This window comes from Agromyces badenianii, from assembly GCF_003070885.1.
Classification (GTDB): Bacteria; Actinomycetota; Actinomycetes; order Actinomycetales; family Microbacteriaceae; genus Agromyces; species Agromyces badenianii.
Window position 1 is genome coordinate 907,353 of record NZ_CP028913.1, and the last position, 57,080, is coordinate 964,432.

53 protein-coding genes (2 of these 53 cut by a window edge) are annotated in these 57,080 nt (G+C 69.7%); 35 read left to right on the top strand and 18 right to left on the bottom strand.

Going from position 1 to position 57,080, the window contains the following annotated elements:
* From DCE93_RS04345 to DCE93_RS04380, 8 genes are all read left to right on the top strand, one after another.
* Positions 1-44 carry the 3' portion of a hypothetical protein gene (locus DCE93_RS04345; protein WP_108594806.1) on the top strand. Its footprint begins 184 nt before the window's first position, so 44 of the gene's 228 nt are visible here — the last part of the coding sequence; the start codon falls outside the window, past its left edge; its stop codon occupies positions 42-44.
* A gap of 75 nt (positions 45-119) precedes the next feature.
* Positions 120-1,295: an alcohol dehydrogenase catalytic domain-containing protein gene (locus DCE93_RS04350; RefSeq protein ID WP_108594807.1), complete on the top strand. Its 1,176-nt coding sequence runs from the start codon at positions 120-122 to the stop codon at positions 1,293-1,295.
* Between the two features lie 115 nt (positions 1,296-1,410).
* Positions 1,411-2,802, top strand: a complete 1,392-nt coding sequence (locus DCE93_RS04355) for an ABC transporter substrate-binding protein (RefSeq protein WP_108594808.1) — start codon at positions 1,411-1,413, stop codon at positions 2,800-2,802.
* Positions 2,799-3,776, top strand: coding sequence for a carbohydrate ABC transporter permease (locus DCE93_RS04360; RefSeq protein WP_108594809.1), 978 nt, complete (start codon positions 2,799-2,801; stop codon positions 3,774-3,776). Before DCE93_RS04355 ends, DCE93_RS04360 begins: the two co-directional genes overlap by 4 nt.
* Entirely contained in the window at positions 3,773-4,729 is a 957-nt protein-coding gene (locus DCE93_RS04365; protein WP_235825343.1) for a carbohydrate ABC transporter permease, read from the top strand. Before DCE93_RS04360 ends, DCE93_RS04365 begins: the two co-directional genes overlap by 4 nt.
* A gap of 78 nt (positions 4,730-4,807) precedes the next feature.
* The gene (locus tag DCE93_RS04370) at positions 4,808-5,353 is read left to right on the top strand and encodes a dihydrofolate reductase family protein (protein WP_108594811.1); all 546 of its coding nucleotides are present in this window, start codon (positions 4,808-4,810) and stop codon (positions 5,351-5,353) included.
* Between the two features lie 40 nt (positions 5,354-5,393).
* Positions 5,394-6,719, top strand: coding sequence for an AI-2E family transporter (locus DCE93_RS04375; protein WP_108594812.1), 1,326 nt, complete (start codon positions 5,394-5,396; stop codon positions 6,717-6,719).
* Positions 6,670-7,131 (top strand): carboxymuconolactone decarboxylase family protein, encoded by a 462-nt coding sequence (locus DCE93_RS04380; protein ID WP_244284236.1) that lies wholly within the window; start codon positions 6,670-6,672, stop codon positions 7,129-7,131. Before DCE93_RS04375 ends, DCE93_RS04380 begins: the two co-directional genes overlap by 50 nt.
* A gap of 29 nt (positions 7,132-7,160) precedes the next feature.
* Here DCE93_RS04380 and DCE93_RS04385 read toward each other — a convergent pair whose 3' ends face one another.
* Complete coding sequence (locus DCE93_RS04385) at positions 7,161-9,413, bottom strand: winged helix-turn-helix domain-containing protein (protein ID WP_108594814.1); 2,253 nt, start codon at positions 9,411-9,413, stop codon at positions 7,161-7,163.
* A gap of 218 nt (positions 9,414-9,631) precedes the next feature.
* On the opposite strand from DCE93_RS04385, the gene DCE93_RS04390 reads away from it, so the two are divergent.
* Complete coding sequence (locus DCE93_RS04390) at positions 9,632-10,039, top strand: DUF7144 family membrane protein (protein ID WP_108594815.1); 408 nt, start codon at positions 9,632-9,634, stop codon at positions 10,037-10,039.
* 91 nt (positions 10,040-10,130) lie between these two features.
* On the opposite strand, the gene DCE93_RS04395 is transcribed toward DCE93_RS04390, so the two are convergent.
* Positions 10,131-11,570, bottom strand: a complete 1,440-nt coding sequence (locus tag DCE93_RS04395) for an MFS transporter (protein ID WP_108594816.1) — start codon at positions 11,568-11,570, stop codon at positions 10,131-10,133.
* A gap of 201 nt (positions 11,571-11,771) precedes the next feature.
* Here DCE93_RS04395 and DCE93_RS04400 point away from each other — a divergent pair, with 201 nt between their 5' ends.
* On the top strand, positions 11,772-12,623 hold the full coding sequence (locus tag DCE93_RS04400) for a carbon-nitrogen hydrolase family protein (protein WP_108594817.1): 852 nt from the start codon (positions 11,772-11,774) through the stop codon (positions 12,621-12,623).
* Here the strand turns inward: DCE93_RS04400 and DCE93_RS04405 are convergent.
* Entirely contained in the window at positions 12,610-13,827 is a 1,218-nt protein-coding gene (locus DCE93_RS04405; RefSeq protein ID WP_244284237.1) for a pyridoxal phosphate-dependent aminotransferase, read from the bottom strand. The two genes, DCE93_RS04400 and DCE93_RS04405, sit on opposite strands and share 14 nt — an antisense overlap.
* Before the next feature lie 164 nt (positions 13,828-13,991).
* Here DCE93_RS04405 and DCE93_RS04410 point away from each other — a divergent pair, with 164 nt between their 5' ends.
* From DCE93_RS04410 to DCE93_RS04430, 5 genes are all read left to right on the top strand, one after another.
* Positions 13,992-15,767, top strand: a complete 1,776-nt coding sequence (locus DCE93_RS04410; RefSeq protein WP_108594818.1) for a trypsin-like peptidase domain-containing protein — start codon at positions 13,992-13,994, stop codon at positions 15,765-15,767.
* A 125-nt stretch (positions 15,768-15,892) separates the two neighbouring features.
* The gene (locus DCE93_RS04415) at positions 15,893-16,948 is read left to right on the top strand and encodes a glycosyltransferase family 2 protein (protein ID WP_244284238.1); all 1,056 of its coding nucleotides are present in this window, start codon (positions 15,893-15,895) and stop codon (positions 16,946-16,948) included.
* A gap of 5 nt (positions 16,949-16,953) precedes the next feature.
* A complete protein-coding gene (locus DCE93_RS04420; protein ID WP_108594819.1) occupies positions 16,954-17,766 on the top strand; it encodes a CDP-alcohol phosphatidyltransferase family protein in 813 nt (270 codons plus the stop codon).
* A gap of 46 nt (positions 17,767-17,812) precedes the next feature.
* A complete protein-coding gene (locus tag DCE93_RS04425) occupies positions 17,813-18,658 on the top strand; it encodes a glycosyltransferase family 2 protein (RefSeq protein ID WP_108596582.1) in 846 nt (281 codons plus the stop codon).
* A gap of 81 nt (positions 18,659-18,739) precedes the next feature.
* The gene (locus DCE93_RS04430; protein WP_108594820.1) at positions 18,740-20,038 is read left to right on the top strand and encodes a CDP-glycerol glycerophosphotransferase family protein; all 1,299 of its coding nucleotides are present in this window, start codon (positions 18,740-18,742) and stop codon (positions 20,036-20,038) included.
* Between the two features lie 15 nt (positions 20,039-20,053).
* Here DCE93_RS04430 and DCE93_RS04435 read toward each other — a convergent pair whose 3' ends face one another.
* From DCE93_RS04435 to DCE93_RS04445, 3 genes are all read right to left on the bottom strand, one after another.
* Positions 20,054-21,058: a hypothetical protein gene (locus DCE93_RS04435; protein WP_205647474.1), complete on the bottom strand. Its 1,005-nt coding sequence runs from the start codon at positions 21,056-21,058 to the stop codon at positions 20,054-20,056.
* A 104-nt stretch (positions 21,059-21,162) separates the two neighbouring features.
* Positions 21,163-21,927 (bottom strand): ABC transporter ATP-binding protein, encoded by a 765-nt coding sequence (locus DCE93_RS04440; RefSeq protein ID WP_205647475.1) that lies wholly within the window; start codon positions 21,925-21,927, stop codon positions 21,163-21,165.
* Position 21,928: 1 nt separating this feature from the next.
* Positions 21,929-22,741: an ABC transporter permease gene (locus DCE93_RS04445; protein ID WP_108596584.1), complete on the bottom strand. Its 813-nt coding sequence runs from the start codon at positions 22,739-22,741 to the stop codon at positions 21,929-21,931.
* A gap of 84 nt (positions 22,742-22,825) precedes the next feature.
* On the opposite strand from DCE93_RS04445, the gene DCE93_RS04450 reads away from it, so the two are divergent.
* Positions 22,826-23,374 carry an ECF transporter S component gene (locus DCE93_RS04450; protein ID WP_165906137.1) on the top strand — a complete coding sequence of 183 codons (549 nt, stop codon included), beginning with the start codon at positions 22,826-22,828 and terminating at the stop codon, positions 23,372-23,374.
* Positions 23,375-23,451: 77 nt separating this feature from the next.
* Here DCE93_RS04450 and DCE93_RS04455 read toward each other — a convergent pair whose 3' ends face one another.
* Positions 23,452-24,144 (bottom strand): phosphocholine cytidylyltransferase family protein, encoded by a 693-nt coding sequence (locus DCE93_RS04455; RefSeq protein WP_108594822.1) that lies wholly within the window; start codon positions 24,142-24,144, stop codon positions 23,452-23,454.
* Between the two features lie 1,366 nt (positions 24,145-25,510).
* Here DCE93_RS04455 and DCE93_RS14975 point away from each other — a divergent pair.
* The 3 genes from DCE93_RS14975 to DCE93_RS04470 are packed head-to-tail and all read left to right on the top strand — an operon-like array spanning position 25,511 to position 28,156.
* A complete protein-coding gene (locus tag DCE93_RS14975) occupies positions 25,511-26,308 on the top strand; it encodes an ABC transporter ATP-binding protein (protein WP_108596585.1) in 798 nt (265 codons plus the stop codon).
* On the top strand, positions 26,284-27,858 hold the full coding sequence (locus DCE93_RS04465; protein WP_108594823.1) for a hypothetical protein: 1,575 nt from the start codon (positions 26,284-26,286) through the stop codon (positions 27,856-27,858). Before DCE93_RS14975 ends, DCE93_RS04465 begins: the two co-directional genes overlap by 25 nt.
* Before the next feature lie 10 nt (positions 27,859-27,868).
* Positions 27,869-28,156, top strand: a complete 288-nt coding sequence (locus DCE93_RS04470) for a DUF3039 domain-containing protein (protein ID WP_108594824.1) — start codon at positions 27,869-27,871, stop codon at positions 28,154-28,156.
* Between the two features lie 23 nt (positions 28,157-28,179).
* On the opposite strand, the gene DCE93_RS04475 is transcribed toward DCE93_RS04470, so the two are convergent.
* A complete protein-coding gene (locus DCE93_RS04475; protein WP_108594825.1) occupies positions 28,180-29,499 on the bottom strand; it encodes a nicotinate phosphoribosyltransferase in 1,320 nt (439 codons plus the stop codon).
* Positions 29,500-29,555: 56 nt separating this feature from the next.
* On the opposite strand from DCE93_RS04475, the gene murI reads away from it, so the two are divergent.
* The 3 genes from murI to rdgB are packed head-to-tail and all read left to right on the top strand — an operon-like array spanning position 29,556 to position 31,788.
* On the top strand, positions 29,556-30,401 hold the full coding sequence (murI, locus tag DCE93_RS04480) for a glutamate racemase (protein ID WP_108594826.1): 846 nt from the start codon (positions 29,556-29,558) through the stop codon (positions 30,399-30,401).
* The gene (gene rph / locus DCE93_RS04485) at positions 30,398-31,171 is read left to right on the top strand and encodes a ribonuclease PH (protein ID WP_108594827.1); all 774 of its coding nucleotides are present in this window, start codon (positions 30,398-30,400) and stop codon (positions 31,169-31,171) included. The genes murI and rph overlap by 4 nt, the downstream gene beginning before the upstream one ends.
* Before the next feature lie 5 nt (positions 31,172-31,176).
* The gene (gene rdgB / locus DCE93_RS04490) at positions 31,177-31,788 is read left to right on the top strand and encodes an RdgB/HAM1 family non-canonical purine NTP pyrophosphatase (protein ID WP_108594828.1); all 612 of its coding nucleotides are present in this window, start codon (positions 31,177-31,179) and stop codon (positions 31,786-31,788) included.
* Between the two features lie 92 nt (positions 31,789-31,880).
* On the opposite strand, the gene DCE93_RS04495 is transcribed toward rdgB, so the two are convergent.
* A complete protein-coding gene (locus DCE93_RS04495) occupies positions 31,881-32,129 on the bottom strand; it encodes a WhiB family transcriptional regulator (protein WP_022881603.1) in 249 nt (82 codons plus the stop codon).
* A 203-nt stretch (positions 32,130-32,332) separates the two neighbouring features.
* On the opposite strand from DCE93_RS04495, the gene DCE93_RS04500 reads away from it, so the two are divergent.
* Positions 32,333-32,818 carry a hypothetical protein gene (locus DCE93_RS04500; RefSeq protein WP_108594829.1) on the top strand — a complete coding sequence of 162 codons (486 nt, stop codon included), beginning with the start codon at positions 32,333-32,335 and terminating at the stop codon, positions 32,816-32,818.
* Between the two features lie 41 nt (positions 32,819-32,859).
* Here the strand turns inward: DCE93_RS04500 and bcp are convergent, their stop codons facing one another.
* The 3 genes from bcp to aroA all read right to left on the bottom strand — a co-directional run bounded on the left by bcp (position 32,860) and on the right by aroA (position 35,871).
* Entirely contained in the window at positions 32,860-33,336 is a 477-nt protein-coding gene (gene bcp / locus DCE93_RS04505; protein ID WP_108594830.1) for a thioredoxin-dependent thiol peroxidase, read from the bottom strand.
* A 79-nt stretch (positions 33,337-33,415) separates the two neighbouring features.
* Positions 33,416-34,504: a ribosome small subunit-dependent GTPase A gene (gene rsgA / locus DCE93_RS04510; RefSeq protein WP_108594831.1), complete on the bottom strand. Its 1,089-nt coding sequence runs from the start codon at positions 34,502-34,504 to the stop codon at positions 33,416-33,418.
* Entirely contained in the window at positions 34,501-35,871 is a 1,371-nt protein-coding gene (aroA, locus tag DCE93_RS04515; RefSeq protein WP_108594832.1) for a 3-phosphoshikimate 1-carboxyvinyltransferase, read from the bottom strand. The genes rsgA and aroA overlap by 4 nt, the downstream gene beginning before the upstream one ends.
* Before the next feature lie 49 nt (positions 35,872-35,920).
* On the opposite strand from aroA, the gene DCE93_RS04520 reads away from it, so the two are divergent.
* From DCE93_RS04520 to DCE93_RS04530, 3 genes are all read left to right on the top strand, one after another.
* Entirely contained in the window at positions 35,921-36,631 is a 711-nt protein-coding gene (locus DCE93_RS04520) for a sigma-70 family RNA polymerase sigma factor (RefSeq protein WP_108596586.1), read from the top strand.
* Positions 36,628-36,879 (top strand): zf-HC2 domain-containing protein, encoded by a 252-nt coding sequence (locus DCE93_RS04525; protein ID WP_108594833.1) that lies wholly within the window; start codon positions 36,628-36,630, stop codon positions 36,877-36,879. Before DCE93_RS04520 ends, DCE93_RS04525 begins: the two co-directional genes overlap by 4 nt.
* Before the next feature lie 76 nt (positions 36,880-36,955).
* Positions 36,956-39,187 carry an MMPL family transporter gene (locus DCE93_RS04530; protein WP_244284240.1) on the top strand — a complete coding sequence of 744 codons (2,232 nt, stop codon included), beginning with the start codon at positions 36,956-36,958 and terminating at the stop codon, positions 39,185-39,187.
* Positions 39,188-39,259: 72 nt separating this feature from the next.
* On the opposite strand, the gene DCE93_RS04535 is transcribed toward DCE93_RS04530, so the two are convergent.
* The gene (locus tag DCE93_RS04535; RefSeq protein WP_108594834.1) at positions 39,260-43,018 is read right to left on the bottom strand and encodes a multifunctional oxoglutarate decarboxylase/oxoglutarate dehydrogenase thiamine pyrophosphate-binding subunit/dihydrolipoyllysine-residue succinyltransferase subunit; all 3,759 of its coding nucleotides are present in this window, start codon (positions 43,016-43,018) and stop codon (positions 39,260-39,262) included.
* 168 nt (positions 43,019-43,186) lie between these two features.
* Between DCE93_RS04535 and guaB1 the strand changes: the two genes are divergently transcribed.
* The 4 genes from guaB1 (at position 43,187) to DCE93_RS04555 (ending at position 47,609) form a co-directional block, all read left to right on the top strand.
* A complete protein-coding gene (guaB1, locus tag DCE93_RS04540) occupies positions 43,187-44,626 on the top strand; it encodes a GMP reductase (RefSeq protein ID WP_108594835.1) in 1,440 nt (479 codons plus the stop codon).
* 135 nt (positions 44,627-44,761) lie between these two features.
* Positions 44,762-46,090 (top strand): hemolysin family protein, encoded by a 1,329-nt coding sequence (locus DCE93_RS04545; RefSeq protein ID WP_108594836.1) that lies wholly within the window; start codon positions 44,762-44,764, stop codon positions 46,088-46,090.
* Complete coding sequence (locus DCE93_RS04550; protein WP_108594837.1) at positions 46,087-47,124, top strand: hemolysin family protein; 1,038 nt, start codon at positions 46,087-46,089, stop codon at positions 47,122-47,124. Before DCE93_RS04545 ends, DCE93_RS04550 begins: the two co-directional genes overlap by 4 nt.
* A 59-nt stretch (positions 47,125-47,183) precedes the next feature.
* The gene (locus tag DCE93_RS04555; protein ID WP_108594838.1) at positions 47,184-47,609 is read left to right on the top strand and encodes a VOC family protein; all 426 of its coding nucleotides are present in this window, start codon (positions 47,184-47,186) and stop codon (positions 47,607-47,609) included.
* A gap of 27 nt (positions 47,610-47,636) precedes the next feature.
* On the opposite strand, the gene DCE93_RS04560 is transcribed toward DCE93_RS04555, so the two are convergent.
* Positions 47,637-48,275, bottom strand: a complete 639-nt coding sequence (locus DCE93_RS04560; RefSeq protein WP_108594839.1) for an HAD family hydrolase — start codon at positions 48,273-48,275, stop codon at positions 47,637-47,639.
* Between the two features lie 23 nt (positions 48,276-48,298).
* On the opposite strand from DCE93_RS04560, the gene DCE93_RS04565 reads away from it, so the two are divergent.
* The 5 genes from DCE93_RS04565 to DCE93_RS04585 all read left to right on the top strand — a co-directional run bounded on the left by DCE93_RS04565 (position 48,299) and on the right by DCE93_RS04585 (position 52,819).
* Complete coding sequence (locus DCE93_RS04565; RefSeq protein ID WP_108594840.1) at positions 48,299-49,147, top strand: ADP-dependent NAD(P)H-hydrate dehydratase; 849 nt, start codon at positions 48,299-48,301, stop codon at positions 49,145-49,147.
* 100 nt (positions 49,148-49,247) lie between these two features.
* Positions 49,248-49,718 carry a hypothetical protein gene (locus tag DCE93_RS04570; RefSeq protein ID WP_108594841.1) on the top strand — a complete coding sequence of 157 codons (471 nt, stop codon included), beginning with the start codon at positions 49,248-49,250 and terminating at the stop codon, positions 49,716-49,718.
* 58 nt (positions 49,719-49,776) lie between these two features.
* Complete coding sequence (locus tag DCE93_RS04575; RefSeq protein WP_108594842.1) at positions 49,777-51,066, top strand: glycosyltransferase 87 family protein; 1,290 nt, start codon at positions 49,777-49,779, stop codon at positions 51,064-51,066.
* Between the two features lie 17 nt (positions 51,067-51,083).
* The gene (locus DCE93_RS04580) at positions 51,084-51,389 is read left to right on the top strand and encodes a thiamine-binding protein (RefSeq protein WP_108596588.1); all 306 of its coding nucleotides are present in this window, start codon (positions 51,084-51,086) and stop codon (positions 51,387-51,389) included.
* 155 nt (positions 51,390-51,544) lie between these two features.
* Positions 51,545-52,819, top strand: coding sequence for an MFS transporter (locus tag DCE93_RS04585; RefSeq protein WP_108596589.1), 1,275 nt, complete (start codon positions 51,545-51,547; stop codon positions 52,817-52,819).
* Positions 52,820-52,901: 82 nt separating this feature from the next.
* Here the strand turns inward: DCE93_RS04585 and DCE93_RS04590 are convergent, their stop codons facing one another.
* From DCE93_RS04590 to metX, 4 genes are all read right to left on the bottom strand, one after another.
* Entirely contained in the window at positions 52,902-53,552 is a 651-nt protein-coding gene (locus tag DCE93_RS04590; protein WP_108594843.1) for a response regulator transcription factor, read from the bottom strand.
* Positions 53,553-54,812, bottom strand: a complete 1,260-nt coding sequence (locus DCE93_RS04595; RefSeq protein WP_108594844.1) for a hypothetical protein — start codon at positions 54,810-54,812, stop codon at positions 53,553-53,555. It abuts the gene before it with no gap.
* A complete protein-coding gene (locus DCE93_RS04600; RefSeq protein ID WP_108594845.1) occupies positions 54,809-55,966 on the bottom strand; it encodes a sensor histidine kinase in 1,158 nt (385 codons plus the stop codon). Before DCE93_RS04600 ends, DCE93_RS04595 begins: the two co-directional genes overlap by 4 nt.
* A gap of 141 nt (positions 55,967-56,107) precedes the next feature.
* Positions 56,108-57,080: the 3' portion of a homoserine O-acetyltransferase MetX gene (metX, locus tag DCE93_RS04605; protein WP_108594846.1), read on the bottom strand. It continues 233 nt past the right edge of the window; only the last 973 of its 1,206 coding nucleotides appear in the window; its start codon lies off the right edge, out of view — the gene reads right to left on this strand; it ends in the stop codon at positions 56,108-56,110.

Consider the following 57,080-nt stretch of genomic DNA (forward strand, 5'->3'; position numbering starts at 1 on the left):
CCGAGCGCGACTTCGTGCGGACTCAAGTGGAGGCCGTCGACTGAGCCGAACTCCTCGACGCCTCCGCTCGACTGTCAAGCCCCTGCCCGCCGGTTTCACTCGCGACTAGGAACGAGTGCATGAGAGCAGTCACTTGGCATTCACCCCGTTCCGTGGAGGTCGCCGAGGTTCCCGACCCGGTGCCGGTCGAGCCGACCGACGCAGTGGTGCGGGTGACCTCGACGGCCATCTGCGGTTCGGATCTGCACCTCTACGACGTCTTCGGACCGTTCATGCATCGCGGCGACATCCTCGGTCACGAAGCGATGGGGGTCGTCGAGGCAGTCGGGGCCGCCGTTCGCCGCGTGGCTGTCGGCGATCGCGTGATCGTGCCGTTCGTGATCGCATGCGGCGCGTGTCGCATGTGCGCTCGAGGCCTGACCACGCAATGCGAGACGACCCAGAACACGGAGTACGGCACCGGCGCGATGCTCTACGGATACACGGAGTTGTACGGCCGGGTGCCCGGCGGCCAGGCCGAGTACCTGCGGGTGCGGCTCGCCGATGCGAATGCCACGGTCGTCGGCCGCGACCTCCCTGATGAGCGCTACCTCTTCCTGACCGATGTGCTGCCGACGGCCTGGCAGGCGATGCGCTACGCGAACGTTTCGCCCGGCGACACGCTCGCGGTGCTCGGGCTCGGCCCGATCGGCCAGATGGTCGTGCGCATCGCCGGGCATGAGAACGTGCGCGTCATCGCCGTCGACCCGGTCGCCGAGCGACGACTGATGGCCGAACGCTACGGAGCCACGACGCTCGACCTCGACGATGCCGTGCTCGAACGCATCAGGGAGCTGACGCAGGGCCGTGGGGCCGACGCGGTCGTCGATGCCGTCGGACTCGAGGCGCACGGCAGTCCGGGCGCTGCGCTCGCGCAGAACACCGTCGGGGCGCTGCCGAGTGCCGTCGCCAAACCGCTCATGACCAAGGCCGGAGTCGACCGCCTCGCGGCGCTCCACCTCGCGATCGAAGCCGTCGTTCGCGGGGGCACCGTGTCGGTCGTGGGCGTGTATGCCGGCAATCTCGACCCGATGCCGATGATGACGATCTTCGACAAGCAGTTGACCATGCGTTTCGGCCAGGCGAACGTGCAGCAGTGGCTCCCCGACCTCATGCCACTCGCCGAAGCGGAGAGCGATCCGCTCGGACTCGAGGACTTCGCCACGCATCGCTTGCCGCTCGCGCGAGCTCCGGAGATGTACGAGCAGTTCAAGCAGAAGACCGCCGGATGCATCAAGGTCGTGCTGAAGCCCTGACCTGACGAGCCGCGCGAGAAGCGCTTCTGTCAAGCCCCTTCTCGCCTCCCGAGAGCAGACGTACCGTGAGCCCGTCGCTCGGTCCCGAGTGGACGGTTCGAGAGGGAGACCCGAGATGTATCGACGTCAGGCACGGGCCACAGGAGTGGCCGGCGCGGTGATCATCGCACTCGCGTTCAGCGGCTGCGCCGTGGGAACCGGCGGGGCCGCCGGATCGGACGAGGCCGACTACGACTCCGAAGCCGAACTCGGCGGGGAACTCTCGGTCATGGGCTTCTCCGGCGTCGATGAAGTGGCGACATCCCGTGTCGAGTACGCCGAGGCCGAGCTCGGCGACGTCGACGTGAAGCTCATCGAGGGCGACCTCGACATTCAGCAGTTCCTCTCCGCGGTGGCGTCCGGAGAGCCACCGGAGTTGCTCTACGCCGATCGCGACCAGATCGGTTCGCTGGCGGCACGCGGTGCGATCATCCCGCTCGAGCGGTGCATCGACGGCGAAGGCATCGACATGAGCGAGTTCAGGGAGTCGGCGGTGGGCCAGGTCACCCTCGACGGCGAGGTCTACGGCATCCCCGAGTTCAACCAGGTGCAGGTCACGATGGCGAACGCGGATCTCCTTGCCGCTGCCGGGCTCTCAATCGACGCGGTGAACGGTTCTGACCGCAACGCGATGACGCAGGCGAACCTCGCCCTCATGAAGAGCGACGGTGGTTCACTCTCGGTCATCGGCGTCGACCCGAAGATGCCCGAGTTCCTGCCGTTGTGGGTCGCCGGTGCCGACGGATCGCTCCTCTCCGACGACGGTCGCACCGCCATGCTGGACTCGCAGGAGGCCGTCGACGCCCTGACCTGGGCCGTGGACCTGTACGACGCCCAGGGCGGTTTCAGTGCGGTGAAGGCATTCCGCGATTCGGCCGACTTCTTCGGCGAGGGCAACCAGTTCGCGACGAACGCACTGGGCGCGATGCCGATGGAGCAGTGGTACATCAACGTGCTCAACGAGGTTTCGCCCGACGCTCCGTTGGCCTTCGACACCGTGCGCACGACGGCCGGGGAGCCGATCGCGTTCGCAGGCGGGTCAGCGTGGGCCATCCCCTCGGGCACCGAGAATGCCGCGGCGGCGTGCCGCTGGGCGAAGGCGATGACCTCGCTCGACGCGTGGCAGCTCGCCGCGGAGGCCCGTCTCGCGACCCGCGAGGGTGAAGGCAAGCCCTTCACCGGGATCCTGACCGGCAACAGCGTGGCCGACGAGCAGATCCGCGAGATGATCACGTCGGGCGGTGAACCGTGGGATGCCGGGGTCGAGGCGATGTACGAGGCGAACGACCATACGGTGTCATGGCCCGCCAGCCCGGCCGATGCCGAGTTCGAGCAGGCGATGCAGGATGCCGTGAACAGCGTGCTCAACGGTGAGGCATCGCCCGAGGAAGCCCTCGCCGATGCTCAAGAGACTGCGCAGCAGGCTCTCGACGAGGGTTGGGAGAAGCTCGAGAGCCGCGAGCAATGACCGGCACCGAAGTCCGGGTGGACAGCGCGCACATCGCACGGCGCACCGTGACCCCAGAGGAGCGGGAACGCGGCCGGAGGCGGGCGAGTCGGAGAAACCTCCGGTCCGCGCTGCTCTTCCTCAGCCCGTGGATCGTCGGCTTCGTCGTCTTCACCGCATGGCCGATGATCTACAGCGCCTACCTCTCGCTCACCGACTACGACGTCATCAACATCCCGGAGTTCGTCGGGCTTGCGAACTACGCCGAGATGCTCAACGACCCGAAGCTGCTCCTCGCGCTGCAGAACACCGTCTTCTTCACGGCCGTGCAGGTGCCGTTGTACATCATCGTCTCTCTCGTGCTGGCCCTGCTCCTCGACCGGGCCGGACGATCGTCGAGCTTCTTCCGCACCGTGTTCTTCCTGCCGAAGATGACGCCTCCGGTCGCGGTGGGCGTCTTGTTCCTGTTGTTGTTCAACGGTCAGAACGGCCTCCTGAACACCGTGCTCGGCTGGTTCGGCATCGATGGTCCGGCGTGGACGACCGACCCTGCGTGGGTCAAGCCGGGCCTCATCCTGATGTCTCTCTGGACCATCGGGGCCTCCGTCATCATCCTGCTCGCCGCGCTCAGGAACGTGCCGGAGATGCTCTACGAGTCGGCCAAGCTCGACGGCGCCGGCTTCTGGCGCACCTCGATGAGCGTGACGCTGCCGATGATCAGCCCGGCGTTGTTCTTCATCATCATCGTCAACACCATCGCCGGGCTGCAGACCTTCGACGAGGCGTACACGGCGTTCTTCGGAGCTGGAAACACGACCTACAGCAACGACGCGGCGCTGTTCTACGTCATCTATCTCTTCCAGCAGGCGTTCGAGTTCCTGCATATGGGATACGCCTCGGCGATGGCGTGGGGGCTGTTCCTCGTGATCATGGTCATCACGGCGGTGCAGCTCATCGTCTCGCGCCGATTCGTCTACTACGAGGGGGACCGATGAGCGGGCTCGAAGTCGATCTTCCGGTCGCGGGCGGCCGGGTACCCACGCCGCTGGAATCCGCCGTCACGGCGGCAGGCTCGACGGCAGCGGAGGTCGAGGAGCTCCGAAGGCGCGGGCCTCGTCGGCGGATGTCGCCTGGCAGGTTGTTCTCGTGGATCGCCCTGGCGCTGCTCGGCGTGGTCTTCATCTATCCCTTCGTCTGGCTCGTCAGCGCATCCTTCAAGCCGCGAAGCGATGTCTTCGACAACCGGCTGATCCCCGAGACGTTCACGTTCGACAATTACATCCAGGTCTGGCAGGAGGCGCCGCTCGCCCTGTGGCTCGCCAACACGGCGATCGTCACGGTGCTCGCTGCGGTGACGGTGACCTTCTCGAGCGCCATGGTGGCGTGGGGGTTCGCCTACTTCCGCTTCCGCGGGCGGGGCGTGCTCTTCGGTTTCGTGCTCGCGACGATGATGTTGCCGGGAGCCGTGACGATGATCCCGACATTCCTCATCTGGAACGCACTGGGGCAGGTCGGCACCTTGACGCCGCTCTGGGCGGGCAACCTCTTCGGCAGTGCGTTCTACATCTTTCTGCTGCGCCAGTTCTTCCTCGGACTCCCGCGCGACCTCTTCGACGCGGCACGGGTCGACGGAGCGACGCAGTGGGGCGTGTTCTGGCGTATCGCGCTGCCGCTCTGCCGGCCCGCCCTCGCCGTGACGCTCGTGTTCGAGGTGCAGGCGGTCTGGACCGACTTGATGCGAGCGCTCATCTACCTGCGCGATTCGGCCACGTTCACCGTTCCCCGGGGCCTGAAGTCGCTCGTCGACGCCTTCGGATTCGGCGGCGAATGGCATTGGGAGATCATCGTTACCGCCAGCGTCATCACGACGGTGCCGATGATCATCGTGTTCTTCCTCGCGCAGCGCCAGATCATCGACGGTGTGGCATCCACCGGGTTGAAAGGCTGACCCGCGGGCAGCGACTGCTCTCTCTACGGGGGTTCGGCACATCTCGACTCCTTCCCGCCAGATCGATACTCTTGCGCAATGCGACCGCTGAAGTACTCCATCAACGTCACGCTCGACGGCTGCGTCGATCATCGGGAGGGCATCGCCGATGAGGAGTTGCACCGCCACGCAGCCGGCAACCTCGCACGGGCCGATGCTCTGCTGTTCGGCCGGGTGACGTACGAGATGATGGAGGAGGCATGGCGGCCCCCTGCTTCAGAGGCGATGCCCGATTGGACCCAGCCGTTCGCCCGCACGATCGACCGGGCGAGGAAGTACGTCGTGTCGAGCAAACTGGCCCGGGTCGATTGGAACGCGGAGCTCGTGCTCGGGGATCTCGGACCGGCCGTGCAACAGCTCAAGGACCAGCCGGGCGACGGTCTGCTCGTGGGCGGGGTGACGCTCCCGACGGCACTGGCCGAGTTGGGGCTCATCGACGAGTACGAGTTCGTGGTGCAGCCGAGGGTGGCGGGCCATGGCCCGACCCTGTTGGCGGGGCTGTCGAAGCCGCTCTCCCTGACTCTCGTGGGCCGTGAGGAGTTCAGTTCGGGCGCCGTGGCGATGCGGTACAGGCCGAGAACCTGAGGCGGGCGCGAGCCGTTTCCTCGGCTTTCACTCTGAATGGATGATGACCGCCGCCGCATCCGGTCATACCGTGTGGTCGCGCGCAGGTTCGACGGGCGTGCAGATCGGGGTCGTCATGTGGTGGAAGCGCAAGCGATCGAAGGCCGCGACGGTGCAGCCCGCCCTCGCGACGGCGACCGTGGCCCCTGGCGCGGCTGTGCCGGGTGCGCCGGCCGTGCCGCGGGACGAACACCGCAACGCGTTCATCCTCATGGGCATCGGCGGTGGCACGCTCGCCGTCTTCGGCATCGCCGCGATCGCGGGCATCTTCGCCCCCGTCTTCTTGGCGTTCGTCCTCACCATCTGCGTGCATCCGTTGCGTCTCTGGCTCGAGGCCCGCGGCGTACCGCGCGGGCTTGCGACCGGCTCGGTCATCCTCGCGGTGACGCTGCTGCTCGTTGCTTTCGGGTACGCCGTCCTCATCGCGATCGGCCAGTTCGGCGCGCTGCTGACCGACTTCAGCGACGAGATCGCGGCGTTCGGCCAGACGTTCGCGGACTGGCTCACCTCGATCGGCATCGGCGCCGACGAGGTGAGTGCGATGTTCGCGGACTTCGACCCGTCGACGGTGGTCGGCTTCCTCGGCGGTCTCGTCGGCGGGATCACCGGGTGGGTGTCGGCCTTGGTCATCATCTTCACGATGCTGCTGCTCATGGCGATGGATGCGGCGTTCCTGCCCCATCTGCACCGGCAGCTGCAGCCGATCCGCCCGCTCGTCGTCACCGGGTTCGTGAACTACGGCGACAACGTGCGCCGGTACATGGTCGTGACCACGGTGCTCGGGCTCGCGCAGGGCATCATCAACTGGATCGCCCTGCTGATCCTCCAGGTGCCCGGCGCATTCATCTGGGGCCTGCTCGCCTTCATCTGCTCGTTCATCCCGAACATCGGCTACTTCCTCGCCCTGATCCCGCCGATCATCTTCGGCGCGCTCTCGGGCGGTTGGCCGACCGTGATCGCGGTGGTCATCGTCTACGGGGTCATCAACGGGGTCGTTCAGTCCGTGATCCAGCCGCGTGTCGTCGGCAAGGCGGTGAGCCTCAGCCAGACGATCACCTTCTTCTCGGTGTTGTTCTGGGCCGTCGTGATCGGTCCCATCGGAGCGATCCTCGCCATCCCGCTCACCCTGCTCGTGCGGCTCCTCCTCGTGGACTCCAACCCCTCGATGAACTGGATTCGGCCGATGCTCGGCGAGCTCGACGAGACGAAGCAGATCATGGCCGAGTCCGACGCCGAATCGAAGGCGGCACGCGCCGAGCGGAGAGCCTCGAAGGGGAGTGGTGCCGGTCGCGAGGCGCCCGCGGCGGATCGGGGATCCGATGCCTGAGAAAGGGGAGGAAAGCTTGGACTACACCGACCGCTTGCAACGGCTGGCGATTCATGACGAACGGCTCGACGTCGCGGACTTCGGCGACGTGATGGGCGATCCGACGACGCTCGATCCGAAGACGATGGCGCTCGCCAGAGTCGCCGCGCTCGTCTCGGTCGGCGGAGCCGCACCTTCGTTCGGAGCCCACGTCGACGCGGCGGTCAGTGCCGGTTCGACGGCGGCGGAGATCGTGGACATGCTGGTCGGCGTCATTCCGATCGTCGGGCTTCCCAGAGCGGTCGCCGCGGCACCGAAGATCGCGCTGGCGCTCGGCCACGACCTCGAGGTCGATGTCGTCGGCGACCCGGCGGTCGCTCGCCGGGTCGGCAGGCGGGCCGGTGACGGCGGCGACCTGACGGCGGCGACCTGACGGCGGCGACCTGACGGCGGCGCGCCCGACTAACCGCCCAGCAGCCCGAGTTGCGTCGCCCGGTCCACGGCCCCGCTCCGGGTCGAGACGCCGAGTTTGCGGTAGATCGAACCGAGCTCCGAGCTGACGGTGTTGCGCGAGACGAAGAGCCGCTCGCCGATCTCCCGAACGGAGAGGTGCGTCTGCAGGTAGGGCAGCAGGCGCAGCTCGGCCGGGGTGAGGGGCGGTCCGCCGTCGCCGAGCTGCTCCTCGCTCTCGGAGATGAGACGCGCGAACTCGCTCACCTGATCGAGGAGCGCGCCGAGGTCGGGACGATGGAGCAGGATGTCCTCGATCTCCCGCATCAGGTGATGAGCGACCGCATGATCGCCCATGGCCCAGTAGACCCGCGCGAGCTGCAGCCGCACCCGCACGGCGAGCGCAGGCATGGCGTGCGTGCATGCTGGGCGGGCGCGCATCGCACTGGTGAGCTCGCGGCGAGCCGCCGTCAGGTTTCCGTGATGGAGGTCGAGCCGGGCGGCTTGGGAGAACGCGAGGACCGCACTCGCGTAGTCGTGCATGCGGCGCTCGTCGATCGCTTCGCGCGCGGTGCGCACGTGCTGCGCTCCGGCCTCCCAGTGCCCCCGGTCCATCGAGAGCATGGCGAGCTCGGCTTCGCCGGCGATGCGCACGTCGGTGTTGCCGAAGGTCGCAGCGAGCAGCGAACCCTCGCGGAGCACGGCTTCGGCGCGCGTGGCATCGCCCACGAGGAGCAGCGCCTCGCCCAGCAGCACCAGCGCCTGATCGCGCCACGGACTCCAGCTCGGCTCGGCTGCGTAGGCGAACTCGGCGTCGGCGAGGGCACGCGCCGGACCTGACGCGCACATGAACGAGCTGAGCATGGCGCGTGCCGACTCGAACGACGCCGAGCCGTCGTCGGGCACGAGATCGTACGCGGAACGATCGAGGATCACCGCCCAGCGTTCCGCCTCGGCCGTCTGCCCGGTGAGCACCGTGATCCAGCCTGCGAGCACGGCGACGGGCGGATACGCCTCGATCGCCGCGTCGCCGATCGAGCCGAGCCAGCGCTGCACGGTCGCGAGCTGTCCGGCCTGGTACGTGGGCAGAGCGGTCGCCGCGACGAGGCGCACGGCTCGGGGGCGCTCCGACGGCAGATCGATGAGGTACTCGATGGCCTTCGCCGACGATCCATGCGCCTCGAACCAGCCTGCCGCTCGAACCTGCAGCTCGACCGCAGCATCGGGTTCGATCCGGCGGAGTTCGCCGAGGAGGAATTCCCGGAAGATCGCGTGGTACCGGTACCAGCCTCGTCGTCGATCGAGGGGAACGAGGAAGACATCGGAGTCCTCGAGTTCTCGAAGGACTTGCTGAGCATCGTGCGTTTCGAGGATCGCGTCGCAGAGCGGTGCCGAGAACGTGTCGAGCACCGCGGTGCGCCGAAGGAAGCGCTGCTGGTGCTCGGGCAGGCCCGCGAGCGACTCCCGGTAGAGGTAGTCGGCGACGTACCGGTCGTCACCCGACAGCGCCCGCGGTGGCCCGCCGCCCTCGCTCGCGATCGCGGCCGCGAGCACGACCCCCACCGGCCACCCCTCGGTGCGCTCCACCAGCATGCCCGCGTCTTCGGAGGAGAGCTGCAGACGGGTGCTCGCGAACACTGCTTGGGCGCCGGAGGCATCCAGAGCCAGCTCGCTCGAGGTGATCTCGAAGGCGTCTCCGGCTGCGCGGGCGCGAGGCAGGTGCGATTGCTCGCCGCGACTGGCGGCCACGAGCTGCGCGCCGGCCGGCACGCCCCCGAAGACCACGCTGAGCACATCGTGGCACGCGGGGTCGCGGATCTCGTGGAGGTCGTCGAGCATCAGCACGAACGGATCGGGGCTGGCCCGCAGCGCGGCGGCCAGCAGCGGCGCCCCGCGCCCGAGCGCCGAGATGCCGTGCCCCGTGACCTTTTCGGAGAGCCGGGCCGCGCTCGGCGTGATGCGCGAGAACGCCGACGCGAGCAGCGCGAGCAGCGCGGCGGGGTCGTCGTCGTAGCGGTCGAGCGAGACCCAGGCCACGGGCCGGCTCTCACGGCTCGCCCACTCGGTGAGCAGGCTGGACTTGCCATAGCCTGCGGGAGCGGTGACCCCCACCACCCGCCGTCTGCTCGAGCGCGCGGCATCGATCAGCGCGGCGCGACTGACGTGGCCTCGGGCCGGCGGCTCGGGGGCTGAGAGCTTGGCATCGAGCAGCTGCTGGTCGAGTTCGAGTTTCGGTGTGCTCGACGCGGGGGCTTGACCGCGCACGATCGAAGCATATTGACCGGCGCGGCTGCGGACAATGCCCATGTCCGGGCGTGTCGTCACACCGGATGCACCGAACCGCGTGCATTCCGCGCGCGAATCGTGTTCACGCGATCTGCGTGATGACCAGCGTCTCGATTACCGACACGCTTGCCACTGTTCAACCGAATCGCCGGTCGGCGGAGATGTCGACGGCGCCGAGCCAGGAGGGCACCAGAGCCATGAGCACTGCACAACAACCCACGGGATGGGTCGGATGGATCGGCTTCGCGGCGATCATCCTCATCTTGAACGGAGCGTTCAGCGCGTTGCAAGGCCTCGTCGCGCTGGTGGGACCCAACACCTACTACAGGACGACCGAAGAGGGCCTTCTCATGTTCGACCTGACCGGATGGGGGTGGTGGAACCTCATCATCGGAGCGCTGCTGATCGTGACCGGCGTGGCGCTGCTCTCCGGGGCGACGTGGGCGAGGGTCGTGGCGGTCATCCTCGCCGGGCTGAGCGCCCTCGGACAACTGTTCCTCGTGCCCGCCCAGCCATGGTGGTCGGTCATCGTCATCGGCATCAACGTCCTCGTCATCTACGCGATCACCGCACACGGCCGGGAGATGGCGGTGGCGAACGGGTAGCCGACGCGCCTCGGCACGCCGGGGCGGCACGCCCGGGGGCGGGCGTGCAGAAGGCCCGGAACCACGTGGTTCCGGGCCTTCCCTGATGTCGTCAGTCGCTCGCCGACACCGCTCCGGTGACCTCGGGAACCTCGTCGCGCTTCGGTGTGCGGATCAGCACGATCGCGAGCACGCAACCGATGAGCATCGCGACGCCGGCTGCCACGAACGCCGCCGAATAGCCGCTGACGAACGATTCCAGCTGGCTCGCCGAACCGGCGACGACCACCCCACCCGCCGCGGCGGCGTATGCCGTCGTGAAGATCGAGAGGCCGAGCGAGCCGCCGATCTGCATCGCGGCGTTCGCCGTGGCGCTCGCGGCGCCGGCGTCGTGCGGTGCCACCCCGGCGAGGGCGAGGTTCTGCATCGGCACGAAGAGCATCGCCATGCCGATGCCGAGAAGCACGAGCGCCGGCAGCACCTGAACGAGGTAGTTGCCGCCGACGGTGATGAAGCTCAGGAAGAAGAGCCCGGCTGCCGCGAACAGCGGGCCGCCGATCATGAGCGGCCGGGCGCCGACCCGCGACAGGAACCGGGTGGCGAGCGGCGCCACGAGTGAGATCACGATCGTCAGCGGCAGGCTCGCGAGTCCGGCCATCAGCGGCGAGAAGCCGAGCACGATCTGCAGGTGGAACGTGAGGTAGACGGTGGCGCCGATCATGACGCTGCCGGCGATCGCCTGCAACAGGAACGCACCACCGCGCACCCGGTCGAGCACGATGCGCAGCGGCAGCAGGGGCTGGGCGACACGCGACTCGATCCACACGAAGAGGGTGAGCAGCAGGATGCCCCCGACGATGAACCCGATGGTGCCGAGCGAGACCCAGCTCTCCTCGGCGAGCGTGAACCCGTAGACGAGCGAGCCGAGGCCGAGGGCGACCGTGATGACGCCGAGCCAGTCGTACCGGTTGTCGCCCTCGGCCTTGCTCTCGGTGACGAGGAGCATGCCCGCGATGATGCCGACGACCACGATCGGCACGTTGACGAGCAGGCACCACCGCCAGTCGACGAACTCGGTGAGGAGCCCGCCGAGCACGAGGCCCACGCCGGCGCCGGCGCCGGCGACGGACCCGAAGACGGCGAATGCCGTGTTGCGGTCGCGACCGCCGGGGAAGGCGACGGTCAGCAGGGCGAGTGCCGCGGGCGCCATCATGGCGGCGAACACGCCCTGGAGGCCGCGGGCGAGGATCAGTTCGCCACCGGTCTGGGCGATGCCGCCGATCGCGGAGGCCGCGCCGAAGCCGACCATGCCCACGAGATAGGTGCGCTTGCGACCCCAGTAGTCGGCGATCCGACCGCCGAAGAGGAGCAGGGCCCCGAATGCGAGGGCGTATGCGGTGACGACCCACTGGCGCTCGACGTCGGTGAGGCCGAGCGCGCGCTGCGCCTCGGGGAGCGCGATGTTGACGATGGTGCCGTCGAGCACCACGATGAGCTGGGTCAGCGCGAGGATCACGAGGACCCACCAGCGCCGGGACGAGGATTCGGACATGGGCGTAGCGGCCTTTCAGAGGAGCGCGTGAATGCCGGGGTTTCCAGCCCGGATCGTTGCGCGCCCTCCGGCGGCTCGACCACGCCAACCGTGGGGGTTGGCCAGACGTCGATCGTATCAACCGAGGCTGAGGATTCGAGCCAGGCGGCTGGGACGCCATCGGTTCCGGAGGTACCGCATCGAGCGGCATAGGCTGAGGGCATGCAGAGCACGACCGAAGGGTTCGGCGTCGCAGTCGCCCAGTTCGCGCCGAACGACGACGTCGCCCGCAATCGCAGCGAACTCACCCGCCTCGCCGAGCTCGCGGTCGCACGCGGCGCCCGACTCGTCGTCTTTCCCGAGTACTCGAGCTATTTCACGCCCGAACCAGGCGAGGACTGGTCGACCGCGGCCGAACCGCTCGACGGCGCGTTCGCCACGCATCTCTCCGCGCTCGCCGACCGCTTGGGCGTGCACCTCGTGGCCGGCATGATCGAGCGCCGCGACAGCGACCGCGACCGCGGTCACGACCGCGACCGCGGCAGCGGCCGGCGGGTCGCCAACACGGTCGTCGCGCTCGCACCCGGCGCCGGCATCGTGGCCCGGTACCGAAAGCTCCACCTCTACGACGCCTTCGGGCAGCAGGAATCTGCCTGGGTCGAACCGGGCGCGATCGAACCGCCCGAGACGTTCGAGGCCGGCGGCATCCGCTTCGGCCTGCAGACCTGCTACGACGCGAGGTTCCCCGAGGTCACGCGGCGCATCGTCGACGCCGGTGCCGATGTCGTCTGCATGCCCGCCGAGTGGGTGCGCGGTCCGCTGAAAGAGGCGCACTGGCGGGTGCTCACCACGGCCAGGGCGCTCGAGAACACCGTCTACGTCGCAGCGGCCGACCAGGCGCCGCCCATGGGTGCGGGCAACAGCATGATCGTCGACCCGATGGGTGTCGAGCTCGCCACGATCGGCGAGGCGACGGATGTCGCGGTGGCCTGGATCTCGAAGGAGCGCATCGACGCGGTGCGCCGGGTGAACCCCGCCCTCGCGCTGCGCCGGTTCGACGTCATCCCGCGCTGAGCGCGGCGAGTCGCCCGCTGGCCTCCTCGAGCACGTCGCGTCGTTTGCAGAACGCGAATCGCACGAGGCTCGAGTACGCCGCGTGGCGTTCGGGATGCACGAAGGCGCTCACCGGCACGCCGACGACGCCCGCGCGCTCCGGCAGTTCCCGGCAGAGCGTCGCGCCGTCGGAGTAGCCGAGCGGTGCGGCGTCCGCGACGATGAAATAACCCGCGTGCGGCAGCGAGATCGTGAATCCCGCCGTGACGAGGCCGGCGGCGAGCAGGTCGCGCTTGGCCGAGAGGGTCGCCGCGGCATCCATGAAGACGGCATCGGGCAGGCCGAGCCCGGTCGCGATGGCGGGCTGGAACGGTGCGCCGTTGACGTAGGTGAGGTACTGCTTGACCGCGAGCACTGCCGTCACGAGCGGTGCGGGCGCGGTGAGCCAGCCGATCTTCCAGCCTGTGGTCGCGAACGTCTTGCCGCCGGAGGAGATCGAGATCGTACGCTCCCGGGCGCCGGGCAGGGTCGCGATCGGGGTATGGGCGGCACCGAAGGTGAGATGCTCGTAGACCTCGTCGGTGACGATGATCGCGTCGTGCCGCTCGGCGAGTTCGACGATGAGCGCGAGCGTCTCGGCGTCGAGCACCGCGCCGGTCGGATTGTGCGGGGAGTTCACGAGGATGACGCGGGTGCGGTCGTTCACGGCGGCACGCAGCTCATCGGGGTCGGGCCGCCACTCGGGAAACCTCAGCGGCACCGTGCGGTGCACCCCGCCGGCACGGGCGATCATCGCGGCGTAGGCGTCGTAGTACGGCTCGAAGGTCACGACTTCGTCGCCGGTGTCGACGAAGGCGAGGATCGTCGCCGCGAGCGCTTCGGTCGCGCCGGCCGTGACGAGCACTTCGGATGCCGCGTCGAGCTCGATGCCGTACCACCGCTGCTGGTGCGCGGCGATCGCCTCGCGCAGCACTGGCATGCCCATGCCCGGCGGGTACTGGTTCACGCCGTCGGCGATCGCCTGTCGCGCGGCCTCGAGCACTTCGGCGGGGCCGTCTTCGTCGGGAAAGCCCTGCCCGAGGTTGATCGCGCCGGTGCGGGTGGCGAGCGCGCTCATCTCGGCGAAGATCGTCGCCGCGATCGTTCCGTCGGGCGAGAGGAGGCCGGCGCCGGCCGCGGTGCGCTGCCACGGCGCGAGGCCGGATGCGGGGGAGGAGTCGCTCACGTTCTCACCGTACGCGAGGGTGGGACGGGTACGCTGGCGCAGGCAGCGACGCTCCCGGGCGGTATTCGGATGAATCCCGGCTCGGGGATAGCAGAGTCATAGACTTCGCCGATCCGGCGCATAGCTTGCGGCGGGATGCTGGCATCGCTTGGAAGGAGCACACCATGACCGACACCACTGACGGCGCCGCGGGGGAGCCCCGCGAGGCCGACGTCACCGAGACGCAGGCCGCTGCCGCGAGCACGAACCCTGCGGTTCCCACTACTTCCGCTGCGACGACCGGATCGCCCGCTGCGACGACCGGATCGCCCGCTGCGACGACCGATTCGCCCGCTGCGACGACCGGATCGCCTGCTGCGACGAACGCCGAGACCCCGGCCGTCGAGCACGATGCCGCCGCCCCTGCTGCGGCACCGGAGAGCCCGGCCCCCGCCGCCGCGGCGACCGGCACGGTGTACGAGCCCGGGCAGCAGCCGCAGCCCTACTCCGCCCCGCAGTACACGAAGCAGCCGGCCGAGGCCGCGCCCGCGGCATCCGCTGCCCAGCAGCCCGCCGCAGCACCGGCGCCCGCGTCGCCGACGCAGCCCGGCCAGGTGCCGCCGGCATTCGGCGGCCCCACCGCTCCGCAGCACGAGACCCAGCCGACCGTGCCGCTCCCGGGGCTCCCGGCCGAGGGCGCAGCCGCCCCTGCCGCACCGAAGCAGCGCCGGGTCGGACTCGGCGTCGCCGCGGCCATCGTGGCGGCCGCCCTGATCGGCGGTGCATCGGGCGCCGGCATCAACGCGCTCATCACGAGCAACGACGGCACGCCGGCGAGCGAGAGCGCGAACTCCGCCCAGAACATCGTCGTGAACGACACCGACTCGGTCAACCAGATCACCGCGGTCGCAGCCAAGGCGAGCCCGAGCGTCGTCACGATCTCGGTGTCGGGCGGCCAGTCCGGCGGCACAGGCTCCGGCATCATCCTCTCCGACGACGGCTACGTGCTGACCAACACCCATGTCGTGACGCTCGACGGCGCGACCGGCGAGCCGACCATCCAGGTGAAGACGAACGACGGTCACCTCTACGAGGCCGAGCTCGTCGGCACCGACCCGCTCTCAGACCTCGCGGTCATCAAGCTCGTGGATGCCTCGGGCCTGGCCCCGCTCGAGTTCGCCGACTCCGACAAGCTCAACGTCGGTGACTCCGCGATCGCGATCGGTGCCCCGCTCGGACTGGCCGGCACGGTCACCAACGGCATCGTGAGCGCGCTGAACCGCTCGATCGACGTCGCGTCCTCGGCGGCGCCGTCGACTCCCGACGACTCCCAGAGCGACGGCGACGGCCAGGGCGAGCAGGGCGACGGCTCCGGCAGCCCGTTCGACTTCTTCTTCGACCTGCCCGACCCCGAGAGCGGCGAGCCGCAGCAGCCGAGCGCGGCCACGGGTCGCGTCGCGCTTCCGGTGATCCAGACGGATGCCGCGATCAACCCGGGCAACTCGGGTGGCGCGCTGCTCGACTCCGAGGGCCAGCTCATCGGCGTGAACGTGGCGATCCTCTCCACGGGCGGATCGGCTCAGGGCGAGACGGCCGGCAACATCGGCGTCGGCTTCGCCGTGCCCTCGAACCTGGCAAAGCGCATCGCCGACGAGATCATCGAGAACGGCGTGGCGAGCCACGGACTGCTCGGCGCGACCGTGACCTCGGCGGAGGCCGAGGGGACGAGCGACACCGTCGGGGCGCTCATCTCCGAGGTGTCGCCCGATGGCGCGGCCGCGAAGGCGGGCCTGCAGGCCGGTGATGTCGTCACCGAGTTCAACGGGGTGCCGATCACCGACCAGACCGATCTGACCGCGCAGGTGCGGGCGCTCCCCGGCGGTGCAGAGGCGAAGCTGACCCTCACGCGCGACGGTTCATCGCAGACGGTCACCGTCACCCTCGGAACGTTCGAGGGCTGATCGCACGACGGGCCATTCGGCGGGTTCGGGTCCGACAGGATCCGGACCCGCTGTCGTCGTTCCCGCTCCCGGTACCCGGCGACGTGGCTGCTAGGCTCGATCGACCCGAGCGGCAAGTGAGGACCATGCCCGAGCAACCCCCAGAAGTGACGCCACCGTCGCTCCTCGGCGTCTCCTATGTCATGCCTGTGCTGAACGATGCAACGCATGTTCGAGCCGCCGTCGAGTCGATCCTCGCGCAGGACTATGCCGGGCCCGTCGAGGTGCTCATCGCACTCGGCCCCTCGATCGACGGAACCAACGAGCTGGTCGCCGATCTCGCGGCGCGCGATGCGCGTGTGCGCGTGCTCGAGAACGAGGTGGGGTCGACGCCGGCCGGGCTCAACATCGGCATCCGGGCTGCGCGGTACCCGGTCGTGGTGCGGGTCGACTCGCACTCGATGCTGCCGACCGACTACGCCCGCATCGCGGTCGAAGAACTCGAGCGCACGGGGGCCGACAACGTCGGCGGCATCATGGATGCACGCGGTGAGACGCCGTTCGAGCGCGCCGTCGCCCTCGCCTACACCACCAAGGTCGGCCTCGGCGGTTCCGCCTTCCACGTCGGCGGCACGGCCGGGCCGGCCGAGACCGTGTATCTCGGAGTGTTCCGCCGCGAGGCGCTGCTGCGCGTCGGGCTCTTCGACGAGACCATCAAGCGCGGCCAGGACTGGGAGCTGAACCGGCGCCTGCGCCAGACGGGCGGTCTCGTGTGGTTCACGCCGAGGCTCGCCGTGACGTACCGGCCCCGTTCCACCCTCGGCCGGCTCGCCCGCCAGATGTTCTCCACCGGGCTGTGGCGGGGCGAGCTGGCGCGTCGGTTCCCGTCGGCGAACGGCATCCGCTACTTCGTGCCGCCCGTGATGGTGCTCGGTGTCACGCTCGGCCTCCTCGCGGGCATCGGCGGTCTCGTGCAGCTGGCGCTCGGCGCCGCGCCGTGGCTGCTGCTCGGCTTCGCCGTGCCGATCGTCTACCTGCTCTTCGTCGTCGCCGCGATGCTCGTGTACGGGCGCGGGCGCGGTGCGAGCACGGCGGCATGGTTTCTCGTAGTGTTGCCGTGCATACACGTCGCGTGGGGTGTGGGCTTCGTGCTCGGCTACCTCGCGCTGACGAGCAACATCGCCAGGCACACGGGAAGGTGACACGGATGTCGCAGACTGGTCCGGTCACCACGAGACCCACAAGCATCGCCGAGCTTCGCGAGGTGACCCAGCCGCCCGAGGTGCGCGGTCGTCGCAACGCCGAGCACTGGACGGCGTCGCTGTACCTTCGCAAGCTCTCGCCGTACCTCACGTGGATGCTCCTGAAGACCTCGATCTCGGCCAACGGGGTGACCGGGCTGATGATCCTCGTCGGCTGGTCGACGGCGGCCGCGATCCTGATCCCCGGCATCTGGGGGGCGCTGCTCGCGGTGGTGCTCGGCCAGTTGCAGATGCTCGTCGACTGCTGCGACGGCGAGGTCGCCCGGTGGCGTCGCACCTCGTCGCCCGCCGGCGTGTTCCTCGACAAGGTGGGGCACTACACGACCGAGGCGCTCATTCCGCTCGCGCTCGGCATCCGCGCCGCGGCGTACCCGCTCGAGTTCCCGGCCGACTTCCTCTGGACCACGATCGCGGCGCTCCTCGCCCTCGTGATCGTGCTCAACAAGGCGCTCAACGACATGGTGCACGTCGCTCGCGCGAACGCCGGGCTCGCCAAGCTCGCCGACACCCACGGCGAGACCGCTCCGCGCGGCGGGCTCGTCGCCAAGCTCCGCAAGGCGGCCAGGTTCCTGCCGTTCCACCGGCTCTACCACTCGGTCGAGCTCACGCTCATCGTGTTCGCCGCCGCGCTCGTCGGGCTCATCGCGGGCCAGCCGATGACCGACCGCATCGTGCTGGCCGTGCTGCTGCCGCTCGCGCTGCTCTCGCTCGTCGGCCACTTCGTCGCGATCATGGCCTCCCGTCGTGTCCGGTCCTGAACCGGCAGCAGACGATCGGCCGCGCGTCGGCGTCGTCGTGCTCACGATGGGCACCCGGCCCGACGATCTCGCCCGCGGCATCCGCAGCATCCTCGACCAGCAGGGCGTCGTCACCGACGTCGTCTGCGTCGGCAACGGCTGGGACCCGGCCACCGCGACCCCGCCGCTGCCCGCCGGCGTGAAGACGCTGCACCTGCCCGAGAACCTCGGCATTCCGGCCGGACGCAACCGCGGGGTGCCGATGGTCACGGGCGAGGCGCTCTTCTTCCTCGACGACGACGCCTTCCTGCCGAGCACCGCCTTCCTGGCCGATGGATGCCGCGTGCTCGCGCGCCGCCCCGAGGTCGGTCTCCTGCAGCCGCGCGTCGTCGACCCGACGGGCCGGGTCTCTCCCCGTCGCTGGATCCCGCGCATCCGCAAGGGCGACCCGGCGCACTCGAGCAATGTGTTCTCGTGCTGGGAGGGCGCCGTGCTCATGCCCCGTGCGGTGTTCGACGCGACGGGCGGCTGGGCCGACCCGTTCTTCTACGCGCACGAGGGCATCGAGCTGGCCTGGCGGGTGTGGGACACCGGGCACGTCGCCTGGTATGCCGGAGACCTCGAGGCGGCGCATCCGGTCATCGACCCGGCCCGGCACGCCTACTACTTCCGGCTGAACGCGAGGAACCGGGTCTGGCTCGCCCGGCGAAACCTGCCCGCGGTGCTCGTGCCGCTCTACGTGGGTTCCTGGACCGCCATCCAGGTGCTGCGCTGGGCCCGCAACCCCTCGGCCCTCCGGGCCTGGTTCGGCGGCTGGCGGGCGGGCTGGCGAGAGCACCCGGGGCAGCGCCGGCCCATGCGCTGGCGCACGGTGTGGCGCATGACGCTCGCCGGGCGCCCACCCGTGGTGTAGCGCCGTAACGATCGGCTCTCGGTGCGGGCTCGGCGCCCGCCATGGGGCATCCGTGCAGCCTGACCTCGCTACCCTTGGACAGTGGGATTGAGGAAAGACACGAGACGCGCCGTCAAGCTGGCCAAAGACATCATGTGGTCACGACGAGCGCAGCGCTCGCTCACGGTGAAGCTCGCCGAACGGCCGCCGTTGCCGCCCCACCGATTCCGGGTCGGCGTGTACTTCGCCGACGGCAAGGTCAACCTCTATCAGTTGCGGCAGTGGTACGCGCCGCTCGCCCAGCTCGCCGAGCAGCACCCCGTGCTCGTTCTCAGCAGGGCCTCGGGTGCCGCGCTCGCGCTGCTCGAGGAGTCGCCGCTGCCGGTCGCCTACGTGCGCCGGGTCGCCGATCTCGAGCAGGTGATCGCCGAACAAGACCTGCACGTCATCTTCTACGTGAACCAGAACGCGAAGAACTTCCAGATGATGCGGTACGGCCGCCGGTGGCACGTGTTCATCAACCACGGCGAGTCCGACAAGATGTACATGACCACCAACCAGTTCAAGGCCTACGACTACGCCCTGATCGCGGGCGACGCGGCGCGGGCGCGGCTCGAGAAGGTGCTCTGGGACTACGACTTCGACAAGCGCGCGATTCCCATCGGGCGCCCGCAGGCCGATCACTACCTCGACGACGCCGCACTGCCGTACACGCCCGACGACCGGGAGGTGGTGCTGTACGCGCCGACCTGGGAGGGCGACCGCGGAGCCGCCGCCTACGGATCCATCGCGTCCCACGGAGTCACCCTCGTCGAGGGCCTGCTCGCGACCGGACGCCACCGGGTCATCTATCGGCCGCACCCGCGATCGGGTGTCGTCGATCACGAATACGGCGCGGCGAACCGGGCGATCATCACGGCGATCGAGGCGGCGAACGCCGCCGATCCCTCGGCGCAGCACGTCTTCGACAACGGGCCGAACCTGGGCTGGCAGCTCGCCGCCGCCGACGTCGCGATCGTCGACATCTCGGCGATGGTCTACGACCGGCTCGCCGCCGGCAAGCCGCTGCTGATCACGAGTCCGGTGAACCCCGAGGCGCAGATCGACGAGTCGGGCTACCTGCAGGCGTGCGAGTGGCTCGAGGCGACGGATGCCACGGCCATGGTCGCCCGCGTCGACGACGTGGCGCACGACGCCGGGGCGCTCGCGCGACTCGGCGTGTGGGTCGAGCGCTACTTCGGCGACACGACCCCCGGCGTCACCACGGCACGCTTCCACGCCGCGATCGACCACCTCATGGCCGAGTGGGAGCGGTTCGCCGCGCTGCACGCGGCAGACGGCGACGTCGACGAGCGCGATGTGCACGCGGCCGCCATCGACGACGAGGAGATCGAGGCGTAGCAGCGGCGCCCAGGGTCAGGGCGTCGGGTCCGTGTCGGCGGGCGGCGGCGCCGAGGCATCCCTCGACTCGATCGACCGCTTGCGGGTCGCGGCACCCGTGATCGCACGACCGGCCTCGCCGATTCCCCGGCCGGTGGCCCGCGCGGCGGTGCCGAGCGCGCCGCCGACCCGGGAGATCCGGGCCGTGGCCGACTCCAGCACCGAGCCGCCCTCTCGCGGTTCGAGTTCCAGCGGCAGCACCGCGGGCGGCTGGCCGAACGCCAGTCGCGAGTGCTTCAGCACCCGCCGACCGAGCATGTGGTTGCCGGCGCCGCCGATCGCGGCGCCGATGCCGAACGGAATCGCCTTGCCGATGATGCCCGCGCCGCCCCGCACCGCGAACTGCCTGATGAACACGCTGCGAAGCCGCTCGACCACCGTGCCCATGACGGCCTTCGGCATGCTGTTGGTGATGAGCTCGCCCCAGTAGACGTTGCGGGCGACGCCAGTGCCCGACGCCTGCCCGGCGAACTGACGCACGAGATCGACGCCCTCACTGCCGAGCATGAGCGTCATCACGAGCGCGCGGGCGCGGTCGGGGCTCTCGACGGGGATGCCGTGCACCTCGGCGACGGACTGGGCGAAGAGCGCCGTGGCCTCGAGGAACCCGGCCGTCTCGACGCCCGACAGCGCGAGCGTGACACCGGTGCCGATCCCCGGGATCACGGCGGTCGCACCGACGGCCGCACCGCCGGTCGTGACGGCGGCGAGGTAGCGTCGCTCGAGGATGCGCACGATCTGCTCGGGCGAGGCGGCGGGAGATCGGCGCCGGATGCTGCGGAGGTGGGCGACGACCACCGGTCGCTGGATCGCGAGCACCCGGTCGATGCCGCGCTCCATGCCGTGCGCGCGAGGAGGGCCGGACCCGTCGCCGGAGCTCGTCGTGCCCGCGCCGGCCGAGGGTGCGCCAGCGTCCTCGGGGCGCGACTCGTTCGGCCCATCGGGCTTCATGGAGGTGATCTTGTGCACGCGCTCGGACATGGTGGGTCGATCTTACGAGACGACTTCGCGGGTTGGCTGTGCGGTGCGGAATTCCGCCGGCGTCCCGTCGAGCGTCGTGTGTCGGGTGTCGCGTGTCGCGGCTGCTATGCCGCGCCGTGCTCCGCGTTGTACCGATCGATCACGTCGTCGATCGGGCCGTCGAGCACGAGCGCGCCCTTGTCGAGGTAGAGGCCGCGCGTGCAGAAGCGGCGCAGGTCGCGTTCGTTGTGCGAGACGAAGAAGAGCGTGCGCCCGCCCTGGAGCAGCTCGTCGATGCGGCGGTAGCACTTCTCGCGGAACGCCTTGTCACCCACGGCGAGCACCTCGTCGACGAGCAGGATCGGCTCCTCGAGCTGGGAGATCACGGCGAACGCGATGCGCACCTTCATGCCGCTCGAGAGGTGCTTGTACGGCGTGTCGAGGAAGTCGCCGATGTCGGCGAACTCGATGATCTCGTCGAACTTCGCATCGATCTGCGCCTTCGTCATGCCGTGCAGGCCGGCCGTCAGGTAGACGTTGTCGCGCACCGTGAGGTCTTCGACGAAACCGCCGGTGATCTCGATGAGCGGCGCGACGCCGCCGATGACCTCGACCGTGCCCTCGTCGGCGATCATGACGCCGGCCACGAGCTTCAGGAGCGTCGACTTGCCCTGACCGTTGCGGCCGACCACACCGATCGCCTCACCCGGGCGCACTTCGATCGAGACGTCGCGAAGCGCCCAGAACTCGCCGGGCCGGGTGCGCCTGCGCCGACCGGCGAGCAGGTCCTTGAACGAGCGGCGTCCGCGGCGATTGCGACGGAAGCGGATGCCGAGGCCGCGGGTGCGGATGGCGTATGGCGCCGCGGAGACGACGGTCGTGGCATCCAAGTCAGATCTCCTTCAGCACCTGGCGTTCGGCGGAGCGGAACACCCGCAGTCCGATGGCGAGCAACGCGAGCGACATCACTGCGGCGACAGCGATGTTGAACCAGTCGAGCTCTTCGGGGAAGAACCCGGCCCGGTAGATGCCGAAGATACCCGAGAGCGGATTGAAGGCCGCCCAGAAGTGCAGCTCCGACGGAAGGTCGGTGACCCCGTAGATGATCGGGGAGGCGTAGAACAGGAACCGCAGTGCGAGCTTGACGGCTCGCTCGAGGTCGCGGAAGAAGACCACGAGGGGGGCGACGATCAGGGCGACACCCGCGGTGAGGATCGCCTGCAGCAGGATCGCGAGCGGGAAGAGGAGCAGCTCCCAGTGCACGGGCGCCCCGAAGATCACCGCGAAGAGCGCGAGCACCGGCAGCGCGAGCAGGAACTCGATGCCCTTCGACAGCACGATGCGGTTGACCCAGATCGTGCGCGGGATCATCGTCGATCGCACGAGCTTCGCGTCTTTCAGGAAGGCGCGCGTCGAGTCCGAGACCGCCCCGTTGAACCACATCCACGGCAGCAGCGCCGACAGCAGGAAGACGATGTACGGTTCGGTGCCGACCGGCCGCTGGAACACCTGGGTGAAGACGAACCAGTAGATGCCCGCCATCACGAGCGGATCGAGCACCGACCAGACGTAGCCGAGGGCCGAGGTCGAGTAGCGCACCTTCAGGTCGCGCGTCGTGAGCAGCCACAGGGAATGGCGGTAGCGGTCCCACGCCGTCCGCCGTAGCGGATGCGCATCGCCGTACGCCCTCGACTCCGTGCTGATCACGCTCTCATCGTAGATGGCCAACCGGGGTAGATTTGAAACCAGACGGGTGGCGTCGTGCCGAGCCCAGTCGGAAGGAGCCTCGTGCACCGCGCCAGTACCCGCGTCATTCTCAGTTGCGCCGCGATCGGCGTGGGCGGCGGACTCTTCGCCGCGGGAGCGGGGTACGTCGCCGGGCTCATCGCTGGCATCGCCCCGATGCTCTACGGCCTCACCATCGGTTCGCACTTCCTGCCCAGCGCCGTCGCCCTGGCGCTGCTGAAGCGCCCCGGTGTCGGCATCCTCACCGGATTCATCGCCGGTCTCGTGGGCGCGGCGTTCGCTCCGCACTGGATTCTGCGCTTCCTCGGCACGGGACTCCTCGTCGGCGCGCTGCTCGAACTCCCGTTCTTCGTGACGCGGTACAAGAACTGGTCGCCGTGGCTGTATTACCTCGCCGCCGGGGCATCCGGACTGCTGCTCGCAGCAGGCACCTTCATCGCCCTCGGCCCCGAGCATTACGCCCCCTGGTTCTGGATGCTCTACCTCGGGCTCTTCACACTGAGCCCGATCGTCTTCACCTGGCTCGGCCGGGTGATCGCCGCATCGTTGGCTCGTGCGGGAGTCGCCCGCACCCTCACGACCCCGGGCTGAGCGCCGCAGAAACGAAGAAGAGCGGATGCCTCGAGGCATCCGCTCTTCTGTTCAGCGCTGTGCTGCTGTGGTGCAGGTCACACGAAGTGGTTCGCCCGCTCGAGGTCTTCGGCGAAGTCGATCTCGACCGCGTAGAGGTCGGAGATGTCCATCGGCTCGACGAGCAGGCCGTTCTTGTCGATCGCGAGCTCGAGGCCGCGCTCGAAGTAGTCCTGGTCGCCGACACGCTGCAGGTGGGCGAGCAGGGTCGCCTTGTCGCGGCTCGCGATGTAGTTGATGCCGACGGCCTCGCCGAGCCCGCCCTTGACGGTCTTGGAGAGTTCCTTGATGTAGCCCTCGGCGCTCGTGGTGTACTTCACCTCTTCGTCGGAGACCTTCGAGGTGTTGACCGTGACGAAGGACTGGTCGCGCGCGATGAAGGGCAGTGCGCGATCGAGGATGCTCGGGTCGAAGACGACGTCGCCGTTCATCCACAGCACGCCGCCCGACTGCGACGCCGCGAGGGCCCGCATGAGGCTCTTCGAGGTGTTCGTCTGGTCGTACTCCTCGTTGTAGACGAAGGATGCCTGGGGGAAGGCCTCGATGATGTGCTCGAGCTTGTAGCCGACGACGATCGTCACGTTGGCGTTCTCACCGAACGCGTGGTGGATGTTGTCGAACTGCTGGCCCATGATGGTGCGGCCGTCGCTGAGTTCGGTGAGGGGTTTGGGGAGGGATCGCCCGAGCCGGCTCCCCATGCCGGCCGCGAGAATCACGATCTGGGTGGTCACTGCATCTCCTTCGGTGGGTCGGATGCCTCAGGCGCTCGCTCTCGCCACCGAGAGTTCGCCCGAAATTCATCCGCAAGTTCACATATGGACACGCCGTTATGCCGATCCTCAGGATATCGGGCGGTGCCTGTGACCCGCCATCGGGGGCCAAGGTCGTAGCCCGATCGTGATGTGACGTTCAGGTGATATCCAGCTTCCCCCGATGGATCGGTTCAATGCAAGGGCTCGACTTGCTGGCCCTGGTTGATAGGTTGTCTGGGTGACTTCCGTTTCGCGCTCAGAACACGACGACGAAACTGCCGACGGCACCGGCACGGGGGAGACCGACACGCGGCAATCCCGGCCGGCGAGATCGGCGGCGACGTCCGCGCGCCCCGCGCGCAGTCCGCGCACGACGGCGGCGAGAACCGCAGCGGCGAAGGCGGCCGCCGACGACGCGGCGGCTGCCGACGAGGCGACGCCCGAGAGCGAGGTGACGCCCGAGAGCGCCGTGACGCCGGAGAGCACGCCGGTGAAGCCCGCGACGAGGTCGACGACCGCGCGACCGGCCGCAGCGAAGTCCACGGCCGCGAGGTCGACGACGGCCAAGACGACTGCGGCGAAGACGACCGCGGCGAAGAGTGCTGCCGCGAAGACGGCCGCGGCCAAGAGCGCTGCCGCGGCGAAGACCGCCGCGGCGAACGAGGCGGCAGCTGCCGGCGCCGAAGACGAAGAGACGGCGAGCTCGGCGGCATCGAAGCGCACGCCCGCATCCCGAACGGCGTCGGCGAAGGCCGCCTCGGCACGCGGAGAGGCCGCCAAGAGCACGCGGTCGCCTCGCACCTCGGCGGCGAGGAGTCAGACCGGTGCGGCCGGCAACCGCGCTGCCGCAGCATCGCACCGTCAGGCGCAGCGTGTCGCCGCCGCCCTGACGACCGAGACGACCGCAGCAGAGCGAGCGACGCGCAAGACGCCCGACGCCTCGCCCGCATCGCTCTCGGAACAGCAGGAGGTTCCCGAAGCGACGGTGCCCCGACCCGAGGTCGACGAGGAGACCGTCGAGCGCGTGCCGAAGCGCACGGGCCGGGCGACGGCTGCAGCTGTGGCAGTCGTATCGGCTGCCACGGTGCCCGTCGCGGAACCGGCGGTCGAGACTGTTGCGGAACCGACAGTGGAGCCCGTCGCTGAACCCGCGGTCGAGCCCGTCGCTGAGTCGACCGTCGCGCCAGAGACGGAGCAGGCCGGGCTTCCGGTCGTCGACGCTCCCGCGGCGACCCCGGAAGCCGGCGACCTCGCGGCAACCGCCCTCGTCGCGGCATCCGGAACCGCGGCCCAGGCCGTCGCCGTGATCGCCGCGCCCAAGAAGCCTGCACCTCGCAAGAAGCGGATGCTTCGCCCGGCACGCCCCGCACCCGCGGTGGATGCGCCGAAGGTGCTCGCGGTTGACGGACTCGTCAAGCGGTTCGGCGAGAACACCGCCGTCGACGGCATGTCGCTCGAGGTGCGAGCGGGTTCGTTCTTCGGCATCGTCGGCCCGAACGGCGCCGGCAAGACCACGACGCTCTCGATGATCACCGGTCTGCTCCGGCCCGATGCCGGAACCGTGCGCATCCACGACATCGACGCCTGGGCGAATCCGCAAGCGGCCAAGCAGGCCACAGGCGTGCTGCCCGACCGGCTGCGCCTCTTCGATCGGCTCACCGGAGCGCAGCTGCTCTACTACTCGGGCGTGCTGCGGGGCCTCGACAGTCGCACCGTGCGCGAGCGCAGCAGCGACCTCATCGCGGCGTTCGGCCTCGACGACGCCGTCGACCGTCTCGTCGCCGACTACTCGGCCGGCATGACGAAGAAGATCGCCCTCGCCTGCGCGATGATCCACTCGCCGCGGCTGCTCGTGCTCGACGAGCCGTTCGAGTCGGTCGACCCGGTCTCGGCGGCGAACCTCACCGAGATCCTCGAGCGATACGTCGCCGGCGGTGGCACGGTCGTGCTCTCCAGCCACGGCATGGACCTCATCGAGCGCGTCTGCGACTCGGCCGCGATCATCGTCGCCGGGCGCGTGCTCGCGTCGGGCACGCTCGACGAGGTGCGGGCCGGCCAGACCCTCGAAGACCGATTCGTCGAGCTCGCCGGCGGGCGCAAGGCTGCGGAAGGCATGGAATGGTTGCACAGTTTCTCCGACTGAAACTGCGCCTGCTCGGGAACATCTTCCGGCGTAGCACCTGGCAGGTCGTCGGCATCGTCATCGGATTGATCTACGGACTCGGTCTCGCGGCGACGCTGTTCGCCGCCCTCGTCGCCCTGCGGTTCGTCGGTGACGTCGAGTTCATCCGCGACTCCTTCGTCGTGGCTGGGGCGGTCACCGTGCTCGGGTTCATCATCGTGCCGCTGATCTTCGGCGTCGACGACACGATGGACCCGCGTCGATTCGCCCTCTTCGGATTGCCCGACCGCTCGCTGGCGGTCGGCCTCGCCGTCGCCGCCGTCGTCGGCATCCCAGCGCTCGTGCTCGCCATCGTGCTGCTCGGCACCGTCGTCACCTGGTCGCGCGGCGTGGGGGAGACCCTCTTGGCGCTCATCGCCGCCGCGATGGCCTTCGCCACGTGCCTCTTGATCGCCCGCGTCTCGAGCGGACTCGCCTCGCTGCTGCTCGCCACCCGGCGGGCCCGTGAGCTGAGCGGAGTGCTCGGCCTGTTGCTGGTCGTCATGGCTTCGCCGCTCATCGTCGTGCTCGTTTCCGTCGACTGGGCGAACTCGGGCGTGCAGGTGCTGCAGTCGCTGGCCGGTGCGCTCTCCTGGACTCCGCTCGGCGCGGTCTTCGCGATCCCCGGCGACGCCGCGGCCGGTCAGTGGGGTGCCGCGCTCCTGAAGCTGCTGATCGCCGCCGCGACCCTCGTGGTCATCTGGCTCGGCTGGCAGGCGCTCGTCGCGAAGATGCTCGTGACCCCGGGTCGCGAAGCCTCTGCCAAGAGCTACCGCGGGCTCGGCTGGTTCGACCGGCTGCCGCAGGGCCCTGCGGGCGCGGTCGCCGCACGCAGCTTCACCTACTTGTTCCGCGACGCCCGTTACTGGGTGTCGCTCCTGATGGTGCCGATCGTGCCGATCGTCGTCATGGTGCCACTGAGCCTCGCCGGTGTGCCGTCGCTCTACCTCGGGCTCATCCCGGTTCCGCTCATGTGCCTGTTCCTCGGCTGGAGCCTGCACAACGACACCGCCTACGACTCGACGGCGGTCTGGTTGCATGTGGTCTCGGGCGTGCGGGGCGTGGCCGACCGCGTCGGACGCCTCGTGCCCGTGCTCATCGCCGGCGTGCTCGTGATCGGCCTCGGCAGTGCCGTCACCGTCTTCGCACTGAACGACTGGCGGCTGCTGCCCTCGCTCCTCGGCGTGAGCACGGCGCTCCTCCTCGCCGGACTCGGCGTGGGATCGATCACCTCGGCTCGTTTCCCGTACCCGGCGGTCAAGCCCGGCGACAGCCCGTTCCAGCAGCCCCAGTCGACCGGCACGATCACCGCGCTCGTGCAGTCCATCACCATGCTCGGCTCGCTCGTCATCGCACTGCCCGCCGTCGTGTTCGGCGCGCTCGGCCTCTTCGTCGATCCCGCGTGGCACGCGGCATCCTTCGCCTCGGGCGTCGGGCTCGGCCTCGCCGTACTGGTCTTCGGCGTCATGGCCGGCGGCCGGGTGTTCGACCGCCGCGGCCCCGAGATCCTCGGTGCTGCGATCCGCGCGTAGACTCGACCCCATGATCTCCTCCGTGCGCGTGAGCATCGCCGACCCCGATTCGCCCGGCGGCGGCACCTCCGTTCTCGACCGCGAGCTCGAGAAACTGCTGCAAGACGAGGCCATCGAACCCGGTGACCACGAGCGCTTCTCGCACTACGTGAAGAAAGAGAAGATCCTCGAGTCGGCGCTCACGGGCAAGCCCGTGAAGGCGCTCTGCGGCAAGAAGTGGACGCCGGGGCGAGACCCCGAGAAGTTCCCCGTCTGCCCGACGTGCAAAGAGATCTACGAGCGGATGAAGGCGGAGTAGGGGTTCTCCGGCCTTCGGTGTGATCAGCGGTACGACGTCGGAATCACGGGCTCGCCCCGGCCGAGCCGGAACGCCTCGATCGGCAGTTCCTGCATGACCTCGGCACGATGCGCACGGGCGGCCTCCGTGCCGGCCTGGCCGAGGTGGGCCGGGTCAGCCTCGCCGCCCGACATCAGTTGCACCATGAGCGGGCGCAGCCGGCTGCCGGCCTCGAACTCGGCCTGCCCGTCGGGGCCGTCGCCGACGAAGACGAGCTCTTCACGAGCGGTGTGCGTCGCATCGAGGCGACGCGCGGCGTTCTTGCGGCCGCCGACGCTCGCCTTCTGCGTCGAGGACTTCGCCACCGACACCCACTCGCCCGCGCCGTCGCGGCGGGCGACGAGCTTGAACACCATGCCGGCGGCCGGGAAGCCCGAGCCCGTGACCACCGCTGTGCCGACGCCGTACGCATCGACCGGCGCGCCCGAGAGGCCTGCGATCGTGAACTCGTCGAGGTCGCTCGTGACGGTGATCCTCGTGTCGACCGCGCCGAGCGTGTCGAGCTGTTCGCGCACGGCGGCGACGACGGTCGGCAGATCGCCCGAGTCGATGCGCACCGCGCCGAGCCCGGTGCCGGCGACCTTCACGGCGAGCTCGACACCCCTCGCGATGTCGTACGTGTCGACGAGCAGCGTCGTCTTCGGCCCGAAGGCGTCGACCTGGGCGCGGAACGCCTGCTCCTCGGTGTCGTGCAGCAGCGTGAACGCGTGCGCAGCGGTGCCCATGGTGGGGATGCCGAAGGTGCGTCCGGCTTCGAGGTTCGAGGTCGCGTCGAAGCCGGCGATGTAGGCCGCGCGTGCCGCGGCGATGGCGGAGCGCTCGCTCGTGCGACGCGAGCCCATCTCGGCGATCGGCCGACCGAGGGCGACGGAGACCATGCGGGCGGCGGCGCTCGCGACCGAGGAGTCGTAGTTCAGTGTCGAGAGCACGACCGTCTCGAGCATGACGGCCTCGGCGAAGGTCGCCTGGATCGTCAGGAGCGGAGAACCTGGGAAGTACGCCTCGCCCTCGCGGTAGCCCCAGATGTCGCCGGTGAAGCGGTAGTCGGCGAGCCAGTCGAGGGTCGCGGGCCGCACCACCTCGTGCTCGCCGAGCCACTCGAGCTCGGCGTCTTCGAAGCGGAAGCGCCCGATGAGGTCGAGCAGGCGGCCCGTGCCGGCGACGATGCCGTAGCGGCGGCCGTCGGGCAGGCGTCTGGCGAAGGCCTCGAAGAGGCTCTCGCGGTGCGCGGTGCCGTCGAGCAACGCGGCATCCACCATCGTCAATTCGTATCGATCGGTGAAGAGCGCAGCAGAACCGGTCACCCGGCCAGCCTAGCGAGGACGGCCGGACACAGCGGGGCGCGCTACGCTTGCATGTCGTGACGGATGCACCGATCGGGATCTTCGACTCCGGAGTCGGCGGGCTCACCGTCGCCCGGGCGGTGAAAGACCAGCTGCCCAATGAGTCGATCCTCTACATCGGCGACCTCGAGCACTCGCCGTACGGCCCGAAGAAGATCGCCGACGTGCGCGGGTACGCGCTCGCGGTGCTCGACGATCTCGTCGCGCAAGGCGTGAAGATGCTCGTCATCGCGTGCAACACCGCCTCGGCGGCGATGCTGCGCGATGCCCGTGAACGCTACGAGGTACCGGTGGTCGAGGTGATCCAGCCGGCGGTGCGCCGTGCGGTCGCGGCGACGAAGACGGGCCGGGTGGGCGTGATCGGCACGGCGGGCACGATCGCGTCGCGCGCCTACGACGACGCGTTCGCCGCGGCCCCGCACCTCGAGCTGTTCTCGCAGGCGTGCCCGAGGTTCGTGGAGTTCGTCGAGGCCGGCGTGACGACTGGCGACGAGGTGCTCGCGATCGCCGAGGAGTACCTCGCGCCGCTGAAACGCGCCCGCATCGACACCCTCGTGCTCGGGTGCACGCACTACCCGTTCCTCAAGGGTGCGATCTCCTACGTCATGGGCGAGGAGGTCTCGCTCGTCTCGAGCGACGTCGAGACGGCGAACGACGTCTACCGGGTGCTCGTCGGCACCCGACTCGAGCGCCGCGCGGCCACCCCGCCGAGCTACCGCTACGAGGCCACCGGCCGCTCGACGAGCGCCTTCCTCGACCTCGCCAACCGGCTCATCGGTCCCGAGATCCCGAGCGTCGAGCTCGTGCAGACCGGTGCCGTCACCATTCCCGACCATCTACGGCTTCGACAGGAGAACGCATGACCGAGGCATCCGAACCCACCACCCTCATCCGCGCCGACGGGCGCACCGCAGACCAGTTGCGCGAGGTGACCATCGAACGCGGCTGGAGCGAGCATGCCGAGGGCAGCGCGCTCATCTCGTTCGGCCGCACCAAGGTGCTGTGCACCGCCTCGTTCACCAACGGCGTGCCGCGCTGGATGAACGGCAAGGGCAAGGGCTGGGTGACGGCCGAGTACGCCATGCTCCCGCGGGCGACGAACAGCCGCAACGACCGTGAATCGGTCAAGGGTCGCATAGGCGGCCGCACCCACGAGATCAGCCGGCTCATCGGCCGGAGCCTGCGCGCGGTCGTCGACACCAAGGGCCTCGGCGAGAACACCATCCAGATCGACTGCGACGTGCTGCAGGCCGACGGCGGCACGCGCACCGCCGCGATCACCGGCGCCTACGTGGCGCTCGCCGATGCGATCGAGTGGGCACGCGACAAGAAGTTCGTCGGCCTGCGCGCCCGGCCGCTCATCGACACGGTCTCCGCGGTCTCGGTCGGCATCATCGACGGCACGCCGATGCTCGATCTCGCGTACGTCGAAGACGTGCGCGCCGAGACCGACATGAACGTCGTGGCGACCGGGCGGGGACTCTTCGTTGAGGTGCAGGGCACCGCTGAGGGCGCCCCGTTCGACCGTCGCGAGCTCGACTCGCTGCTCGACCTCGCGCTCGCGGGCACGGCCGAGCTGACCCGCATCCAGGAGCTCGTCCTCGCCCAGGCGATCGCCGCAGCCGGGGAGTGACACCGATGCGGCTCGAGATCGTGCTCGCCACCCACAACCAGCACAAGGTCGACGAGTTCCAGAAGATCCTGGGCGAGCGGATGCCGGGACTCACGGTGCTCGCCTATGACGGCCCGGAGCCCGTCGAAGACGGCACCTCGTTCGAGGCGAACGCGTTCATCAAGGCGCGCGCGGCGGCCGCGCACACCGGGCGCATCTCACTCGCCGACGACTCCGGCATCGCGGTCGACGTCATGGGCGGTTCGCCCGGCATCTTCTCCGCGCGATGGGCGGGGCCGGGTGCGGGCGCGCAGGCGAACCTCGAGCTGCTCCTGGCGCAGCTGAGCGACATCCGTGATCCGCACCGCGCCGCGCATTTCCACTGCACCATCGCCCTCGTCGTGCCGGAGGCCGCGGGCGGGCCGCACGAGCACGCGGCCGTCGGCCGGTGGCAGGGGCGCATCGCGCTCGCGGAGTCCGGCGCCCACGGTTTCGGCTACGACCCGATCTTCGTGCCCGAGGGCTTCGACGTGTCGGCGGCCGAACTCGCGCCAGAGGTGAAGAACGCGCACAGCCACCGTGCGCTGGCGTTCGCCGAGCTCATCCCGGAGCTCGAGCGGATCACCGCCGCTCGCTGATTCGAGTGGCGCAGGCGCAAGCATGGCGCAGGCGGAGGTTGAGGCGCAGGCGGACGTTGGGGCGCAGGCGGACGGCGAGCCGCAGGCGGTCGCTAGGAGGCGCGGCGTGCGCGCGCGGCGCGGCGCTTGAGCGCGCGACGCTCGTCTTCGCTGAGGCCGCCCCAGACGCCCGAGTCCTGACCGGTCTCGAGGGCGTACTGCAGGCAGATCTCGGTGACGGTGCAACGGCCGCAGACGGCCTTCGCCTTCTCGATCTGGTCGACGGCAGGGCCGGTGTTGCCGACCGGGAAGAAGAGTTCCGGGTCTGCGGTGAGGCAGGCAGCCTTGTCGCGCCAATCCATAGGGATGCTCCTTGCGGGGTGTACTTCGATTGCAGACGCGCGCGATTGCGCATGCCGAATACGGCTGCTGCAGGGGGAAAGCCGAACCTCGGGAAGTAGGATCAGTGACTGATCGGTTCACGTCACTGTGAGCATCAATTCGGCCTCATAAATGGTCGCATAGCGGAGAGATCGAAATCAATAGCCGTGGATGGGATAACGCTGTGAATCAGGGCGCCGACGCGCCATTCGGCGCGCGCGACGAACAAGCGCCAGGGGCCTCAGGATCGACCGGAGCGTCCGGCGGAGGATCGGGCACTCGTGCCGCGCTCATCGCCGTGAGCGTGCTGCTCTTCCTCGAGGCGGCGGCCATGGTCGCGCTCGTCGTCTGGCTCCTGGTCGACCTGTTCGCGCTCGAGCCGTCGTCGTACGCGACGGCGATCGCACTTCTCGTGCTCGTGGCGATCGGGGCGATCTGGGTCGTGGCCGTCGCGTTCGCGTCGCTGCGCCGGGCGCCGTGGTCGCGCGCCGCGGTCATCGTCTGGCAGATCCTGCAGGTGTCCATCGCCGTGGGCGCGTTCCAGGGTCTGTTCGCCCGCCCCGATGTCGGCTGGGCGCTGCTGGTGCCCGCCATCACCGTCATCGGTCTGCTGCTCTGGACCCCGGTTCGGCTCGCCTACACACGCGACGAGGGCCACACCTCGGCGTGACCCTCGTCGACCGCCGGAGCGGGATCGACCGTGGAGCGGGATCAGCCGTCGAGGCCGAGCTCCCGGCGCAGCCGGGCCACGTGCCCGGTGGCCTTGACGTTGTAGAACGCGCGCTCGATGCGGCCGTCTTCGCCGATCACGAAGGTCGACCTGATCGAGCCGACCACGATCTTGCCGTAGAGCGCCTTCTCGCCCCAGACGCCGTAGGCCTGTTGCACCGCCAGGTCGGCATCGGAGAGCAGGGTGTAGCTGAGCCGGTCGCGCTCGGCGAACGCGGCGAGCTTCGGCACCTCGTCTTTCGACACGCCGAGCACGCGGATGCCGGCGCTCGCGAACGAGTTCAGGTTGTCGCGGAAATCGCACGCCTCGGTCGTGCAGCCGGGCGTCATCGCCTCGGGGTAGAAGTACAGCACCACTTTCGTGCCGCGGAGGGCCGAGAGGGTGACCGGTTCGCCGTTCTGGTCGAGCAGGGTGAAATCTGGAGCGAGGTCGCCGGGGGCGAGACGTGCATCGGTCATGCCTCAATGGTAGGCAGATCGACGGATGCCGCGAGCCCACGTGTACCGCACGTGGCAACGTCGCCGTCGTCGCGTCGGCTCAGGAAGCCGTGCTGCCCGCGAACGTCGTGAGCAGGCGCTGGAGGGATTCCAGGCGGGCCGGACCGGTCTCGCCGAGTTCGCCGGCCTCGACGGCCTCGACGATGGCGCAGTCGGGCGCGTCGGGCAGGTGCGTGCAGCCACGGGGGCAACGCTCGGCGAGGCGGTCGAGGTCGGTGAACGACCGGAGGATGTTCGCACGATCGACGTGGCCGAGGCCGAACGACCGCACACCCGGGGTGTCGATGACCCATCCGGTGCCCTCGACCCCGCCCGGCGTCGCGGCGTCGGGGAGGTCTGCCGCGTCGAATCGCAGCCACACCGTCGACGAGGAGGTGTGCCGGCCCCGCCCGGTGACGACGTTCACCCGCCCGGTAGCCCGCTGCGCGCTCGGCACGAGCGCGTTGACGAGGGTCGACTTGCCGACGCCCGAGTGACCGACGAACACCGTGCGATGGCCGACGAGCGCGCGGGCGATCTCGTCGAGCGGCATGCGGTGCTCGCCGCTCAGGAACACCGGCAGGTCGAGGCCGGCGAAGTTGCGCAGGAACTCCTCGGGGTCGGCCAGGTCGGTCTTCGTGACGACGAGCAGCGGCCGGATGCCGGCATCGAACGCCGCCACGAGGTAGCGGTCGAGCAGCCGGATGCGCGGCTCGGGGTTCGCGGCGGCCACGACGATGAGCATCTGGTCGGCGTTGGCGACGATGACGCGCTCCACCTCGTCGGTGTCGTCGGCGCTGCGACGCAGCAGGGTGGAGCGTTCGCCGACCCGCACGATGCGTGACAGCGTGCCGGGCTCGCCCGAGGTGTCGCCGACGAGGTCGACGTGATCGCCGGTGACGACGGATTTGCGGCGCAGCTCGCTGGCGCGCGCCGCGGTGATCTCGCGCTCGGCGGGACCGTTCTCGTCGATGAGCACGCTGTAGCGGCCTCGGTCGACGCCGATCACCATGCCGTTCACGGCGTCGGCGTGTTCGGGGCGCTGCTTGGTGCGCGGGCGGCTGCCGCGGCGGCTCGGCCGCACGCGCACATCGGACTCGTCGAACGCGGGCTCATCGTCCTCGTCGTCGTCAGTGCTCCACCACGTCATGCCAGCATCTGCTCCCAGAGGGCGGTGAACTGGGGGAGCGTCTTGCCCGTGGAGGCGATGTCGTCGACGATGACGCCGGGCACGGCGAGGCCGATGATCGCACCGCTCGTGGCCATGCGATGGTCGGCGTAGGCGCGCCAGGGCCCGCCGTGCAGCGGCGCCGGTTCGATGCGCAGTCCGTCGTCGAGCTCGGTGACCCGGCCGCCGAGGCCGTTGATCTCGGCGGCGAGGGCCGCGAGCCGGTCGGTCTCGTGGTGCCGGATGTGGCCGATGCCGAGGATGGTCGACGGTGCGTCGGCGAGGGCGGCGAGCGCCACGAGGTTCGGCGCGAGTTCGCCGGCCTCGGAGAGATCGAGCTCGACGCCGAGGATGCCGCGGCCGCCGTCGTCGCCGGGCGTCGGGGCGTGCACGGTCAGCCGATCGGCGTCGCGTTCGACCCGAGCGCCGAAGAGCGGCAGGAGCCTGGCGAGTTGTGCACCCACCTGGGTCGTCTCTGCGGGCCAGCCCGTGATCGTGACGGAGCCCCCGGCGACGAGCGCCGCGACGAGGAACGGAGCGGCGTTGGAGAGGTCGGGCTCGATGTCGACGTCGATCGCGCGGATGGCGCCGGGGTTGACGAGCCAGCGGCCGGGTTCGGGGCTCTGCACGTCGACGCCGCGGGCGCTGAGCGTCTCGATGGTCATCTCGATGTGCGGCATGCTCGGCAGCCGGTCGCCCGTGTGGGTGAGGTCGAGGCCGCGCTCGAAGCGGGCCGCCGACAGCAGCAGTCCCGAGACGAACTGGCTCGAGGCACTCGCGTCGATCTCGAGCGCACCGCCCTCGACCCGCCCCGCCCCGTGCACGGTGAACGGCAGCGCGCCGCGGCCGTCGTCGTCGAGGTCGACGCCGAGCGCCTGCAGGGCGAGCACGGACCCGGCCATCGGCCGGCGGCGGGCGCCCTCGTCGCCGTCGAACGTCGTCGGGCCGAGCGCGAGCGCGGCCACGGGCGGCAGGAAGCGCATGACCGTGCCCGCGAGACCGCAATCGATGGTCGTCGAGCCGAGCAGTTCGCTCGCCGGCAGCACACGCAGGTCGTCGCCGAACCCGCCCCGGCCGGCGACCCGCTCGAAGCCGGTGCCGAGCGCGCGGAGTCCCTCGATCATGAGCTCGCTGTCACGCGACCAGAGCGGTGCCCGCAGGGTGGAGGGGCCGTCGGCGAGTGCTGCCAGCACGAGCTCGCGATTGGTGAGCGACTTCGACCCCGGTAGCGCGAGCACCGAGGAGAGGGGAGCGGTGGCGACTGGCGCGCGCCACCCGTCATCCGTCTCGGTCTGCCTCGCTTCGCCGTACGGATCGAACTCGGGTGCGGAATACCTCGAAATCTGCATCGGTTACCAACAGTAGCGTCCGGAAACGCGGAAGGAGATGGTGTTGCGCATGTCGGTCGGAGTGCTCGAACGCCCCACGGTCGTTGCGGTTGACGATCTAGGATGGCCGGTGATGACTGCCGACCAGATCGACGCGACGCCGACCGACCCCGAAACCGCCGAGGCCGACCGGCCGCTCGGCGAACTCTTCGAGGAACAGGCGCTGCCGTTCATCGACCAGCTCTACGCGGCCGCCCTCCGCATGACGAAGAACCCGGCCGACGCGCAAGACCTCGTGCAGGAGACCTTCGTCAAGGCCTTCGCGGCATTCGGCCAGTTCACCCAGGGCACGAACCTGAAGGCGTGGCTGTACCGCATCCTCACGAACACCTTCATCAACAACTACCGCAAGAAGCAGCGCGAGCCGTACCAGGGCACGATCGACGACCTCGAAGACTGGCAACTCGGCGGCGCCGAGTCGACGACGGCTCGCTCGAGCCGCTCGGCCGAGGCCGAGGCCATCGACCACCTGCCCGACAGCGCCGTGAAAGACGCACTCCAGGCACTGCCCGAAGACTTCCGTCTCGCCGTGTACTTCGCCGACGTCGAGGGCTTCTCCTACCAGGAGATCGCCGACATGATGCACACCCCCATCGGGACCGTGATGAGCCGCCTGCACCGTGGCAGGCGTCTGCTCCGCGAGTCCCTCGCCGACTACGCCCGCGAGCAGGGAATCGCCGCGGCCGAGAAGGCGCCTCAACCCGCGAGGAGCAAGAAATGACCGACTGCGGTTGCGAGAAGGCCAGGGCCGAACTCGAAGAGTACCTCCACCACGAACTGCGCGCAGCGGATGCCTCCGACATCCGTGAGCACGTCGAGAATTGCGCCGACTGCCAAGCCGAGCTTCGCGTCGGCGTGGCGATCACCGAGGTCGTGCAGCGCGCGTGCCGCGAGAGCGCGCCCGAGCAGCTGCGGGTGCAGGTGCTCGCGCAGATCCGGCTGTACCAGTCCTCGCACCAGCCGGTCTGATCCCGATCAGCCCGACTCGCCGTCGTTCAATCGTTCGTTCGATGCCTGAACGGTGATCGTTCCGTAACGTCGAGGTGTGATCGACAACTCGGCCAATATTTCGAAGCGACGCGTGCCCACGTGGCTCCGCGTCACCATCCCCGCAGCACTCATCCTCGTCTGGCTTGCACTGTTCGGCGCGGGCGGCGCCGCATTCGGCTCGCTGAGCGACGTCTCGACCAATGATCAGGCGCAATTCCTGCCGTCGTCGGCCGAGGCCACCGAAGTCACCGAGCTCCAAGACGGCTTCCGCGACGGCGACGAGGTGCCGGCGATCGTGGTCGTCGCCGGCGACACCGAACTCGACGAGGCGCAGCTCTCTGCGATCGACGAGCTCCGCGATGAACTCCTCGCGGTCGACGGCGTGAACGCCGATGGAGCATCGCCGGTGCTGCCGTCTGACGACGGTCTCGCCGCCCAGATGGTCATCCCGATCGAGAACGTCGAGGGCGGCGAGACGCCGGCCGACATCGTGGCAGAACTGCGCACGGTGCTCGACGAACACCCCGTCGAGGGCGCGACCGCCGCCATCACGGGGCCCGCGGGCTTCACCGCCGACCTCGCCGCGGCGTTCGCCGGCATCGACGGACTGCTGCTCGCGGTCGCGCTCGCCGCCGTCTTCATCATCCTCATCGTGGTCTATCGCTCGCCGTTGCTGCCGGTCATCGTGCTCTTCACGAGCCTCACGGCGCTCTGCGCCTCGGTCTTCACGGTCGTCGCGCTCGCGCGCGCCGACATCCTGCTGTTGTCGGGCCAGACCCAGGGCATCCTGTTCATCCTCGTGATCGGTGCGGCGACCGACTACGCCCTGCTCTACATCTCCCGATATCGAGAGACCCTCACGAGGTACGAACGCAAGTGGGATGCCACGTGGGCGGCGCTGAAGGGCGCGTGGGAGCCGATCGTCGCCTCGGGCGGCACGGTCATCGTCGGATTGCTGATCCTGCTCGTGAGCGAGCTCACCTCGAACAAGGTGCTCGGGCCGGTCGCGGCGATCGGCATCGTCTTCGCGGTGCTCGCCGCGCTCACCCTGCTCCCGGCGCTGCTGCTCTGGGCCGGTCGGGCCGCATTCTGGCCGCGCAAGCTGGCGCACGCCGGCGACGAGGTCGAGCCGCACGCCCGACACGCGGCCGGCGTGCACGACGCCTCGGCGCCCGACGAGGCCGACCTGCCCGATCGCGGCGTCTGGGCCGGCGTCGGCCGCCTCATCTCGAAGCGCCCGCGCACCGTCTGGATCGTCTCGGTGCTGGCGCTCGGCGCGATGTCGCTCGGTCTCGCGCAGCTCGACGCCGACGGGGTGGCCTCGAGCGAGTTCGTGCTCGGCGAGTCGCAGGCCCGCGACGGGCAGGAGCTGCTCGGCGAGCACTTCCCGGCCGGGTCGGGCACGCCCGCGATCGTGATCGGGCCCGAAGACGAACTGCAGCAGATCGCGGAGATCGCCCTCGACACCGATGGCGTCGATTCCGTCGCCGTGGTGAGCACCGATTCGCCCGCCGGCACCGCACCGGTGACGAGCGACGGCATCGAGGCCTTCGGCCCGCCCGGAACCCCGGCGCCGGAGCCCACCGTCGTCGACGGGGAGGTGCAGCTGCAGGTGACCCTCATCGACCCCTCTGACTCGCTCGAGGCCGAGGCGACCGTCGAAGAGCTCCGCGAACGTCTCGACGAGGTGGGCACCGAGGTGCTCGTCGGCGGACAGACCGCGGTGGCGCTCGACACGAACGCCGCGGCGATCGCCGACCGCACCCTCGTGATCCCGCTCGTGCTCGCTGCGATCCTCGTGATCCTCATGCTCCTGCTGCGCTCGATCGTGGCGCCGCTCATCCTGATCGGCAGTGTCGTGCTCTCGTTCGCCGCGGCGCTCGGCGTCTCGGCGCTCGTGTTCGAGCACGTCTTCCACTTCCCGGGCGCCGACCCGTCGGTGCCGCTCTTCGGGTTCGTGTTCCTCGTCGCCCTCGGCGTCGACTACAACATCTTCCTGATGACGCGCGTGCGCGAGGAGTCGATGCGCTTCGGCACGCGAGCGGGCATCGTGCGCGGCGTGCGGCTGACCGGTGGGGTGATCACCTCGGCCGGACTCGTGCTCGCCGCGACCTTCGCCGCGCTCGGAGTGCTGCCGATCCTCTTCCTCGCGCAGATCTCGTTCATCGTCGCGTTCGGAGTGCTGCTCGACACCTTCCTCGTGCGCACGCTGCTCGTGCCGGCGATGGCCTACGACATCGGCCGCGCCATCTGGTGGCCGAGTCGGCTCGGGCGCGGGAAGGCCTGAGCGCGCGGGAAGGCGTGAACGACGAAGCGAGCGGATGCCCCGGGGCATCCGCTCGCTTCGTTCGTGCGAGGGCTAGAGCGTCGTGGCGTGACGCACGAGCTCCGCCTGCTCGGCGGCGTGCCGCTTCGCGGAGCCCGTCGCGGGCGATGCCGCGGCGGCACGGGCGACGACCTTGACAGGACGCGCGCCCAGCTTGTTCGTCTCGATGATGAAGTACGGCCACGCGCCCTGGTTCTCGGGTTCGTCTTGCGCCCACATCAGCTCGGCGTTCGGGTACGACTCGGCAACGGCCTTCAGCTCGGCGGCGGGCAGCGGGTAGAGCTGCTCGAGGCGCACGACCGCCACCTCGGTGTTCTGCTGCTTCTCGAGCTCGGTGATCAGGTCGTAGTAGATCTTGCCCGAGACGAACACCGCGCGCTTGACCGCGGCGCGGTCGGTGATGCGGGCGTCGTCGATGACCGGTTCGAACTTGCCCTGCGTGAAGTCGGCGACCTCGCTGGTCGCGCCTCGCAGGCGCAGCATCGCCTTCGGGGTGAAGACGACGAGCGGCTTGCGCGGCCGGGCGTAGGCCTGGCGACGCAGCAGGTGGAAGTACGACGCCGGCGTGGAGGGCCGCGCAACGGTCATGTTGTTCTCGGCGCAGAGTTGGAGGTACCGCTCGATGCGGGCGCTCGAGTGGTCGGGACCCTGCCCCTCGTAGCCGTGGGGGAGGAGGAGCACGACGCTGGAGCGCTGGCCCCACTTCTGCTCGGCTGAGGAGATGAACTCGTCGATGATGGTCTGCGCGCCGTTGGCGAAGTCGCCGAACTGCGCCTCCCACATGACGAGGGCATCGGCCCGTTCGACCGAGTAGCCGTACTCGAAGCCCATCGCCGCGTACTCGGAGAGGAGCGAGTCGTAGATCCAGAACCGCGCCTGGTTGTCGGAGAGGTTCTGCAGGGGCAGCCATTCCTGGCCGTTCGCGCGGTCGTGCAGCACGGCATGGCGCTGCACGAACGTGCCCCTTCGGGCGTCCTGGCCCGCCAGGCGCACCGGGGTGCCCTCGAGGAGGAGCGAACCGAGCGCGAGCAGCTCGCCGAAGCCCCAGTCGATCTTGCCGTTGCGGCTCATCTCGAAGCGCTTCGTCAGCAACTGCTGGATCTTCGCGTGCACGGTGAAGCCCGAGGGCTTGTTGTTGAACGCGTCGCCGATGGCGTGCACGACCTCTGTCGTGACACCGGTGGTCTCGAGCTCGCCCGCGGCCGGTTCGGACGGAGCCGCCGAGTCGGTCGCGCCGACGATCGGGATCGCCCCGGTCTGGGCGGCGTGGGTCTCGGCGAAGGCGCGCTCGAGGCGGTCTTGGAAGTCGCGGTGCGCTTCTTCGTACTCCGCCTCGGTGATGTCGCCGCGACCGACGAGCGCTTCGGTGTAGAGCTTACGCACCGAGCGCTTGGCCTCGATGAGGTTGTACATGAGCGGCTGGGTCATCGAGGGGTCGTCGCCCTCGTTGTGGCCGCGCCGGCGGAAGCAGACGAGGTCGATGACGACGTCGCGCTTGAACTCCTGGCGGTAGCGGAACGCGAGCTCGGCCACCCGCACGACGGCCTCGGGGTCGTCGCCGTTCACGTGCAGGATCGGCGCCTGGATGGTCTTCGCGACATCCGTCGAGTAGATCGAGGAGCGAGCGTCACCCGGCACGGTGGTGAAGCCCACCTGGTTGTTGACGACGACGTGGATGGTGCCGCCGGTGCGGTACCCGCGGAGCTGCGACATCTGCAGCGTCTCGAGCACGACGCCCTGGCCGGCCATCGCGGCATCTCCGTGCACGAGGATCGGCAGCGTCGAGAAGGTGCCGATGGGCTTTCTGTCTTGCTTGGCCCGCACGATGCCCTCGAGCACGCCGTCGACGGCCTCGAGGTGCGAGGGGTTCGCCGCGAGCGAGACGGGGATCTGGTGGCCGTCGTCGGCGGTGAAGGTGCCCTGGGTGCCGAGGTGGTACTTCACGTCGCCCGAGCCCGAGAAGCCCTTCGACTGCTGCGTGCCCTCGAACTCGCGGAACACCTGGCCGTAGGTCTTGCCCGCGATGTTCGTGAGCACGTTGAGGCGGCCGCGGTGCGCCATGCCGATGGCGACCTCGTCGAGCCCCTCTTTGGCGGCGCCCTGCAGGATCTCGTCGAGGAGCGGGATGACGGACTCGCCGCCCTCGAGGCTGAAGCGCTTCTGGCCGACGTACTTCGTCTGCAGGAAGGTCTCGAACGCCTCGGCCTCGTTGAGCTTGCCGAGGATGCGCATCTGCTCGTCGTGGGTGGGCTTCTCGTAGTTGCGCTCGATCTGCTCCTGGATCCAGCGACGCTGCACGGGGTCTTGGATGTGCATGTACTCGATGCCGATGGTGCGGCAGTACGAGTCGCGCAGCACCCCGAGGATGTCGCGGAGCAGGGCCGTGCGCTTCTCGCCGAAGCCGCCAGTGACGAACTCGCGGTCGAGGTCCCAGAAGGTCAGGCCGTGGCTCGCGATGTCGAGGTCGGGGTGCGAGCGCTGCACGTACTCGAGCGGGTCGATGTCGGCCATCAGGTGGCCGCGCACGCGGAAGGAGTTGATGAGCTCCTGCACGCGAGCGGTCTTGTCGATCGCGCTCGCGATGTCGACGGAGATGTCGGGTGCCCAGCGGATCGGCTCGTAGGGCAGGCGAAGGGCGCCGAAGAGGTTCTCGTAGAACCCGCGCTGGCCGAGCAGCAGCTCGTGCACCTTCTTCAGGAACTCGCCCGAGCCCGCGCCCTGGATGACGCGGTGGTCGTACGTCGAGGTCAGGGTGATCGTCTTGCCGATCGCGAGATTGGCAAGGGTCTTCTCGGAGGCGCCCTGGAACTCGGCGGGGTATTCGAGGGCGCCGGCGCCGATGATGCAGCCCTGGCCCTTCATGAGGCGCGGCACCGAGTGCACGGTGCCGATGCCGCCGGGGTTCGTCAGCGAGATCGTGGCGCCCGAGAAGTCGTCGGCCGTCAGCTTGTTCTGGCGAGCGCGCTGCACGAGGTCTTCGTAGGCCGCGAGGTACTCGTTGAACGTCATCGTCTCGGCGCGCTTGATCGCGGGCACGAGGAGCGCCCGGGTGCCGTCGGGCTTCGGGACGTCGATCGCGATGCCGAGGCCGATGTGGGCCGGCTTGACGACGCTGGGCTTGCCGTCGGGCTCGGCGTAGTAGACGTTCTGGCTCGGGAAGTCCTTGAGCGCCTGGATGAGCGCCCAGCCGATGAGGTGCGTGAACGAGATCTTGCCGCCGCGCGAGCGCCGCAGGTGGTTGTTGATCACGATGCGGTTGTCGATCATGAGCTTCGCCGGGATCGTGCGGACGCTCGTGGCGGTCGGCACGGTCAGCGAGGCGTCCATGTTCGCGGCGAGGGCCTTCGGCATGCCCCGCAACGCCACGACCTCGTCTTCACGGACGGCCTCGGCGATGACCGGCTGCGGGCTCGTCACCGGCACGTCGGCCGGTACCGGCGCAGTGCGCGGGGCGGTCGAGGTAGTGCGGGCCTCGGGGGTCTGCCCGATGACGGGCACCGGGGCGGTCGCCGGGGCAGCCTCGGCGGCCGCGGCCGGGGCCGCGGGTGCCGCAGGCGCGGCGGCCTCGGCCTGTGGGGCGGATGCCGCGGCATCCGCCGGGGCGGTGGCCGATGGCTCGCCGCCTCCGGTCTTCACCTGGCGGTAGTGCTCGAGCACCGGCCACCAGGTCTTGTCGACCGACTGCGGATCGACGAGGAACTTCTCGTACATCTCGTCGACGAGCCATTCGTTGGCTCCGTACTCGGCCGACGTCGTCTCGTCGGAACCTGACCCGGTCAATTGGCTCGACACAGCCTCTCGCCCACTCTCTCCATTGATGCTGGAATTACCTGCCGCGGCGACCACGCCACGCAAGCAGGCACGGGGGGATCGCCGCACACAAGCCTAATCCCCCGAAGGCTGCAGAGGAGACGTACTGCGACACACCTGTCTCCACACCCAGACGGGTAGCGTGGCGACATGGAGTTCTACCGGACGACGCCCAGCCACGACCTGACCTACTCGGACGTGTTCCTCGTGCCGAGTCGCTCCGGTGTGACGAGCCGCCTCGACGTCTCGCTCGCGCCCGACGACGGCTCAGGGGCATCCCTGCCGATCGTCTCGGCGAACATGAACTCGATCACCGGGCCGCGTCTCGCGGCGACGCTTGCGCGGCGCGGCGGCCTCGGCGTGCTGCCGCAAGACCTGCATCTGCAAGACCTCGACGCGGCGATCCGCTCGGTGAAGGCGCAATCGCCGCGCTTCGACACCCCGCACGACTTCAGTCCGGATGCCACGGCCGCCGACGCGCTCGCCGCCCTGCCGCCCGTCGCCGGCCACGGCATCGTGCTGCACGACTCGCGCGGTGCGTACGTCGGGTGCATCCCGGCCGACCGGCTCGCGACCGCGCTGCCCGACGCCCGCCTCGGCGACCTCGTGCACGGCGAGCTCACCGGCATCGACGCAGAGGACGTCGCGACGCCGCGAAGGGCGTTCGATCTCATGGTCGACGCCGGAATCGACTTCGCGCCCGTGCTCGAGCACGGCAGGGTGGTCGGCACGCTCAGCCGGCGGAGCGCGCTGCGCAGCACGATCTACGAACCCAACGTCGACTCCGACGGCCGGCTCCGGGTCGCCGCCGCGATCGGCATCAACGGCGACGTCGCGGCGAAGGCCGCCGCCCTCGCCGCGGCCGGGGTCGACATGCTCGTCATCGACACGGCGCACGGGCACCAGGAGGGCATGATCCGGGCCGTCTCGATCGTGCGGGACCTCGGCCTCGACGTGCCGATCGTCGCCGGCAACATCGTCACCGCCGACGCGGTCGCCGACCTCGTCGAGGCCGGCGCCGACGTGCTGAAGGTCGGCGTCGGTCCGGGTGCCATGTGCACGACGCGGATGATGACGGCGGTCGGCCGGCCGCAGTTCTCGGCGGTGCTCGAGACCTCGGAGGCCGCACGTGAACTCGGCGCGCTCGTCTGGGCCGACGGCGGCGTGCGGTACCCGCGCGATGTCGCACTCGCGCTGGCCGCAGGGGCCGCCTCGGTCATGATCGGCTCCTGGTTCGCGGGCACGATCGAGGCGCCGGGGAGCCTGCGCCACGATGCATCCGGTCGCCTCTTCAAAGAGAGCTGGGGCATGGCGTCGACGAAGGCGGTGCGCGAGCGGTTCGACCGGCTCTCGCCGTACGAACTCGCACGCAAGGAGCTCTTCGCCGAGGGCATCTCGTCGTCGGCGATCTACCTCGATCCGATGCGTCCCTCGATCGAGGACCTGCTCGACATGATCACCTCGGGCGTGCGCAGTTCGTTCACCTACGCGGGTGCCAGGACCGTCGAGGAGTTCCGCGAGCGTGCGCTCGTCGGCATCCAGTCGGCGGCCGGCTACGAGGAGGGCAAGGCCCTGCCGGTCAGCTGGTGAGCGACGGCGAGGCCCGCTCGAGCTCTCGGTGATCGCACGGAGTGCGCCGATATACTGGGCGCACAATGGACGATCCTCCCTCTGCGACTTCGCCAGGCCATAGACCCATGCCCGTGACCGCTCGGGGAGGTGGCGATGTCTGAGTGGATTCTCCTCGGCATCGGACTCCTCCTCACGATCGGCACGGGCTTGTTCGTTGCCAGTGAATTCGCGCTCGTCAATCTCGATCGGGCCGACGTCGAGGCACGGCGCGCACGAGGCGAGACGAAGCTCGGCCTCACGATCTCCGCGCTGAAGATCACTTCGACGCACCTGTCGAGCGCCCAGCTCGGCATCACGCTCACCACGCTGCTCACGGGATACACGATGGAGCCGGCGATCTCCTCGCTGCTCGCCGGACCGCTCACCGCGATCGGGGTTCCCGAGGCCCTCGTGCGGCCGGTCGGAACGATCACGGCCATCGTCGTCGCCACCCTCCTCTCGATGGTGCTCGGCGAGCTCGTGCCGAAGAACTTCGCCCTCGCGCTTCCGCTCGCGACCGCGAAGGTGGTCATGCCGTTCCAGACGGCGTTCACGTGGGTGTTCAAGCCGGCGGTCTCGCTGCTCAACGGCAGCGCCAACGGACTGCTCCGCGCCGTCGGCATCGAGCCGAAGGAGGAGCTCTCGGGCGCGCGCACGGCCGAGGAGCTCTCATCGCTCGTGCGCCGGTCGGCGAGTGCCGGGCTGTTGGAGCAGGACACCGCGACCCTCCTGGGCCGCACCCTGCGCTTCGCCGATCACGATGCATCCGATGTCATGACGCCGCGCCCTCGCGTGGCCGCCGTGCAGCGCCAGGAGCCGGCTGAAGCGGTGCTCGAGCTCGCACGCCAGACCGGGTTCTCGCGGTTCCCCGTGTACGACGACAACCTCGACGACATCGTGGGCCTCGTGCACGTCAAGCAGGCCGTCGCGGTGCCGCGGGAGCGTCGCGCCGACGTGCCCGCCTCGGCACTGCAGTCCGACGCGTTGCGGGTGCCCGAGACGATGAAGCTCGACACGCTGCTCGGCGAGCTCCGCGGGCGCGGCTACCAGATGGCCGTCGTCGTCGACGAGTACGGCGGCACCGCGGGCGTGGCGACGCTCGAAGACCTCGTCGAAGAGCTCGTCGGCGAGGTCTCCGACGAGCACGACCGCACCCGGGCGGGCATCGTCCGGCGCGGCGACGACGTGAGCTTCCCCGGCATCCTCCGACCCGACGAACTGCTGGAACGCACCGGCATCCGGGTGCCCGAGAACGGAGACTACGAGACCGTGGCCGGATTCGTCATGGCCGAGCTCGGCCGCCTGCCGGCGGTCGGTGACGAGGTGCTCGTCGACGACGGCACGCTCGTCGTGCAGCGACTCGACGGGCGACGCATCGACCGGGTGCGCTTCGTGCCGAACCCGCTGCCCGAAGCCGACTCGATCGAGGGAGGACAACGATGAGCGACTGGGCCGGAATCGCCTGGCTGTTCGTGCTGCTCATCGCGAACGCCTTCTTCGTCGGCGCGGAGTTCGCCGTCATCTCGGCTCGGCGTTCGCAGATCGAGCCGCTCGCCGAGCAGGGTAAGCGCAGCGCGAAGACGGCGCTGTGGGCGATGGAGCACGCCACGTTGATGCTCGCCATGAGCCAGCTCGGCATCACGATCTGCTCGCTGCTGATCCTGAACGTGTCGGAGCCGGCGATCCACCACCTGCTCGAGGTGCCCCTGCACCTCACGGGCTGGCCCGTCGAGGTCATCTCGACGATCGCCTTCATCGTGACCCTCGTGCTCGTCTCCTACCTGCACGTGGTCTTCGGCGAGATGGTGCCGAAGAACCTCTCGTTCTCGATCCCCGACCGGGCCGTGCTGCTGCTCGCGCCGCCGCTGGTGTTCATCGCGCGCATCTTCCGTCCGATCATCGTGGCGTTGAACGCGACCGCCAACGGAGTGCTGCGGCTCTTCGGCGTCGAGCCGAAGAGCGAGGCGACGTCGACGTTCACCCTCGAGGAGGTGCAGACGATCGTCGACCAGTCGCGCCGCGAGGGTGTGCTCGCCGACGCGAGCGGAACGCTCACCGCCGCCTTCGAGTTCACGACGAAGCGGGTGCAGGATGTCGCGGTGCCGCTCGACGCGCTCGTCAGCCTGCCGCCAGGGGCGACACCGGCCGACGTCGAACGCGCGGTCGCCCGACGCGGGTTCTCGCGCTACCCGATCCTCGACGAGGCGGGCGATCCCGACGGCTACGTGCACCTGAAAGACGTCATCGATCTCGACGACGACGAGTTCGACGACCCGATCCCCGCGAAGCGGGTGCGGCGACTCGTCTCGATCTACGCGGGCACCGACCTCGAAGACGCGCTCTCGACCATGCGGCGGCTCGGCACGCACGTGGCCCGGGCGTTCGACGAAGACGGCACGACGACGGGCGTCATCTTCCTCGAGGACATCATCGAGGAACTCGTCGGCGAGGTGCAGGACGCCACTCGGCGGGGGTAGTGCGAGCGGGTGGCTCGCGGCGTAGACTGACGCCGATCTGAGAAACTCGAGGAAACATCATGTTTGAAAAACTCATGGCAATGGCCGTGCTCCCGGCCACCGATCTCGCCCGAGCTCGGGCCTACTGGCACGACGTCCTCGGCCACACGCCCGTGCATTCGGATGAGGCCGGGGACGTCTTCGACTTCGGCGGCGCCGGTGTGCTGATCTACCAGACCAAGTACGCGGGCACGGCGAAGAACACGGCGCTCACGCTCATCACCGACAACCTCGAGCGCGACATGACCGCGCTCCGGACGAACGGTGTGACATTCCACGACTACGACATGCCCGGGCTGAAGACGGTCGACGGCGTCGCCGACCTCGGCAGCGAGCGGGGTGCGTGGTTCTCCGACAGCGAGGGCAACATCATCGCGATCAGCCAGCCCTCGCCCGAGATGATGGAGCAGGCCATCTCCGCACGGGCGGCCGCAGCGTCGGGGTGACCCCGGGCACACCACGCCGGCCGCCGATCAGGCGATACTGCGAAGCCACGATTCGAGTGCCGCGGCATCCGTGAACACGTGCCCGTCGCCGCCGACGGCCTTGGCGCCGTCGACGTTCTCGGCATTGTTGTCGATGAACACGAAATCGGATGCCGCGATGTCGAGTTCGTCGATGACGTGCTCGTAGATCGCCGCATCGGGCTTCACGAGCCCGAGCTCGCCGCTGACGAACACGCGCTCGAAGAGCGGCGAGAAGGAGCCGTGGCGGAGCCAGCCCGAGAAATCGGCGCCGGCGTTGGAGAGCAGCGCCAGTCGCGTGCCGCCCGCCGCGAGCGCGTGCAGCACGCCGAGGGTGCCGACGTCGACCGACAGCCAACCGCGATGGTCGATCGCCCAGAGTTCGTGCACGTCGATCGCGCTCCACTCGGCGCCGATGTCGGACGCGACGGCCTGCCAGTACCCGGCGATCGAGGTCGTGCCGCGGTCGAGACCGTGCCGGTGCGCCCAGTACGCCGCCCAGAACGGCTCGGGATCGGCGGCCGCGTCGGCCCGTTCGAGGAGTGCGGCACGATCGTCGTCGCTCGGTTCGCGGGAGATGACCTCGCCGTAGTCGAAGACGACGACGCGGGGTGCGAGGCTGATCGGTGCGGCGATTGTCGGACGCATGACCCTCAACCTATCGTTGGATCATGGACTCGTCGTGGCAGGAATGGACCGCCGCTGACGCGGCCGAGTGGATCGTCGCTCCCGCAGCGGATGACGACAAGTACTCGCGCGGCGTGCTCGGAGTCGTCGCGGGCTCGCCCGAGTACCCCGGAGCCGCCGTGCTCGCCGTCGAGGCCGCCCATCGCGCAGGCCTCGGCATGGTGCGCTACACCGGTCCGCGGGCGGTGCGCACCGCAGTGCTCGCACGCCGGCCCGAGACCGTGACGAGCCCCGGGCGCGTGCAGGCGTGGCTCGTCGGATCCGGCATCGACCCCGGCCGGCGCTCGTTCATGGTGCTCGGCGACCTGCAGGGGGCGCTCGCCTCACGGCAGCCGGTGGTGCTCGACGCAGGGGCTCTCGACCTCGTGGGCACGCACACGGCCCCGACGGTGATCACCCCCCACGTGCGGGAGCTCGCCGCGCTGCTCGCATCGCGCGAGATCGAGACGAGCGTCGCGCAGGTGCGCGAGGCGCCCGCCGAATGGGCGTTGCGCGCCGCCGGCGAACTCGGCGTCGCCGTGCTGCTGAAGGGCGCCGTCACCCACATCTGCGATCCCGACGGCGACCGGTACACCGTCACCGCACGCACGCACTGGCTGGCATCGGCCGGCACCGGGGACGTGCTCGGGGGCATCCTCGGCGCACTCGTCGCCACCCACCACCAGCGCCTCACCACCGACGCCGAGGCTCTCTCCGCGCTCGCGGCGACGGCGGCCTGGGTGCACGGCGAGGCGGCACGGCGCGCAACGGAGGCGGTCGACGGCGGACCCGTCACGGCCCTCGACATCGCGAGCGCCGTTCCCCGGGTCATCGGCGCATTGCTCGCCTACTGACCACGCGCGCACGATGGCCGCCCGCTGCGCGTGGCGGATTGTGATGCTCGGCTAGGCTCGTCGCCAGAGTCAGGGACTGGCGGTTGCCGAGAGGAACACTGTGAACAAGAACGGATCGTCGTTGACGGCTGCTCCCGATGCCGCGCCGATGGTCGTCACGGCGGGAGCCTTCGCGCTGCTGGCGTCAGCCGGCCTGTTCCTGATCAACGCGATCCCGTTGCTCGACCCGGCACAGTACGAGGAGTTCCCGCCCGACACGGTCGCGGTCGTGATCGTGGCTCTCGCCGCATTCTCGCTGCCCGGGGTCCTGATTCCGCTGCTGGCCGCCTTCTTCGCCCTTCGCGGAAGTCGCTGGCCCGCGTTCGTCGCAGCCGGATTCGCAACCATGTTGGTCATCGGTGTCATCCCGGTCGTCGGTCTCATCGATGAGAACCCGATCTACGTCGCGGGCGCGATCGCCGCGTTGCTCGGAGCGGTGCTCTTGTGGCTGCCGACGGCGCGAGCGTACGGACGCGTCACCGTGCGAAATCGCCGACACGGACTGAGCAAGCAGAACACGCCCGTCGCCTGACCAGCCGTGAAGTTTCCAACCTTCAATCGGGTCGCACACACGTGAGCGAGGAGAGACGATGACGGACGGGGCCGAGCGCGAGGCATCCGTTCGCCGTCTTCGAGGCCGGCTCGGCACGAGACCCGCGCTGTGGACCGGCTTCGCCCTCGTGCACCTCGCGCTCGTCTGGCTGAATCTCGCGGCCCCCGGCTATCCCCTCGGCGACGTGACCGCGGTGTACCGAGTCTGGGCCGACAACGCCGCGCACGGCTGGGTGCGCATGGGCATCGATGCGCCCTGGGTGTACCCGATCCTCGCCTTCGTGCCGATGGCGGCGTCGCTCGCCTTCGGATCCGCGTTCTACCCGCAGACGTGGCTCGCGATCGTCACCGTGTTGAACGCGATCGCGTTCGGCGTGCTCATCGGCCGCTCGCGGCTGTCGCGCCCCCGGCGACTCGCGGCGTGGTGGTGGCTCGGATTCCTGGCCCTGCTCGGGCCGATCGCCCTCGGTCGCATCGACGCGATCACGGTGCCGCTCGCGATCACCGGACTGCTCTGGGCGGCGGGCCGGCCGCGCGTGGCGGCCGTGCTGCTCACGATCGGGGCGTGGGTCAAGGTCTGGCCGGCCGCGCTCGTCGTCGCCGTCGTGATCGCCGCCCGCCGGCGGCTCGAGGTCGTCACCGTGGCGGGCGCGCTCAGTGTCGGCATCCTCGGCGTGAGCCTGCTCGCGGGAGCCGGCTCGAACGCCGTCGGCTTCATCGCCGAGCAGGCGGGGCGCGGGCTGCAGATCGAGGCACCGCTCGCCGTCGCCTGGCTGTGGCAGATCGTCGCCGGTTCGAACTCGGTGCAGATCGTCTACGACCGCCGGATCCTCACCTTCCAGATCGACGGGCCGGGGGCGGATGCCGTGGCAGCCCTCACCACGCCGATCATGGCGGTCGGGGTGCTCGCCGTCGTGCTCATCGGCATCCGTGCCGCACGCCGCGGGGCCGCCTTCGGACGGCTGCTCCCGCCGCTCGGGCTCAGCCTCGTGGTCGTGCTCATGCTCGCGAACAAGGTCGGCTCGCCGCAGTTCGTGACGTGGCTCGCCGCGCCGGTCATCCTCGGGTTGGTCTACCGCCCGGCGCGCTTCGCGCTGCCCGCACTGGTCGCTGCGGCGATCGCGCTCTGCACGCACATCATCTACCCGTACTGGTACGGGTGGCTCCTCATCGCCGACCCGGCGTTCGTGGTTCTGCTGACGGTCAAGTCGTTGCTGCTCGTGGTGCTGCTCGTCTGGGGCATCCGCGCACTGTGGCGGCTCGGGACATCTCGTGCGTTGCCGAGCAAGGTCGACGCGACAGGCACGAGAATGGGCTCAGACGAGTGAAATCGAAGGAGACGAACATGCTGGTGGCATTCTCAGTCGCGCCGAGCGGCACGGGCAGGAACGACGGCTCCGTGCACGACGCCGTCGCCGCGGCGGTGCGCATCGTGCGCGAGTCGGGACTGCCCAATCGCACGGACGCGATGTTCACGACGATCGAGGGCGAGTGGGACGAGGTCTTCGACGTGGTGCGGCGCGCCACGGAGGCCGTGGGGGAGTACGGCTCTCGGGTCTCGCTCGTGCTGAAGGCCGACATTCGGCCGGGGTACACGGGTGAACTCGATGGCAAGCTCGAGCGGCTCGAGGCGGAGCTCGAGCGGCACTGAGCCGGAGCCGGCCCGGCACTGAGCAGCGCCGAGCGGGCGGACGGCTGGCTGGCGGGGTGGCTCAGGCCGCTGGACGGCCGGATCATCGCGTCGCGTGACGTCACACTGGGGTGCGCCGCAGCTCGAATCGATTCGATTCATGCGAGAATCCCTTGGTGACCCTCTCTTCTGACGGGCCGACGACGCTGACGCCGGCCCGCATCCGTCTGGCGCTCCTCGCGCTGGCGCTCGGCGGCTTCGGCATCGGCTCGACCGAGTTCGTCGCGATGGGCCTGCTTCCGAACATCGCGCAAGATCTCCTGCCGGGGCTCTACGCGCAGTCCTCCGCCGAGGCGAACGCGAACGCCGGCTGGATCATCTCGGCCTATGCCCTCGGGGTCGTCGTCGGCGCCCCCACGATCGCCGCCGCTGCCGCGCGTTGGCCGCGCAAGCGACTGCTGCTCGCCCTGCTCACCGCCTTCACGCTCGGCACCATCGCCTCCGCCGTGCTGCCGACATTCGAGCTCGTGCTCATCGCCCGCTTCGTCGCCGCCCTGCCGCACGGCGCCTATTTCGGCATCGCCTCCCTCGTCGCGGCGAGCCTCATGGGCCCTGGCAAGCGCGCTCAGGGCGTCGCGCTCGTGCTCTCGGGGCTCACGATCGCGAACGTCATCGGCGTGCCGGCGATCACCTGGCTCGGTCAGGCCGCGGGCTGGCGCATCGCCTACCTCGCCGTGGCCGCGATCTTCGCCCTCACCTTCCTCGCCGTGCTCGCCGCGGTGCCGTGGCAGGCCGGCGACCCGCACGCCACGATGAAGCGCGAACTGCGCGCCTTCACTCGCGGCCAGGTGTGGTTCACCCTCGGCATCGGCGCCATCGGCTTCGGCGGCCTCTTCGCCGTCTACAGCTATGTCGCCCCGCTCGCGACGGAGGTCACCGGACTCGGCCCGTCGCTCGTGCCGACGGTGCTCATCGCCTTCGGCCTCGGCATGACGATCGGCAATCTCGTCGGCGGCCGGCTCGCCGACTGGAGCGTCCGGCGCACGATGTACCTGTTCTTCGCGCTGCTCGCGGCATCGCTCGTGCTGCTCGGCCTGACCGCCGCGCACCCGGTCGGCCTGTACCTCGGCGTGTTCCTCGTCGGCGCAGCGGCATCCGCCCTCTCGCCCACGATCCAGGCGCGGCTCATGGACGTGGCCCACGACAGCCAGTCGATCGCGGCCGCCCTCAACCACTCGGCGCTGAACATCGGCAACGGTCTCGGGGCGTTCCTCGGCGGCCTCGCGATCGCCGCCGGATTCGGCTACGTCGCCCCCGTGTGGATCGGTCTCGTGCTGACCGGAGCCGGAGCCATCCTCGCGGTCGCATCGCTCGGCCTCGACCGCGCGCGCGGTCGGCGCGGAGTCGTCGTGCCGTACGCCACCGGGGCGATCGAGTCCATCGAGTTGTGAGCCGGCCGGCGGCCAGGCGACGCATGCCGCGCCATTCCGCGGTCGGGGGATGCCTCGGCATCTTCGACCGCGATGGGCGGGGTCAGTCGGACTGCAGCAGGATGCCGTCGAGGATCGCGCGCTTGCGCAGCGCCACCTTCGTGCCGACGTCGTAGCCCGATGCGCGGTACTTCTCGCGGATGCGCTTGAGGTAGCTCTTCGCCGTCTCTTCGGAGATGCCGAGCTGGAAGGCCACCGCCTTGACCGGCTGGCCGGCCCCGTAGAGCGCCATCACCCGGCGCTCCTGTGCCGAGAGCTTCGGAGCGGTGCCCTCTTCGGCGAGCGCGAGCTCGAGCTCGGGCGTGAGGTACGACTCGCCGATGCGGGCGGCACGGATCGCCTCGATGATCGTCTCGACCGGCTCGGACTTCACGAGGTAGCCGAGCGCGCCGGAGCTGAGCGCCTCACGCACGACGGCCGGCTCGGAATAGGTGCTCATGAGCATCGTCTGCACCCCGGCCGACTTCAGCATCGAGAGCTTCAGCGAGATGGGGATGTTGTCGCGCAGGTCGAGGTCGAGCAGCACGACGTCGACGGGGAAGTCGGGGTGAGCGAGCAATTCCGACCACGATGGCACGGCGGCGATGAGCTCGATGTCGGGCGCCGCATTGCGGATCCACTCCGAGAGCGCTCCGAGGAGCATGCGGTGATCATCGACGATCGCCAGACGGATCGGTGGCGCGATGTCGGCCATTCAGCTTCCCCTCGAATGGGCCGCCCCGCGGGCGGCCGGTACACCTGCCGTGACACTCGAGTCGACTCGGCAGTCGACGTCGATGCGAAAAGACTCGTGTGCAGCAACGACGTCGTGTGTACCGACACTACCGAGTGCATCCCACGTTGCAGGGTCGACGCGGCGCCGAGACACACCTGAAACCTCGATCGAGAGCAGCAGATCGGGCACATCGGGCTCTGAGGCGTCGTCGGGCTCACGGCAGGTGACGTGAGCCGCACGATCGGCAGAGCCCTTGGACTGCTCGCCGACGAGGAACCACAGGCCGAGCAGCAGGCCGTCGCGCTGGTCGCCCGCGAGCAGCCCGGCGAGCCCGCCGGGGTCGTCGACCGTGACGCGCTTGCTGAGATAGGCGGACTCGGTGACGGCGTGCCGGAGCCAGGTGTCGTTGCGGCCTTCGATGAGCCGCACGCGGAGTCGTGCGGCGAGGGTGCCCGCGAGCTCGGCGGATTCCGGCGGAATCGGAATCGCGATGCGACCCGAGCCGACATCGTCGAGCAGCGACTCAGCGGCGAAGTCGAGCTGGGCGAGCTCTTCGGAGGCGCGCATGCCCACGGCGGTCCTCGGCGTGGCGACGGTGCTCTGCACGAGCGAGAGGTCGAGTTCGCGACGCACGAGCCGGCGGAAGCCACGGATCGCGATCACCGCGACGGCCATGGGCAGCACAGCGGATGCCGCGACGATCACCCCGGTCACGGTGTGACGGCCGGCCGACTCCAGCTGGAGCAGTGCCGCCGTCGCGAGCACGAGTCCGATCGCGCTCGCGACGGTCATCGGAATGCGCGTGCCCCTGATCGCCGCCACGGGCATGAGCACCGCGCCGGCCGCTGCCGCCGCGGTCGGAGTCACTCCGAGGTGCAGCAGCCCCTGGGTCACGCTCAGGTCGAGCCACACGGGAGCGATGAGGGCGACGAGGAGGATGACGTAGAGCCAGTCGGGCAGGGGGGTGTCGCGGGACACCGTGCGGGAGACCACGCCGATGCCGACGACGCCGGCGAGCGCCAACCACGCGGGCCACGGGCCGGGCCCGGGGGGGAAGGTCGAGGCGAGGGCCATCGCATGGGCGAGGTGCCCGGCGATGACGAGGCCGGAAGCGAAGGTGATGCCGGTGGCCAGGCGGCGCCCGCCATGACTCTCGCGAACGTCGCCCGCGGCCCGCGCGGAACGGGTCGGTCGACGGAACGGCCGGCTCAACGTGGTCGCGAGGTGCAGTTCGTTCATGGCTTCGGCACCTCGAGCATCACCGTGGTGCCCGAGCCGGGCGAGGAGAAGATCCGGGCGCGGCCGCCCACCGTGCTCAGCCGGCCGACCACCGACTCGGCGTAGCCGAGGCGTGCGCCGTCGACTTCGACGGGCTCGAAACCTGTGCCGGCGTCGGTGACCATGGCGCGCACCGTGCGGTCGTCGTCGCTCACCGTGACATCCGCCTGGGTGACACCGGAATGCCGGCGCACGTTCTCGAGGCACTCGCCGAGTGCACCGATGAGCGCGTCGAGGGTGTCCCGAGGCAGAGCGAGGCGGCCCGCGCCGTGCCAGTTCACGTCGAGGCCCATGCGCGCGAACCGCTGGCGCACCGACTCGAAGGTCACCCCGAGGCTCTCGTCGTCGGATTCCGGCGAGAAGATCGCCGTCGAGCCGCGATCGAGCGGCGCGCCGAGCCGCAATTGCTTGAGCAGGCGGGCATCGTCGCCCGCCTGCTGCCGCAGGGCACTGGCGCCGACGCCGACGCCCGAGTGGGCGAGCAGGCTGAGCGTGGCGAGCACGGTGTCGTGCAGCACTCTCGCGTCTTGGCGCTGCTGCGACTCGAACTCGCTCGCCAGTCGCTCCGCTTCGTGCGCCCTGCCGACCTCGTTGATGCGCTCGGACGCAGCCGAGATGGCGCGATCGAGCCAGATGCCGATCGCGACGTTCGCCGCCCAGCCCATGAGCGCGCCGATCGCCACGGTCGTCATCTCGTGTCCGGTGATCGCGATGATGCCGATGGCCACGAGCGTCGCCGCGACGAGTCCGAGCACGATGAAGGGCCCGTTGGGGCGCACGATGAGCGGGATCGCCACCGACGAGGCGGTGACGCTCGCCGTGATCGCCATCGCGGCGACCGCGCTCGGGCTGATCACCGGGGCCGCCCCGAGCACGCTGATGAGCGTGATGGAGCACGCGACGGCGACGAGCGCAGCGAAGACGGCGCCGCGGACGGTGTACAGGGCGATGAAGGTTCCGGCCGCGAGGGTCAGCAGCGAGGCGATCACGAGTTCGACGCCGCTCGTCGTCGCGGGCACGAGGAGGCATGCGAGCGCGCCGAGCGCACCGCTCAGCCCCGAGACCCGCGCGAGTCGCCGCAGGAGACGGTCGCGTTCCTTGTGGATGCGCTTCACGACACCCCCCTCAGCACGGCGGCGCCAAGGAAACGGCGTCGTCACTCTCGAAGAGTAGCGGAGTCGACGACGGTGCGTGAGTGTCGGGATGCTGCGCTCGGCGACGACGGTCGAGCAGCCGGATCGACGAATGGCCGGGCGTCACGCGGCGAGGAGTTCGGCGAGCACCCGGCGGATCGCGTGGTCTTCGATGAGGAAGGCGTCATGGCCGTACTCCGAGAAGACGACCACAGGTGCGCGCCCGTGGATGCTGCGAGGCAGCCCGCTCGCGATCTCGGTCTGCCCGGCCAACGGGAAGTACCGGTCGCTGTCGATGCCGACGACGAGGCTCTTCGCTCGCACACCGGCCAGTGCAGCGGCGGTGCCGCCTCGCCCCCGGCCGATGTCGTGCGAGTTCATCGACTGCGTCAGCACGATGTAGCTGTTCGCGTCGAAGCGGCGCGTGAACTTGTTGCCGTGGAAGTCGAGGTAGGACTCCACCGCGAAGCGGCCCTCGCCGGCCAACGGGTCGATGTCGGACTGCCAGCTTCGCTCGAACCGGTGGTTCAGCTCGGCGGCCGTGCGGTAGTTGAGCATCGCCATGCGCCGTGCCAGGGCGAGCCCTCGCGTCGGGCCCTCGCCGTCGGGCGCGTCGTAGAACTCGCCGCCGCGGAACGCCGGGTCGGTGCGGATCGCCTCGATCTGCACCGAGTTCAGGGCGATCTGGTCGGCGGAGGTGGCCGCGGGCGCCGCGAGCACGGCGATGCGCTCGACCGCGTCGGGCGCCATGACCGCCCACTCGAGCACGTGCATCGCCCCCATCGAGCCGCCGACGACGGCTGCGAAGCGCTCGATGCCGAGCTCTCGGGCGAACGCGATCTGCGCGCGCACCTGGTCGCGGATCGTGAGGAACGGGAACCGGGTGCCCCACTCCGCCCGGTCGGGCGCGAGCGATGCCGGCCCGGTGGACCCCTGGCATCCGCCGAGCACGTTCGGGGCGACCACGAACCAGCGGTCGGTGTCGATCGCGAGGCCCGGGCCGACGACGCCGGGCCACCAGCCGGCGCTCGGGTGCGCAGGCCCTGCCGAACCGATGACATGGCTGTCGCCCGTCAGGGCGTGCAGCACGAGGATG

Bases quoted from the DNA above. Each gene is read 5' to 3' on its own strand.
- DCE93_RS04595 (WP_108594844.1), bottom strand. From the start codon at position 54,812: ATGAACGAACTGCACCTCGCGACCACGTTGAGCCGGCCGTTCCGTCGA.
- rdgB (WP_108594828.1), top strand. From the start codon at position 31,177: ATGCGGCTCGAGATCGTGCTCGCCACCCACAACCAGCACAAGGTCGAC.
- DCE93_RS04435 (WP_205647474.1), bottom strand. From the start codon at position 21,058: ATGTCCGAGCGCGTGCACAAGATCACCTCCATGAAGCCCGATGGGCCG.
- DCE93_RS04495 (WP_022881603.1), bottom strand. From the start codon at position 32,129: ATGGATTGGCGCGACAAGGCTGCCTGCCTCACCGCAGACCCGGAACTC.
- DCE93_RS04395 (WP_108594816.1), bottom strand. From the start codon at position 11,570: ATGTCCGAATCCTCGTCCCGGCGCTGGTGGGTCCTCGTGATCCTCGCG.
- DCE93_RS04375 (WP_108594812.1), top strand. From the start codon at position 5,394: ATGATGACCGCCGCCGCATCCGGTCATACCGTGTGGTCGCGCGCAGGT.
- DCE93_RS04550 (WP_108594837.1), top strand. From the start codon at position 46,087: ATGAGCGACTGGGCCGGAATCGCCTGGCTGTTCGTGCTGCTCATCGCG.
- DCE93_RS04350 (WP_108594807.1), top strand. From the start codon at position 120: ATGAGAGCAGTCACTTGGCATTCACCCCGTTCCGTGGAGGTCGCCGAG.
- aroA (WP_108594832.1), bottom strand. From the start codon at position 35,871: ATGCAGATTTCGAGGTATTCCGCACCCGAGTTCGATCCGTACGGCGAA.
- DCE93_RS04465 (WP_108594823.1), top strand. From the start codon at position 26,284: ATGGTTGCACAGTTTCTCCGACTGAAACTGCGCCTGCTCGGGAACATC.
- DCE93_RS04420 (WP_108594819.1), top strand. From the start codon at position 16,954: ATGTCGCAGACTGGTCCGGTCACCACGAGACCCACAAGCATCGCCGAG.
- DCE93_RS04415 (WP_244284238.1), top strand. From the start codon at position 15,893: ATGCCCGAGCAACCCCCAGAAGTGACGCCACCGTCGCTCCTCGGCGTC.
- guaB1 (WP_108594835.1), top strand. From the start codon at position 43,187: ATGGAGTTCTACCGGACGACGCCCAGCCACGACCTGACCTACTCGGAC.
- DCE93_RS04555 (WP_108594838.1), top strand. From the start codon at position 47,184: ATGTTTGAAAAACTCATGGCAATGGCCGTGCTCCCGGCCACCGATCTC.
- DCE93_RS04590 (WP_108594843.1), bottom strand. From the start codon at position 53,552: ATGGCCGACATCGCGCCACCGATCCGTCTGGCGATCGTCGATGATCAC.
- DCE93_RS04560 (WP_108594839.1), bottom strand. From the start codon at position 48,275: ATGCGTCCGACAATCGCCGCACCGATCAGCCTCGCACCCCGCGTCGTC.
- DCE93_RS04410 (WP_108594818.1), top strand. From the start codon at position 13,992: ATGACCGACACCACTGACGGCGCCGCGGGGGAGCCCCGCGAGGCCGAC.
- rsgA (WP_108594831.1), bottom strand. From the start codon at position 34,504: ATGACGTGGTGGAGCACTGACGACGACGAGGACGATGAGCCCGCGTTC.
- DCE93_RS04360 (WP_108594809.1), top strand. From the start codon at position 2,799: ATGACCGGCACCGAAGTCCGGGTGGACAGCGCGCACATCGCACGGCGC.
- DCE93_RS04525 (WP_108594833.1), top strand. From the start codon at position 36,628: ATGACCGACTGCGGTTGCGAGAAGGCCAGGGCCGAACTCGAAGAGTAC.
- rph (WP_108594827.1), top strand. From the start codon at position 30,398: ATGACCGAGGCATCCGAACCCACCACCCTCATCCGCGCCGACGGGCGC.
- DCE93_RS04400 (WP_108594817.1), top strand. From the start codon at position 11,772: ATGCAGAGCACGACCGAAGGGTTCGGCGTCGCAGTCGCCCAGTTCGCG.
- DCE93_RS04355 (WP_108594808.1), top strand. From the start codon at position 1,411: ATGTATCGACGTCAGGCACGGGCCACAGGAGTGGCCGGCGCGGTGATC.
- DCE93_RS04425 (WP_108596582.1), top strand. From the start codon at position 17,813: ATGGGCACCCGGCCCGACGATCTCGCCCGCGGCATCCGCAGCATCCTC.
- DCE93_RS04580 (WP_108596588.1), top strand. From the start codon at position 51,084: ATGCTGGTGGCATTCTCAGTCGCGCCGAGCGGCACGGGCAGGAACGAC.
- DCE93_RS04575 (WP_108594842.1), top strand. From the start codon at position 49,777: ATGACGGACGGGGCCGAGCGCGAGGCATCCGTTCGCCGTCTTCGAGGC.
- DCE93_RS04565 (WP_108594840.1), top strand. From the start codon at position 48,299: ATGGACTCGTCGTGGCAGGAATGGACCGCCGCTGACGCGGCCGAGTGG.
- DCE93_RS04470 (WP_108594824.1), top strand. From the start codon at position 27,869: ATGATCTCCTCCGTGCGCGTGAGCATCGCCGACCCCGATTCGCCCGGC.
- DCE93_RS04365 (WP_235825343.1), top strand. From the start codon at position 3,773: ATGAGCGGGCTCGAAGTCGATCTTCCGGTCGCGGGCGGCCGGGTACCC.
- DCE93_RS14975 (WP_108596585.1), top strand. From the start codon at position 25,511: ATGCTTCGCCCGGCACGCCCCGCACCCGCGGTGGATGCGCCGAAGGTG.
- bcp (WP_108594830.1), bottom strand. From the start codon at position 33,336: ATGACCGATGCACGTCTCGCCCCCGGCGACCTCGCTCCAGATTTCACC.
- DCE93_RS04520 (WP_108596586.1), top strand. From the start codon at position 35,921: ATGTCGGTCGGAGTGCTCGAACGCCCCACGGTCGTTGCGGTTGACGAT.
- DCE93_RS04390 (WP_108594815.1), top strand. From the start codon at position 9,632: ATGAGCACTGCACAACAACCCACGGGATGGGTCGGATGGATCGGCTTC.
- DCE93_RS04545 (WP_108594836.1), top strand. From the start codon at position 44,762: ATGTCTGAGTGGATTCTCCTCGGCATCGGACTCCTCCTCACGATCGGC.
- DCE93_RS04370 (WP_108594811.1), top strand. From the start codon at position 4,808: ATGCGACCGCTGAAGTACTCCATCAACGTCACGCTCGACGGCTGCGTC.